Origin of the sequence: Kitasatospora sp. NPDC086801 (genome assembly GCF_044745805.1) — a bacterium.
Lineage (GTDB): Bacteria > Actinomycetota > Actinomycetes > Streptomycetales > Streptomycetaceae > Kitasatospora.
In genome coordinates, this window is sequence record NZ_JBIVAX010000011.1 from 125638 (window position 1) to 181065 (window position 55428).

General features: G+C 72.2%; 66 protein-coding genes and 4 pseudogenes (1 of these 70 only partly in view). 15 read left to right on the forward strand and 55 right to left on the reverse strand.

Annotated features, from left to right (window positions below; all coding sequences use genetic code 11):
• The 4 genes and pseudogenes from ACIPLC_RS15555 to ACIPLC_RS15570 form a co-directional block, all read left to right on the forward strand.
• Positions 1–338, forward strand: a pseudogene (locus ACIPLC_RS15555) (hypothetical protein); the annotation flags it as partial.
• Positions 335–559, forward strand: a complete 225-nt coding sequence (locus ACIPLC_RS15560; protein WP_400473492.1) for a hypothetical protein — start codon at positions 335–337, stop codon at positions 557–559. The pseudogene ACIPLC_RS15555 and the gene ACIPLC_RS15560, both read left to right, overlap by 4 nt.
• A 34-nt stretch (positions 560–593) precedes the next feature.
• Positions 594–1247: a plasmid mobilization protein gene (locus tag ACIPLC_RS15565; protein WP_400473493.1), complete on the forward strand. Its 654-nt coding sequence runs from the start codon at positions 594–596 to the stop codon at positions 1245–1247.
• Positions 1228–2970, forward strand: coding sequence for a relaxase/mobilization nuclease domain-containing protein (locus ACIPLC_RS15570; RefSeq protein ID WP_400473494.1), 1743 nt, complete (start codon positions 1228–1230; stop codon positions 2968–2970). The genes ACIPLC_RS15565 and ACIPLC_RS15570 overlap by 20 nt, the downstream gene beginning before the upstream one ends.
• Positions 2971–3047: 77 nt before the next feature.
• On the opposite strand, the gene ACIPLC_RS15575 is transcribed toward ACIPLC_RS15570, so the two are convergent.
• Both ACIPLC_RS15575 and ACIPLC_RS15580 read right to left on the reverse strand, forming a co-directional pair.
• Positions 3048–3365, reverse strand: a complete 318-nt coding sequence (locus ACIPLC_RS15575; protein ID WP_400473495.1) for a hypothetical protein — start codon at positions 3363–3365, stop codon at positions 3048–3050.
• 172 nt (positions 3366–3537) lie between these two features.
• Positions 3538–4008 (reverse strand): hypothetical protein, encoded by a 471-nt coding sequence (locus ACIPLC_RS15580; protein WP_400473496.1) that lies wholly within the window; start codon positions 4006–4008, stop codon positions 3538–3540.
• A gap of 284 nt (positions 4009–4292) precedes the next feature.
• Between ACIPLC_RS15580 and ACIPLC_RS15585 the strand changes: the two genes are divergently transcribed.
• The 6 genes from ACIPLC_RS15585 (at position 4293) to ACIPLC_RS15610 (ending at position 9836) form a co-directional block, all read left to right on the forward strand.
• A complete protein-coding gene (locus tag ACIPLC_RS15585) occupies positions 4293–5096 on the forward strand; it encodes a hypothetical protein (protein WP_400473497.1) in 804 nt (267 codons plus the stop codon).
• 112 nt (positions 5097–5208) lie between these two features.
• Complete coding sequence (locus ACIPLC_RS15590; RefSeq protein ID WP_400473498.1) at positions 5209–6504, forward strand: MFS transporter; 1296 nt, start codon at positions 5209–5211, stop codon at positions 6502–6504.
• A gap of 45 nt (positions 6505–6549) precedes the next feature.
• Complete coding sequence (locus ACIPLC_RS15595; protein WP_400473499.1) at positions 6550–7818, forward strand: acetyl-CoA carboxylase biotin carboxylase subunit family protein; 1269 nt, start codon at positions 6550–6552, stop codon at positions 7816–7818.
• 127 nt (positions 7819–7945) lie between these two features.
• Positions 7946–8929: a hypothetical protein gene (locus ACIPLC_RS15600; RefSeq protein ID WP_400473500.1), complete on the forward strand. Its 984-nt coding sequence runs from the start codon at positions 7946–7948 to the stop codon at positions 8927–8929.
• Positions 8930–9039: 110 nt separating this feature from the next.
• Positions 9040–9438, forward strand: coding sequence for a hypothetical protein (locus tag ACIPLC_RS15605; RefSeq protein WP_400473501.1), 399 nt, complete (start codon positions 9040–9042; stop codon positions 9436–9438).
• A 152-nt stretch (positions 9439–9590) separates the two neighbouring features.
• Positions 9591–9836, forward strand: coding sequence for a hypothetical protein (locus tag ACIPLC_RS15610; RefSeq protein WP_400473502.1), 246 nt, complete (start codon positions 9591–9593; stop codon positions 9834–9836).
• Between the two features lie 46 nt (positions 9837–9882).
• Here ACIPLC_RS15610 and ACIPLC_RS15615 read toward each other — a convergent pair whose 3' ends face one another.
• Positions 9883–10164, reverse strand: coding sequence for an FAD-dependent monooxygenase (locus tag ACIPLC_RS15615; RefSeq protein WP_400473503.1), 282 nt, complete (start codon positions 10162–10164; stop codon positions 9883–9885).
• Positions 10165–11261: 1097 nt separating this feature from the next.
• On the opposite strand from ACIPLC_RS15615, the gene ACIPLC_RS15620 reads away from it, so the two are divergent.
• On the forward strand, positions 11262–11501 hold the full coding sequence (locus tag ACIPLC_RS15620; RefSeq protein ID WP_400473504.1) for a DUF397 domain-containing protein: 240 nt from the start codon (positions 11262–11264) through the stop codon (positions 11499–11501).
• 138 nt (positions 11502–11639) lie between these two features.
• Entirely contained in the window at positions 11640–12737 is a 1098-nt protein-coding gene (locus tag ACIPLC_RS15625; protein WP_400473505.1) for a helix-turn-helix transcriptional regulator, read from the forward strand.
• On the opposite strand, the gene ACIPLC_RS15630 is transcribed toward ACIPLC_RS15625, so the two are convergent.
• The 4 genes from ACIPLC_RS15630 to ACIPLC_RS15645 form a co-directional block, all read right to left on the reverse strand.
• Complete coding sequence (locus tag ACIPLC_RS15630; protein ID WP_400473506.1) at positions 12734–13552, reverse strand: SAM-dependent methyltransferase; 819 nt, start codon at positions 13550–13552, stop codon at positions 12734–12736. The genes ACIPLC_RS15625 and ACIPLC_RS15630 overlap by 4 nt on opposite strands.
• Positions 13553–13749: 197 nt before the next feature.
• The gene (locus tag ACIPLC_RS15635; protein WP_400473507.1) at positions 13750–14172 is read right to left on the reverse strand and encodes a hypothetical protein; all 423 of its coding nucleotides are present in this window, start codon (positions 14170–14172) and stop codon (positions 13750–13752) included.
• A gap of 197 nt (positions 14173–14369) precedes the next feature.
• Positions 14370–14516 carry a hypothetical protein gene (locus ACIPLC_RS15640; protein WP_400473508.1) on the reverse strand — a complete coding sequence of 49 codons (147 nt, stop codon included), beginning with the start codon at positions 14514–14516 and terminating at the stop codon, positions 14370–14372.
• Between the two features lie 381 nt (positions 14517–14897).
• Positions 14898–15221: a hypothetical protein gene (locus tag ACIPLC_RS15645; protein ID WP_400473509.1), complete on the reverse strand. Its 324-nt coding sequence runs from the start codon at positions 15219–15221 to the stop codon at positions 14898–14900.
• A gap of 419 nt (positions 15222–15640) precedes the next feature.
• Here ACIPLC_RS15645 and ACIPLC_RS15650 point away from each other — a divergent pair.
• Positions 15641–15727 (forward strand): annotated as a pseudogene (locus ACIPLC_RS15650) (hypothetical protein); the annotation flags it as partial.
• A 255-nt stretch (positions 15728–15982) separates the two neighbouring features.
• The gene (locus ACIPLC_RS15655; RefSeq protein WP_400473581.1) at positions 15983–16297 is read left to right on the forward strand and encodes a hypothetical protein; all 315 of its coding nucleotides are present in this window, start codon (positions 15983–15985) and stop codon (positions 16295–16297) included.
• A 628-nt stretch (positions 16298–16925) separates the two neighbouring features.
• On the opposite strand, the gene ACIPLC_RS15660 is transcribed toward ACIPLC_RS15655, so the two are convergent.
• From ACIPLC_RS15660 to ACIPLC_RS15700, 9 genes are all read right to left on the reverse strand, one after another.
• The gene (locus ACIPLC_RS15660; RefSeq protein ID WP_400473510.1) at positions 16926–17294 is read right to left on the reverse strand and encodes a hypothetical protein; all 369 of its coding nucleotides are present in this window, start codon (positions 17292–17294) and stop codon (positions 16926–16928) included.
• On the reverse strand, positions 17291–17707 hold the full coding sequence (locus tag ACIPLC_RS15665; RefSeq protein ID WP_400473511.1) for a hypothetical protein: 417 nt from the start codon (positions 17705–17707) through the stop codon (positions 17291–17293). The genes ACIPLC_RS15660 and ACIPLC_RS15665 overlap by 4 nt, the downstream gene beginning before the upstream one ends.
• A 428-nt stretch (positions 17708–18135) precedes the next feature.
• The gene (locus ACIPLC_RS15670; RefSeq protein ID WP_400473512.1) at positions 18136–18504 is read right to left on the reverse strand and encodes a DUF317 domain-containing protein; all 369 of its coding nucleotides are present in this window, start codon (positions 18502–18504) and stop codon (positions 18136–18138) included.
• A gap of 232 nt (positions 18505–18736) precedes the next feature.
• Entirely contained in the window at positions 18737–20536 is a 1800-nt protein-coding gene (locus ACIPLC_RS15675; protein ID WP_400473513.1) for a hypothetical protein, read from the reverse strand.
• A complete protein-coding gene (locus ACIPLC_RS15680; RefSeq protein ID WP_400473575.1) occupies positions 20533–21624 on the reverse strand; it encodes an AAA family ATPase in 1092 nt (363 codons plus the stop codon). Before ACIPLC_RS15680 ends, ACIPLC_RS15675 begins: the two co-directional genes overlap by 4 nt.
• A gap of 190 nt (positions 21625–21814) precedes the next feature.
• Complete coding sequence (locus ACIPLC_RS15685; protein ID WP_400473514.1) at positions 21815–22036, reverse strand: hypothetical protein; 222 nt, start codon at positions 22034–22036, stop codon at positions 21815–21817.
• A 280-nt stretch (positions 22037–22316) separates the two neighbouring features.
• Positions 22317–23174, reverse strand: a complete 858-nt coding sequence (locus tag ACIPLC_RS15690; RefSeq protein ID WP_400473515.1) for a hypothetical protein — start codon at positions 23172–23174, stop codon at positions 22317–22319.
• A gap of 21 nt (positions 23175–23195) precedes the next feature.
• On the reverse strand, positions 23196–24668 hold the full coding sequence (locus tag ACIPLC_RS15695) for a hypothetical protein (RefSeq protein WP_400473516.1): 1473 nt from the start codon (positions 24666–24668) through the stop codon (positions 23196–23198).
• Between the two features lie 199 nt (positions 24669–24867).
• The gene (locus tag ACIPLC_RS15700) at positions 24868–25665 is read right to left on the reverse strand and encodes a hypothetical protein (RefSeq protein ID WP_400473517.1); all 798 of its coding nucleotides are present in this window, start codon (positions 25663–25665) and stop codon (positions 24868–24870) included.
• Between the two features lie 80 nt (positions 25666–25745).
• Here ACIPLC_RS15700 and ACIPLC_RS15705 point away from each other — a divergent pair, with 80 nt between their 5' ends.
• Positions 25746–25916 (forward strand): hypothetical protein, encoded by a 171-nt coding sequence (locus tag ACIPLC_RS15705; RefSeq protein ID WP_400473518.1) that lies wholly within the window; start codon positions 25746–25748, stop codon positions 25914–25916.
• A gap of 455 nt (positions 25917–26371) precedes the next feature.
• On the opposite strand, the gene ACIPLC_RS15710 is transcribed toward ACIPLC_RS15705, so the two are convergent.
• From ACIPLC_RS15710 to ACIPLC_RS15900, 39 genes and pseudogenes are all read right to left on the reverse strand, one after another.
• Positions 26372–27034, reverse strand: a complete 663-nt coding sequence (locus ACIPLC_RS15710) for a hypothetical protein (RefSeq protein WP_400473519.1) — start codon at positions 27032–27034, stop codon at positions 26372–26374.
• Between the two features lie 154 nt (positions 27035–27188).
• Positions 27189–27779 carry a hypothetical protein gene (locus ACIPLC_RS15715; RefSeq protein WP_400473520.1) on the reverse strand — a complete coding sequence of 197 codons (591 nt, stop codon included), beginning with the start codon at positions 27777–27779 and terminating at the stop codon, positions 27189–27191.
• Positions 27780–27991: 212 nt separating this feature from the next.
• Positions 27992–28315, reverse strand: coding sequence for a hypothetical protein (locus tag ACIPLC_RS15720; RefSeq protein ID WP_400473521.1), 324 nt, complete (start codon positions 28313–28315; stop codon positions 27992–27994).
• Between the two features lie 108 nt (positions 28316–28423).
• Positions 28424–29095 (reverse strand): hypothetical protein, encoded by a 672-nt coding sequence (locus tag ACIPLC_RS15725; protein WP_400473522.1) that lies wholly within the window; start codon positions 29093–29095, stop codon positions 28424–28426.
• 143 nt (positions 29096–29238) lie between these two features.
• On the reverse strand, positions 29239–29970 hold the full coding sequence (locus ACIPLC_RS15730; protein ID WP_400473523.1) for a hypothetical protein: 732 nt from the start codon (positions 29968–29970) through the stop codon (positions 29239–29241).
• 8 nt (positions 29971–29978) lie between these two features.
• Positions 29979–30539, reverse strand: coding sequence for a hypothetical protein (locus tag ACIPLC_RS15735; protein ID WP_400473524.1), 561 nt, complete (start codon positions 30537–30539; stop codon positions 29979–29981).
• Between the two features lie 107 nt (positions 30540–30646).
• Positions 30647–30973 (reverse strand): annotated as a pseudogene (locus tag ACIPLC_RS15740) (DUF4259 domain-containing protein); the annotation flags it as partial.
• A 41-nt stretch (positions 30974–31014) separates the two neighbouring features.
• Positions 31015–31803 (reverse strand): hypothetical protein, encoded by a 789-nt coding sequence (locus ACIPLC_RS15745; protein ID WP_400473525.1) that lies wholly within the window; start codon positions 31801–31803, stop codon positions 31015–31017.
• A 41-nt stretch (positions 31804–31844) separates the two neighbouring features.
• Positions 31845–32549: an HAD family hydrolase gene (locus ACIPLC_RS15750; protein WP_400473526.1), complete on the reverse strand. Its 705-nt coding sequence runs from the start codon at positions 32547–32549 to the stop codon at positions 31845–31847.
• A gap of 24 nt (positions 32550–32573) precedes the next feature.
• On the reverse strand, positions 32574–33767 hold the full coding sequence (locus ACIPLC_RS15755; protein WP_400473527.1) for an MFS transporter: 1194 nt from the start codon (positions 33765–33767) through the stop codon (positions 32574–32576).
• Complete coding sequence (locus ACIPLC_RS15760; protein ID WP_400473528.1) at positions 33761–34219, reverse strand: hypothetical protein; 459 nt, start codon at positions 34217–34219, stop codon at positions 33761–33763. The genes ACIPLC_RS15755 and ACIPLC_RS15760 overlap by 7 nt, the downstream gene beginning before the upstream one ends.
• A gap of 60 nt (positions 34220–34279) precedes the next feature.
• Positions 34280–35155: a winged helix-turn-helix transcriptional regulator gene (locus ACIPLC_RS15765; RefSeq protein ID WP_400473529.1), complete on the reverse strand. Its 876-nt coding sequence runs from the start codon at positions 35153–35155 to the stop codon at positions 34280–34282.
• Between the two features lie 45 nt (positions 35156–35200).
• On the reverse strand, positions 35201–35689 hold the full coding sequence (locus ACIPLC_RS15770) for a hypothetical protein (RefSeq protein ID WP_400473530.1): 489 nt from the start codon (positions 35687–35689) through the stop codon (positions 35201–35203).
• The gene (locus tag ACIPLC_RS15775; RefSeq protein ID WP_400473531.1) at positions 35686–36429 is read right to left on the reverse strand and encodes a hypothetical protein; all 744 of its coding nucleotides are present in this window, start codon (positions 36427–36429) and stop codon (positions 35686–35688) included. The genes ACIPLC_RS15770 and ACIPLC_RS15775 overlap by 4 nt, the downstream gene beginning before the upstream one ends.
• 12 nt (positions 36430–36441) lie before the next feature.
• A complete protein-coding gene (locus ACIPLC_RS15780; protein ID WP_400473532.1) occupies positions 36442–37020 on the reverse strand; it encodes a DUF4913 domain-containing protein in 579 nt (192 codons plus the stop codon).
• A 96-nt stretch (positions 37021–37116) separates the two neighbouring features.
• Positions 37117–37281, reverse strand: coding sequence for a hypothetical protein (locus tag ACIPLC_RS15785; RefSeq protein ID WP_400473533.1), 165 nt, complete (start codon positions 37279–37281; stop codon positions 37117–37119).
• A gap of 549 nt (positions 37282–37830) precedes the next feature.
• Positions 37831–38181 (reverse strand): annotated as a pseudogene (locus tag ACIPLC_RS15790) (DNA cytosine methyltransferase); the annotation flags it as partial.
• Positions 38168–38359: a hypothetical protein gene (locus ACIPLC_RS15795; RefSeq protein WP_400473534.1), complete on the reverse strand. Its 192-nt coding sequence runs from the start codon at positions 38357–38359 to the stop codon at positions 38168–38170. The pseudogene ACIPLC_RS15790 and the gene ACIPLC_RS15795, both read right to left, overlap by 14 nt.
• Positions 38360–38472: 113 nt before the next feature.
• On the reverse strand, positions 38473–38964 hold the full coding sequence (locus tag ACIPLC_RS15800) for a hypothetical protein (RefSeq protein WP_400473535.1): 492 nt from the start codon (positions 38962–38964) through the stop codon (positions 38473–38475).
• Positions 38965–39116: 152 nt separating this feature from the next.
• A complete protein-coding gene (locus ACIPLC_RS15805; RefSeq protein ID WP_400473536.1) occupies positions 39117–39761 on the reverse strand; it encodes a hypothetical protein in 645 nt (214 codons plus the stop codon).
• Positions 39758–40351 (reverse strand): hypothetical protein, encoded by a 594-nt coding sequence (locus ACIPLC_RS15810; protein ID WP_400473537.1) that lies wholly within the window; start codon positions 40349–40351, stop codon positions 39758–39760. Before ACIPLC_RS15810 ends, ACIPLC_RS15805 begins: the two co-directional genes overlap by 4 nt.
• On the reverse strand, positions 40348–40923 hold the full coding sequence (locus tag ACIPLC_RS15815) for a hypothetical protein (RefSeq protein ID WP_400473538.1): 576 nt from the start codon (positions 40921–40923) through the stop codon (positions 40348–40350). The genes ACIPLC_RS15810 and ACIPLC_RS15815 overlap by 4 nt, the downstream gene beginning before the upstream one ends.
• 46 nt (positions 40924–40969) lie before the next feature.
• Positions 40970–42142, reverse strand: coding sequence for a DnaB-like helicase N-terminal domain-containing protein (locus ACIPLC_RS15820; RefSeq protein WP_400473539.1), 1173 nt, complete (start codon positions 42140–42142; stop codon positions 40970–40972).
• A complete protein-coding gene (locus ACIPLC_RS15825; RefSeq protein ID WP_400473540.1) occupies positions 42139–42312 on the reverse strand; it encodes a hypothetical protein in 174 nt (57 codons plus the stop codon). The genes ACIPLC_RS15820 and ACIPLC_RS15825 overlap by 4 nt, the downstream gene beginning before the upstream one ends.
• Positions 42313–42500: 188 nt before the next feature.
• Positions 42501–43334, reverse strand: coding sequence for a hypothetical protein (locus ACIPLC_RS15830; protein WP_400473576.1), 834 nt, complete (start codon positions 43332–43334; stop codon positions 42501–42503).
• A gap of 62 nt (positions 43335–43396) precedes the next feature.
• Positions 43397–45160, reverse strand: coding sequence for a type IV secretory system conjugative DNA transfer family protein (locus ACIPLC_RS15835; protein ID WP_400473577.1), 1764 nt, complete (start codon positions 45158–45160; stop codon positions 43397–43399).
• A 278-nt stretch (positions 45161–45438) separates the two neighbouring features.
• A complete protein-coding gene (locus ACIPLC_RS15840) occupies positions 45439–46251 on the reverse strand; it encodes a hypothetical protein (RefSeq protein WP_400473541.1) in 813 nt (270 codons plus the stop codon).
• On the reverse strand, positions 46184–47047 hold the full coding sequence (locus ACIPLC_RS15845; protein ID WP_400473542.1) for a DUF317 domain-containing protein: 864 nt from the start codon (positions 47045–47047) through the stop codon (positions 46184–46186). The genes ACIPLC_RS15840 and ACIPLC_RS15845 overlap by 68 nt, the downstream gene beginning before the upstream one ends.
• A 12-nt stretch (positions 47048–47059) precedes the next feature.
• Positions 47060–47515 (reverse strand): hypothetical protein, encoded by a 456-nt coding sequence (locus tag ACIPLC_RS15850; RefSeq protein ID WP_400473543.1) that lies wholly within the window; start codon positions 47513–47515, stop codon positions 47060–47062.
• A 17-nt stretch (positions 47516–47532) separates the two neighbouring features.
• Positions 47533–47916 carry a hypothetical protein gene (locus tag ACIPLC_RS15855; RefSeq protein ID WP_400473544.1) on the reverse strand — a complete coding sequence of 128 codons (384 nt, stop codon included), beginning with the start codon at positions 47914–47916 and terminating at the stop codon, positions 47533–47535.
• 282 nt (positions 47917–48198) lie between these two features.
• A complete protein-coding gene (locus tag ACIPLC_RS15860; protein WP_400473545.1) occupies positions 48199–48489 on the reverse strand; it encodes a hypothetical protein in 291 nt (96 codons plus the stop codon).
• A 133-nt stretch (positions 48490–48622) separates the two neighbouring features.
• Positions 48623–48880: a hypothetical protein gene (locus ACIPLC_RS15865; RefSeq protein ID WP_400473546.1), complete on the reverse strand. Its 258-nt coding sequence runs from the start codon at positions 48878–48880 to the stop codon at positions 48623–48625.
• Positions 48881–49133: 253 nt separating this feature from the next.
• Positions 49134–50468, reverse strand: coding sequence for a hypothetical protein (locus ACIPLC_RS15870; RefSeq protein ID WP_400473547.1), 1335 nt, complete (start codon positions 50466–50468; stop codon positions 49134–49136).
• A gap of 302 nt (positions 50469–50770) precedes the next feature.
• Entirely contained in the window at positions 50771–51529 is a 759-nt protein-coding gene (locus tag ACIPLC_RS15875) for a hypothetical protein (RefSeq protein ID WP_400473548.1), read from the reverse strand.
• Positions 51530–51543: 14 nt separating this feature from the next.
• Positions 51544–51957: a hypothetical protein gene (locus ACIPLC_RS15880; protein ID WP_400473549.1), complete on the reverse strand. Its 414-nt coding sequence runs from the start codon at positions 51955–51957 to the stop codon at positions 51544–51546.
• A gap of 49 nt (positions 51958–52006) precedes the next feature.
• A complete protein-coding gene (locus tag ACIPLC_RS15885) occupies positions 52007–52594 on the reverse strand; it encodes a hypothetical protein (protein WP_400473550.1) in 588 nt (195 codons plus the stop codon).
• A gap of 311 nt (positions 52595–52905) precedes the next feature.
• The gene (locus ACIPLC_RS15890) at positions 52906–54390 is read right to left on the reverse strand and encodes a VirB4 family type IV secretion system protein (RefSeq protein ID WP_400473578.1); all 1485 of its coding nucleotides are present in this window, start codon (positions 54388–54390) and stop codon (positions 52906–52908) included.
• A 39-nt stretch (positions 54391–54429) separates the two neighbouring features.
• The gene (locus ACIPLC_RS15895) at positions 54430–54873 is read right to left on the reverse strand and encodes a DUF6238 family protein (RefSeq protein WP_400473551.1); all 444 of its coding nucleotides are present in this window, start codon (positions 54871–54873) and stop codon (positions 54430–54432) included.
• 14 nt (positions 54874–54887) lie between these two features.
• Positions 54888–55428, reverse strand: the final stretch of a protein-coding gene (locus ACIPLC_RS15900; RefSeq protein ID WP_400473579.1) for an SCO6880 family protein. It continues 920 nt past the right edge of the window; only the last 541 of its 1461 coding nucleotides appear in the window; its start codon lies beyond the right edge, outside the window — the gene reads right to left on this strand; the stop codon is at positions 54888–54890.

Below are 55428 nucleotides of genomic sequence, written 5' to 3' on the forward strand. Positions count from 1 at the left end.
CTCCGGTCTCCTCGGCGGGTCCGTCCGGTCCGGTGCCCTCGGCGGGTCCGTCCGGTCCGGTGCCGCCCACCGGACGAAAGCGATTTCCGCTGGAGGCACTTGTGCCGGTCGCCAGGCAGGCCGCCGCGAAAGCCGGCCGCGTGAACCGGGACGTCGTCGCGGACGGCCTCCGGGAACAGGGCTACTCGATCAGCAACGAGCGCATGGGGAAGCTGCTGCTGATGATCGACGACGCGAAACCTCCACCGAAACCCGCGACCGACACCGCACACTCTCCGCATCTCGCCGCCCAGCGGCCCACTCCCACGCCCAACTCCTTTCCAAGGAAGCGCTCATGACCAGCACCAAGTCGAAGACCGCCACCCCGGACGCCCTGATGCAGCTCCTCCTGGAGCAGCGGCTCGTCCGCTCCGCTAAGGCCGCCAGCGACGGCAGCTGGCTGGTCCGCCGGACCGTCGGCGGCCCGAAGATCGTCCTGGAAAGCCCGGTCGAGGCCATGGACTACGGGCTCGGCGTGCTCCTCGACGCAAAGCTCGAACTGGAGGGCGCGGTCGCCTGAGTAGGCCAAGTGCCTTGCCCATGACCGCAGTTATGTGGCTGGCGGCTTGGCCCCTACGGCGCAGCAAGCTATCGCCAAAGCCGGGCTTACGCCCGACTTTGGCACTTGCCCTCGCCCCGGTGGGGGCGAGGGAGGACCGAGGACGAGTCGAGCGGGGGCGCTCGACTCGTCCTCGGCCACCGGCACCAGGGGGTGCCGGCAGGAGAATGAGGAGAAGAAGATCGAGACGCCGAGCGCTGCCGCCGAGCCGTCCGCCGCCGAACCGACCAGCGACGCACCCCTTGTACGTCGACCGCGCCGCCGCCACCGTAATCCCCAGAGTCGCACTCGCAAGCTGACTGTGCGTCTCAATGAAGACGAAGAAGCCGAGATCGCCGCCGCTGCCGCCAGCCGCGCTGTGACCGTTGGTCGCTTCATCGCGACCAGTGCCATCAGCGCCGCCCGCGGTCACAGCGCCGCCGCCGATCCGCAAGACCGCCTCGATCGCGCGGTCGACGAACTCGTCATCAGCCGAGCGCAGCTCGCCCGCGTCGGCAACAACCTGAACCAGTTGACGTTTGGGTTCCATGCCGCCGGCTACGTTCAGCCAGCAGAGCTGGCGCTCACCCTCGGTGCCGTCCGCAAGGCCGTGGTGGTCGTTGACGACACCGCCGCGAAACTGGTCAACGGTGGCCCGCTTGGTCCCTGACGTCAGCCGCGGCAACAAGACCTACGGGTTGTTGGCCTACCTCTACGGCCCCGGCCGGCGCGACGAGCACTTCGACCCCCACCTGGTGGCGAGTTGGGATGGCTTCGCGCCGGACCCGGGCCGCGACCCGAACGCCACCCTCAAGCAACTGGAGCAGGTCCTTGACCTGCGGGTCAACCAGCGCGGCCGACGGCGCCTGAAGAACCACGTCTGGCACTGCCCGGTGAGCCTGGACCCGGACGAGCGGCTGCTCTCCGACGAGGAGTGGGGCGAAGTTGCCCGCCGCGTCGTCGCCGCTGCCGGCATCGCCGAACCCGGCGACCCGGACGGCTGCCGCTGGATCGCGGTACGCCACGACCCCCGCCACATCCACATCATGGCCACCATCGTGCGCGGCGACCTGCGCGGTGCCCGCCTCCACAACGACGCCCAGCGTGCGCAGGACGAATGCCGAGAGATCGAGAAGGAGCTCGGCCTGCGCCAGCTCAACCCGGGAGACAAGACGGCAGCCAAGCGGCCCACCAGCGCGGAAGGACACAAGGCGGAGCGCCTCGGCCGCCCGGAACCCATGCGCCTGCAGCTCGGGGACCGGGTCCGCCAGGCCGTCGCCGGCGCTGCCGACGTAGCCGAGTTCCTCGGCCGCCTCGAAGCGGCCGGCCTGCTGGTGCGGCGCAAGGTCGGCCCGTCCGGCGACGTGCTCGGGTACTCCGTTGCCCACCCGGACGACCGCAACGCCCAAGGCGAGCCGATCTTTTTCAGCGGTTCGAAGTTGGCGCCGGACCTCTCCCTTCCGCGCATCCGCAAGCGGCTGGGCGGCGGTGTCCGGGCCGACGTCGCGATCGAGGCCCAGGTGGGCGACCCGGGGGCCGGTACGGCGCGAGCGCCGGGCTCCAAGGCCGCCCGGGCCCGCCGAGAGGCCGCCGCCGCGGTCGGCGACGCCACCCGCAGGATCGAGGAAGGGCCCGACGAAGACGCGGCGGCGCAGCTGGTCGGCGCCATCGAGATCATCGACGTCCTTGCCGTGCGCGCCCCGGCCGACACCAGGGCCCAACTCCTAGCGGCAGCACGGTCCTTCGAGCGGGCATCCCGCTCCCACGTCCGTGCCGAGCGGGCAGACAACCGGGCCGTCCGCACGGCGGCTCGCCAGCTGCTCAGCAGCGGCTATGCCGGGAACCGCGGTGAGGACGGCGGCACGGTCGCCATGCTGCTGTCGGCCCTGATCCTGCTGGCCATTGCCTCCGCCCGGTGGCACTCCGCTCGCTCGCATGCCCAGCAGGCTGCCGCTGCGAGTGCCGCGGCCGAGCAGCTCCGGGCGGCGTACGCCACGGTGGCCGCCCGCCCGATGGCCGCCATGGCCGCACAAGGCCGTTCCCTGCCGTCGCCTGTCCGCGAACGCCAGGACGCGGTCATCCGCGCCAAGCTGCCCGAGGCCCAGGTCGCCAGGCACGGCGGAACCGACTGGGACGCGCTCGCGGCCACCCTCGCCGAAGCGGAGGCGGCCGGCCACGACCCGGCCGCGCTCCTCGAGCAAGCCCGGGACCGCCGCGAGTTGGATACTGCGGAGTCCGTCACCGCCGTCATGGTCTGGCGCGTTCGCCGGATCGCGAAGCTGTCGGCCGCGCCCTCGGCTGAGCCCGGAAAGGCCGGCGCCCGTCCCAAGTCCGCAGGGCCTGCTGCCTCCGCGCCCGTGCCGCAGCGCCGGGGCCGGCCCAGCCGGAGCTGACCTTCCGGGGTCCTCTCGTGCACCCGCACGAGAGGACCCCGCCGCTGGCCGGTCGAGGCCGGAGTCTCGGCGGCTCGTTACCAGTCCTCTTCCAAGCTGCTCCAGTCGTCGTAGCTGTCCGGGCTGTCCCCGTCCGGGAAGTTGAGGGTGTCCGGGCCGTCTCCGTCGGGGAACATGAAGGCGGAGAGCAATGGCTCGGCGCAGTAGCACTCGCCGCCGCTGCAGTCCCGCGTCCCAGCGCAGCGGCCCAAATTGGGGAGTGGAGGCTGGGGCGGGAGCGGGGCAGGCCGTTGGACCCGGATCACGGCCGGGACCACCTCGCCGTCCACCCAGACTCCGCCCGCCAGCAGCTCGTAGCTGTCGGCTTCGCCCACGCTGTCGTTTTCGATCGTCATGGTCTACCTCCTGAGATCCGCCGACCGGCAGGTCGGCACCAATGCTTGCCGAAGGTGAAAGGGGACAAGGAAGGGGCCGACACCCTCCATTCGCTGTTCCAGGCAACCGAAGGCACGGTCGGCGAGCGCAGTTCCTGGTCGGCGGCGCCAAGACGGAACCGCGGTCGAGTGCTCAGAGCCGTACAAGCAGCACTGCCGAGATGATCAACGCCGTCCGGTGGAGGGCCTGATCGGCCAAGTACAGGCCATTGAGGCCAGCCGAGCGAAGGTCCGCGAACTGCGGTGAACCGAGCCGGCGGAGGATCCAGCGTACGGGCCACCGGCGGTCCAAGATCGCGTGAGTGGCGAACGACCAGGCCAGCGCCGTTGTCGAACCGAGCGCGGTCGCAGGGAGCGGCACGGCGATCCTGATCGCACCGTACAGGCCGACGAGGACCAGGTGGTAGCTCAGGCAGTGCGAGAGGCAGGCCCCCCAGCCACGGCGAGGACTCACGCCGGCGGCGACCTCCTCGTCGCTCGGGGCTGCCTTCCGTGCCGCCTGCCGGTCGGTTTGGCCCAGCACATGGTCGGCCAGCACATGGCCAACGCCGAGCACCACCATGACCGCGCCGAACCCTGCCAGGAGGTTCTGACTGGTGTCCATCGAGTTCTCCTTCTGTGATGGTGCCGAGCGGGATTCGCCCGGCACCGGAAATGCGTGAAGGGGGCCAGCACTTCGGTGCTGGCCCCCTTCACGCGGAGGTGGGAATGAGGGCTTGCCGTGCGGCGGCAAGCGGCCACAGCGGATGTGGCGGCGGGGCATAGCACAAGTTCGGCTCGCTACAGCGAGCCCGCTGGCCGGGACTCTGGTGATCCGCCCGCCGACGGATGCGATCGATGCTTCGTCGGCGGGCGTGCCAGTGCCCGACCGCAGCAGGAGGACCCGCCGTGCACACCGACCAGGTCACCGTCCTGATCACCGAGACCGGCGACGAGGTGAACGCCCACGTCAAGGGGCCGCTCACACCCCGGACGTACGAGACCGGCGACCCCTCGCGGTGCTACCGCGGCATCATCGACCCCCTGGAGAGCTACGGCCTGGAGTGCGTCGTCGACTACGGCGCGAGCGACTACGTGATCGCCGTCCTGCTGGCGGACGGCAGCCACCTCACGATCTCCCCGCCGGAGGACTGCGGCGACTACCGGCCCGGACCGCCCCGCAGCTGGCTCGTCACCCGTGACCACCCAGACAACCCGGACCTGTTCGAAGTCGCCTACGACAGCGAACCGCACGGCCCGCACGCCGCGAACGGCGGCAGCGTGGTGGGACTGCTGGCCGGGGTGTACGGGTTCCTGGACCGCATCGACCCGGGCTGGCGCAGGGCGGAGGCCACGCTGCTGCGAGCGGAGGCGCTGCTCCGGCAGGCCGGCTTCGTCAAGAACTTTTCAACGGAGCACACTTCGTACCGGCTGCCCGCCACCCTCGCCGAGTCGGCGCAGCGCCGGGCCGCCGTGGCCCGTGCTGTGGACGCACTGCGCGCCGAGGGGTACGGCGTCACCCGCACGACTCGCTCTCCCGGCCGTCTGCCCGCCGCCGGGAAACCGGTCGTCCTCGGAGCCCCGACCGCCGCGGTGCGGCACGAGGCCGCCCTCACGAGCACACCGTCCGCCGGGCCCGTCGGCGAACAGCGCGCAGCCCCAGCCGGACCGGCCCCCGCCGCCGCAGCCCCGCCCGGTGTCCACCGCCGCTGACCGTCTCCACCGCTACCGCCCGATCCGCACGGGCGGGCAGCAGCTACACCGACCCGCACAACGCCCAAGCCGGAGAGCCCTCTTGCCACTCTCGATCACGCAGCCCGCGGTCATGGAGCCGTCCCACCGTGTCCCGCGCCGTCCCCGGCAGAGCGACCGGGACTGGCTGCTGCGCTGCTACGTGCTGCGCGGCGCCGACGCCGTGGCGGGATCGGTGATCACCTACGCCGTACCGCTGCTGGTCCTCACCCTCACCCACTCGGTGATGTGGACCGGGCTGGCCTTCCTGCTGGAGTGGATGCCCAGGTTGTCGACCGTCGTGCTCGGCGGGGCGATGGTCGAACGCCACAGCCCGCAGACCGCCGTCCTGGCGACCAGCCTGGCGCGCGGTGTCGCCGCCCTGCTCACCCTGGTGGGGATGAGCCTCGGGCTGGGCGTGGTGGCCGTGCTCGCCTTCGGCGTCGTTGCCGGCATGCTGGCCGAAGGCAGCTTCCTGGCGGTCGAATCCCTCGGCGCCGAGGCGAGCCGACGCGCCGGCACCCAGATCCACCGGGTGCAGTCCAGGTACACCGCCATCGACCGCAGCGCCGCACTGCTCGGTCCGCTGCTCGGCGGCGTCCTCCTTTTCGCCGGGCCGGCCCTCCTGCTGACCACCGTCGCGGTCCTGTCTACCGTCACCATCACCATGGCCCTGGTCATGCACACCCAGCGTGCCCGCCCGCGCCTGGTCACCAGGGTCCACCGCGAACGAGCCCGCGACGCGCTCGCGGGCGGAGTCGACACCCTTGTGCGCACCCCCGCGCTCGCCTGGCTGATCGGCACGCTCGCCGCGGCGAACTTCGTCCTCGGTGTCCTGCAGGTCTCCACCCCGATCACCGTCGCCCAGGACCTGCACCGCAGCACCGCCGCCACCGGCCTGGTGTGGAGCGTCGCGGCCGGCACCTCCCTGCTGGCCGCCCTGGCCGCGAAGCCCGCCATCGACCGCTTCGGCCTGTTCCGCGTGATCCTGACCTCCTGCGTCGTCGCCTGCACCGCCGCCGGCGCCGCCGCCATCGCCCCGACCCTGACCACCTACACCTCTGCGGTGGCCACCGTGATGGCCGCCGAAGGCGCGGCCACCGTCGCCCTGCGCACCGCCCGCGCCCGGCTGATCCCCGCCCGACGCTTCTCCGCGACGCTGGCCACCTGTGTCCTGCTCGTCCTGATCCCGCTGCCGCTGGCCGGCCTGCTGGTCTTCGCCGTTCCGGCGGCCAACGTGAGGGCATTGCTGTTCGCCACCGCCGTGGCGACCACGGTCGCCACGGCCCTCTGCCTGGTCGGCCTCCACGGCCACCGGCACTCCTACGAGCACCCGGGCGCCGAACCCGCCGCGAAGACGGGCGAGGAACTCCTGGCCCAGGCCGGCTGACCAGCCAACCCCAACTCCCTTCCACCACTTGGAGAACAGCACCACATGACGACGACCGCCGCCCTTCCGGACGACGCCCGCGACGACGGGGTGCTCCTGGTCCTCGGCACCGGCGACCAGACGTTCAGCTCGTACTGCCTGGCCTCCGCCTCCAGGCACAGCCCGCTGGTCCTGGTGAGCGACGCCGAGCCGACCTGGCAGCAGCCCCATCTGCGCGACCACGAGGTCGCCGACCTCGGCGACCTCGAAGAGCTGCGGTGGGCGGTCGCCCGCCTCGCCGAGCGCCACGAGATCAAGGGCGTGGTGACCTGGGACGAGCACGCCCTCGTTGCCGCCGCGCACATCGCCACCGACCTCGCGGTGCCCGGCCAGTCCTCGGCGACCGCGACAGCCTGCCGCAACAAGGCCGCCTCCCGGGCGGTCTGGGCGTCCGAAGGCGTGCCGTCCGCCCAGTCGATCCGGGTCACCTCCCTGGTGACCGCCACCACTGCGGCCCGCCGCATCGGCCTGCCCGTGGTCCTCAAGCCGGCCTCCCACACCGGCGGCATCGGCGTCGTCAAGGTCGACCACCTCGACGAGCTGCCGGCCGCGTTCACTTACGCCAGCGCCCGCGCGAAGGGCCAGCGCCAGGAGGGCAGCGGCATCCTCGTCGAGGAGTACCTGGACGGCCCCGAGATCGCGGTGGAGTGCGTGACCTCCCACGGCATCACCACCGCCGTCGCCGTCACCCGTACCGAACTCGGTACCGGACCGCACTTCCAGGCGGTCCGCCACGTCGTCGCCGCCAGCGACCCGCTCCTTGCCGAAGTCGCGCCGATCGCCGAGGCGGCGCTGGATGCCCTCGGCGTCAACTGCGGCATCTCCCACGTCGAGATGCGCCTGACCACCACCGGCCCCAAGCTGATCGAGGTCAACGCCCGCCTGGGCGGAGACTTGGTGGGCCACCTGGTCCGCCTTGCCACCGGCATCGACCTCGCCGCCGCCGCGGTCGACATCGCCCTGGGTCGTGAACCCGACCTCACCCCCACCCGGGCAGCCGCCGCCGGCATCCGCCTGCTCCATCCGGCCACCTCCGGAACCGTCCGCACCGCGCACCCGCGCCCCGAACTCGGCACCCCCGACTGGCTGGAACGCCTCGTGTGGGAACTGCGGCCCGGCCAGCAGACCCTGCTGCCCCCGCAGGGCGATCCCGGCACCGCCCGCCTGGGACACCTGGTGGTCACCGGTACCGACGCCGCCCAGGTGCACGAGCACCTCGCCCACGCCGAGGGTCTGGTCGACATCGCCGTCGACCCCGGGCCGGCCAGCGGCTGACCCCGGCCGCCGGCGGGCCCGGTGCGCTGCTCACACCGGGCCCGCCGAGACCATAAACCGCCCACCCCGGCCCGACAACACCCCGCGCGCCGACGGGCCGGACCGAGAGAACCCAGGACCAGGACCCGTGGACCTCCACTCCTACGCCACCGCCCTCGCCACACACTTGCCCGGCACCTGGGCGGTCGAGCACCACCAAGACCTCGACCCGGACACGGCCGACATCATCGCCCTGCTCGCCATCGGCCCCACGATCGAGTTCGCCGACTTCCGGGTCGCCGCCGTCCTCACCAGCCCAAACCGGCCGATCGGCCTACTCGTCACCGAGAACCCGCACTCCACCGCGCACGCCTTCACGATCCGGTCGATCGCCCCGGCCGGCGCCAGCTCCTACGCGAACCACGCAGGCGGCGAGAAGCTCGAACTCCCTGGGCTGGGGGATCCGGCAGCCGCCGCAGCCGAGATCGAACGCGTCCTGCTGCCCCGCCACGACCAGCTCCTCGCCGACGACCGCCTCGCCGTGTTGGAGGACGCCCTACGGGGAGCCCAACAGGCGGTCGACCACTGGGATGCGATCTCCGACGGCCTGAGCGACGAGCAGGGCTGGCCACTGGACGACCAGCTCTACGGAGACGGCGTCGTGCGGCGTGACGCCGACGCCCTCCGCCATATCGAACACGTTCTCGAACATGCTCTGCCGCACGCCGACGCTCTCCTGCAGGACGGCTGGGCCGCCCAGGCCGCTCTTCCGCCAGGGCCGGCCGCCGACCGGGCCAGCTGGCAGCTGGGCGAGCTGCAGACCGCCTTCGTGAGCGCCGCCGAGATCCTCCACCGATGGAAGGGCATCCTGGCCCGGACCGCCACGGTCGACGGCTACAAGGAGGCGCTCGAAGAACGCAACGCCGAAGCGTGGCACGACGTGCACACCTGGCTCATCCACGGGCCGGCCCTCACTGCGCTACTCCGAAGCACTGCCGAACCTGGGGGCGCGATCCGAAGCGCTGCTGCGCAGGCTCGTTCCCTTCGGCGGGTCGCCGGTGGCCCGCCGGGCCAAGCCGAGCCCGGTCCCGGCCCGACGTCCGTCAAGCAGGCGCCGGAACAGCGACGATGATGAACCGTCCGACATCCCGGATGGTCACACCTGGATAACGGAATCCGGTTTCGGGAATAAAATCGGGCATTTGGTTGTTATACCGGCCACTTCTGATGAAAGGGCTGTACTTGTCGGATCTGCCGAGACGTCGTGACGACCACGAGCCGACGTTCCTCCCGCCGCTCGCCGATGCTGACCTCCACATCCCCGACTTCCCGATGGTTGTTCCGGAGCCCGAGCCCGGAAAGCCCGTCATCCGGGCAGTGCCGCACGCCGACGAGCTGAACCCGCGCGGAACCGTGATCACCTGCGAGCACTGCAAGGCCCGCCGCGACTGGATGCTCCTGAACGTTCGCGAGCAGGTGTTCGTCCGCTGCCGCTGCTCGCATGAGTGGCTGGAGCGGGACCTGACGGTCGACTACTTCGACCAGTACTTCTCCCATCCGGAGAAGGTGTGGGACAACTTCGAGGTCGCCATGACCTCGACCGGCTACGACGGCGCCTTCGCGGGGATCTATCTCAACTAATGAGCGGTATTGCAGTGGATGCAACATAAGCCGCATCTCGCGAAGGGCTCTGACCTGTGGTTTTCCGAGGGGATCAGCGTCGGGCTGATCCCCTCGGGCGGGCTCCACCTTGGGTGCGTAATCAGATGCAACGATGTTGCGTTGGATGCAACATGAGTCGAGCGGTTGATTTTCCGGGTGCCGCCCAGCTGGTGCTGGCTGGTGGCGCCGTGCATCTGGACCCTGAGCCAGCGGTCTTCGAGTCGATGCTGGACGGCTGGGTGCTGCAGCAGAAGGCCCGCTTCCTGGACTGGGAGCAGGCGATCAAGCCCCGGTTGAGGCTTATTCGCCGGTTCGCGGAGTTCACCAACGAGGCGGCGGTCACGGTCCGCATGGTCCCACGGGTGACGCTCCGGTAGGAGCGGTTTTGCCCGGAGCGGGAGAGGTTCGCGCCACGTTGGTCATCTACACCAGCAGCGCCACCGCAAGGTCCGCTACCAGTGCGGTGTTGGCGCCGATGCCCAGGGCGGGGCTCATGGCGTGGACCGCGTCGCCCGTGACCGTGACGTTCGACGGCTCCCAGGCGTCGACGGGCACACAGCTGCGGCACTTGAGGGCCTGCACGGTGGCGGTGTCCCACGGCCGGACGGTCTCGACCAGGGCCGGGTGCCAGGCGGCGACGCGCTCCAGCACGTGCGCCTTGAGCTTCTCGGGCCCGGCGGTGAACAGTTCGCCGTCGGGGAGCATCCCGTCGGCGAGGGAGTTGAAGATGCTCAGAGCGTAGTCGGCGGTGGCCTCGCGGCCGGAAGGAGGCGTCCTGCTCGGCGATCAGCGGCGAGGTCGGGTCGGTGCGCTCCAGCGGGCCCAGGGTCAGCCCGGTGAAGTCTGCGGCGTAGGCCAGCGAGACGGTGTTGAACAACTGCGGGGGCAGCTTGGCCTTCGCAGCGTCGGTGAGATGGATCTTCGCGGCGATGTGCCGGGAACCGAGGTCGGCGGCTTCGACTCGGGGCAGGCACTGGGCGCTACGTCGGCACCACGTCGATCAGCGGCACGTGTTCCTGGTGACGACCGCATAGCGGGCCCCGTGGCGTCCCTGAGCCCGGCGGCAGTAGCTGCCGGGAACGTACGGCCGCCTCGGGCAGCAGCGGTAGGCGGAACCGGTGGCCGGCGCGGCGGTCCTCTGCCGTTCACCCAGCGGGAGAGGCCCGGGGGCGAGCAATCCAGGGGAAGGAGGAGCGCCGCCCGCCCCGGGCGTCCGCACTGGCCCCGTACTGCGCAGTGCCGCGGTTCGCGACAGGCGAAGACGGCCGCCCCAGGGATCCGGCGCCGGCGCGAGTCCCGTGACAGCAGCCCTCCGGAAGAGCGCCACTGGTAGCAAGGGGTCAGGGCCGGCAAGCGGGTGGCGACGCCGAGCACCGTGAAGCACTGCATCACCACGCCGGCGAGGGCGAGAGGCCCGTGCAGAACAGTCGGCGCCTGCTGTGGACCGCTGTGGTCGACCGGGAGGCAGAAGGGCGGTTCGTCACCGCAGGCCGTACCGAACGGTCTCCGCTATGTCGGGCGGGCGCGCACCCGTGGGCCCCGGTGCCGGCGCTGGCCTGGCCAGCCCGGTCCGAACACGTGCCGTCCTTCCGGAAAGTTCGCAGCATGCGGGCGAATTTAAAAAGATAATCGCCATTCAAATCCCCCGTTCGGCCGGTGCGGTGTTCGAAAATAAATGGCTAGCATTCATGGCTCATGGGGTGCTGCAATTGCAGCACCCCAGGCCGCCCGAGGGATGTCCGAGACAATCCCCGATCACACCCGAAGGCTGCCGGTCAAGTACGTCGAATGCGGGAGGTCACATGCAGGACTTCACCAATGGAATGTCGGCCGCGCTGATCGAGGATGTCGCCTGGATCAAGGCCCAGGCCAGCTACGGAGACGGCGGCGAGTGCGTCGAACTCGCCGGACTGCCGACCGGCGACGTGGCCATCCGCAACTCCCGCGACCCGGAGGGTGCCACCCTCATCGCCACGCGCGGTGAGATCCGGGCGTTCCTCGACGGCGCCAAGCGGAACGAGTTCGACCACTTGATCGCCTAAAGGAAAATCCAAGGTCAGATAAGTCAGATTAGCTTCATATTCTGACCGGGGTACTTCCGTGTGACGGCACGCGGGCGCGGCATGTGGGAGTATGTAGGCCATTGGTGTCAGGCCACCCGAATCGCCTACGGAGTCCGCGTGTCGTCCATTTCCGAATCCGCCGAATTGCCCGCCGGTGAGCGCCCTGCCGGCAGCGGCACGCCCCAAGGCGAGGATCCACTCCAGCCCGCAGAAGGCTCTGGCGGCCACAGTCTCGCCGCCGTCCTGTCGCTGAACCCTCGTGCCGACATGACGGCGCCGCCGGTGCAGGACACACCCACGGCGGACCGGGTGGTCTTGGGAGAACGCCTGCGCCGGGCCCGCGACCGGCGGGGCCTGTCCCAGGAGCGGGCGGCCGCGCACGGCAAGATCCTGCTGCCGGAATCCAAGTTGTCGTACTCGACGCTGTCGCGCATCGAGTCCGCCAAGACGCCGGTCTCCAAGGAGATCGTCACCGCCCTTTCCGAGGTCTACGGGCTCGACGCCAGGGAACTGCGGGAGCTGCTGGACCTGGTCGAGCGGGGCCGACGACTCGAATGGTTCGAGACCCCGGAGTGGGAAGGCGCGGTCGCCCCGCACTGCAGTACCTACCTGGGGCTGGAGCCGGTCGCCCGGGAGCTGCGCACCTTCCAGACCACGATCATTCCCGGGCTTCTGCAGACGCCGGGCTACGCTCGCGGCATCGTCGCCGGCCACCACCTGGCCGTCGACGAGGAGCGCGCTAAGCACAGGGTCCGCGCCAGGATGGAGCGGCAGCGGCGCTTCTTCGCTTCGCCGCCCGCGCGGACGGTCCTCGTGATCAATGAGCTCGCGCTGCAGCTGACGATCGGCAGCTCCACCGTCATGGCGGCGCAGGTGCGTCACTTGCTGCACGTGGCGGACATGCCGAACGTGAAGGTGCGCGTCGTGCCGCTCGACCAGACCATCGCGACGCCCGTCAGCGGCCTCACCCACCTGATGTTCCAGCCCGAGGGACCGCCCGAGATGGTCTACATCGAAGGCCTGAGCTCGTCCACCTACCACCCGGCCGACACCGGGGAGCCCAGCGCGCGCAAGAAGGTGCGCAAAGGCAAGAATGCCAGCGCGGACATGGAGTCCTACGTTCAGTTGGGGCTGAAGATCAGCCAGGGCGCGGCCCACCGGCGGCGCAGCATGGACATCCTGGCGCGGGCGTTGAAGCGGTTCGAGGGGCGCTAGTCGGCCGGCCGGGGGTACGGGATGCGGGCGAGGCCCCCGTACTGCTGCCACTGGCTGGAGCGCAGGGCCCGCTGAAGGGCCGAGTCGGGGCGCCAGTCGGCGACGTCAACCAGCCCGGGCTCTTCGAGGGCCAGGCCGTCGAAGTAGGTGTCGACCTCCCAGCGCTCCCGTACCCGGCCCCAGAGTTCGCCGGTCTGCTCGGCCATGATCCTGGTGACGTCGCCGCGGAGCTGCGGGTCGTCGCTGACGACATGGCTGATGGCCACGAAGCTGCCCGGGGGCAGCCGTTCGACGATGCGTCGTACGACGCTGCGTGGCCGGGCGGAGTCCGGCAGGCACTCCAACGAGGCGACGAACAGGACGGCGGTCGGCTCGTCCGGGCGCAGCAGTTCCTTGACAGCCGGGTGCTCGAAGACGCCTTCGGTGTCCGTCATGTCCGCGTTGAGCATGGCGGTTCGGTCGTTCTCGTCCAGAGATTCGCGGCCGTAGGCGATCGCGATGGGGTCGTTGTCGACATAGACGACGCGCGACCTCGGGTCGACGGCCTGGACGATCTGGTGGACGTTGAGCGTCATCGGCTGACCTGAGCCGCAGTCGAGGAACTGGCGGATGCCGTACTCGGCGGCCAGAGCTCGCACCGCGCGGTGCAGGAACGAGCGGTTGGCGAGTGCGAGTGCGTCTGCGTCCGGTACCCGCTCGCGCAGGCACTCGGCGGCGGCGCGGTCGGCGTCGAAATTCAGGCTCCCGCCCGCCAGTACGTCGTAGATGCGTGCCGAGCTGGGCACGGTGACGTCGATCTCACGTTTGGACCCCACAACGCCCCTCGCTCCTGGCAACCATCGCAGGCCGCACGGCTGTTGAGCGCCCATTGTAAAGATCGCATGACTGAAAGCGCCACGGGTCTGATGGTGCGTCACCCAAAGGGGGTGGCGCGCAGCGTGGCGCTGGACAGTTCTGTGCGCCGTCACCCGCCCGCGCACAACGTGTGGCGGGCGGGTGGCGGCGATGTCGCTCAGGTCCTGGGCGGCCTCCCTTCCATGTGGGAGGGCGCCCCGGCGGCGATCAGCCGGTCGGCGCTGCGAAGCCCCGCCCTCACCGCGCCGGGGTCCGTGCCCATCAGGCGGGCCGCGTCGGAGGCCGACAGGCCCAGCCCGTGGTGGAGGAGGGCGGCATCGGCCAGGGGGTCCGGCAGGTGGCGGTGCAGCACGTCGACCGGCCCCTGCCGCGGCGCGGTGGCGTCGGGGCGTGGGCGGTGTGCGGTCACTGCGGCGCGCAGCACGCACCAGGCGTCGCCGACGGGCGAGGGACCGGCCAGCAGCGCCGCCCAGCGTGCGTGGGTGTGGGCCAGTGCCTCCTCGACGGCGGCCGCGCCGCTCGCGCCGTCCCTCAGCCGGGCCGTGGCGTAGTCGAGGTAGCGGTCGTACACGAGGGCCACGAACGCCAGGAATCCGGCGTCGGGTCCGGTTCGGCGGGCGCGGCGGGCTGGGCCCGGGGCGGTGCCGGGCCCAGGGAGTGATGCCTCTGGCATATTCAGGTCCTGGGATGGCCGTTGAAATCCGGCGTGCGAGCCGGGCGTGGGGGGTGCGCGGGGTGCGGGGAACGGCCGCTGGCCGATCCCCGCACCAGCGGACGTCAACGCAGCGTCAGCCGCCACCAGGTGACCGCGTTGTCGCGCGAGAGCGTGCCGAGGGCGAGCACGGCGACGTACCGCTCGGCGCCGTCCAGCACGAGAAGGGCCCCCAGCAGGGCCAGCGCGTTGAGGAGTGCGGCCACGGGCACGCGCGCCCCGAACACCTCGATGACCCGCCCACAGGGGTGCTGCGGTCCCACGGGCGGCGGGGTGGGACTGATAACGTTCACCGCCGTGGAGGGCGCCTTCGGGCGCACTCCCGGGCGACGGTCGGGCTTGGGCATACTCAACCTACGTGTGATCGACGTCCAGCCCCGGTCGGCGGGTTACGGCCGCCGGCCAGGGCAGCCCCGCGAGGAATCGGGGAGCCAACACGAAACGCTACTCCCCGTACTGGCCAGTAAACCCATTGTGGCGGGCGCTGCAAAGGCCACCCCGGGAACGTTTCCCCCGACTCCGGACAACCGGGACAACTCCCCCCGCCCGCAGTGGACATGGGCCATCCGGCGGCACCTTCCCGCCACCGTCGGTCAGCGGCCCGCCTCCTCACGCACCAGCGCCACCAACCGTGAGCGAAGGCAGCGCCGAAGAAGATCACAGCCGTCGACCACGGGCATCTCGCGCGTGCAGAACAACGCCGACCGCCCGACGAGGAGAACCTCCTGTGCGCGCGCCATCTCGGCGACAAGGTCGACATCGCCGTCCTGGGCGACAGCCCAGTCACCGCTCTGCACCGCGACGGAGCCGTCCTCCAACGGCGTGACGACCGGCTCGCCCACCTCGTCGAGGCCCAGCCGCAGAGCGTCCTCTACCAGGAGAGGCTCCGGTCCGGCCACGGTTCCGGCGATCGGCACCGCGAACTCCTGCGCGATCCGCGGAACTTCCAGGACACCCAGGTCAACCGCCCCGGCGGGTACTGGATCGCCTCAGCCGACCCGGAGGCCGGCCAGCACGTCTTCACCACCGCGTGGTCGGCCGACGACCTGACCGACCTGCTACTGGCCACCGACAGCGTCAGCGCGGCCGTCGGCTCCTACGGCCTCCTCACCCGGCCTCAAATTGCCGTGCTGTCCCGGGCACACGGACCGGACACCGTCATCGACACGATCCGCGACTTCGAGGAAGCGGAGACTGACGAACGCTGCACCGTTACCTCGCCGGAGTGTCCCTCTGCTGCCCGTCGCCGCCCGCAGGTTCGGGTCGGAGACGGGCAGCAGAGGGGCCCAGGCGATGGGCGCCCGGCCGAGGCTAGGACATCTTCCTTACGGTGTAGGTGGGACGTGGGCGACGGCATCTCGCCGGGCCGCGAGGGGTGGCGGTGGACGCGCAGGGCAACCTCTACATTGCCGACACGGACAACAGCCGGGTGCGCAGGGTGTCGGCGAGTACCGGGAGCATCACCACCATCGCCGGTACGGGAACACACGGGTACGGGGGCGACGACGGACCCGCAACGCAGGCACAACTCAAGTATTCGGCGGGGCTAGCGGTGGACGCGCAGGGCAACCTCCTATTGACCGATGGGTACCTCGTGTGGAAGGTGACACTTCATGCTCCCGCGCCGACGCCGGTTCCGGTTCCCAGCGCGCCGAAGGCGCGTGCGAACCTCTCGGGAGTGGGGTCCTGCAACCACCAGAAGGCGGCGGCGGGCTCCTCTTTCAAGAAGCGGCTCAAGGTGACCGCCACCGACGCCGCCGACGGCTCCCCCCTCGCGGGCGTGCCCGTCCTGTTCAGCGTCTCCGGCAGCACCGGCTCGCACTTCCCCGGCAACGCCACCAGCGTGGAAGCGGTCACCGACGGCCAGGGCGTCGCCACCGCCCCCGCACTCACCGCGGGCCCCACCCCGGGCCCGGTGACCATCAGCATCGAAGCCCCCCACAACGCCGGCAGCAACCCGGCCCACTACCAAGCCGAAGTCACCCACGCCTGAACCAGGCCGAATGGGCGCCACACCCCGCCACCCAGACGGATGTGGGGCAGTTCGGGCCAACCGAGCCGGCGGTCGGGCTGATCCCTTTCGCAATGCGCGCCAGGGGAGCGAAGCGTGGGGAATACGACACGTCAGGAATAAGCACCCTCCGCCGGTATGAGTCGCCGCACGAGCCGCGGCAACCGCGCTGGCCCAGGCCAGGCGAGTCCCGGACCGGACGGGATACCTGGTGCGACCGAGCCTCGCGGGGCCGTGCCAGCAGTGCACAACTTCGGTGCTGTACTTGCTGGATGTGAAATGACGGGAGGGCCCCGATGACGTCGATGCTGGGACGCGAAGTGCCCGGGTACCGGCGTAAGTGCCGGTATGCCGGGCGCGGGTGCACCTGCTTCTACTACACCGGAGAGTTCGGTCGGCAGGCCGCACGACTGCGCCGGCGCCGGGCGCGCCGGGTGGAAGCTCGCACGTGGCCGGACAACGACGGCGCATAGCCGACTTCAACACCGATTTGGCCCTGACTGGGTGTTCCGCACCCGGTGTTGAGTTCCGACATCTGCACCACGAACGAGGCGGTGTCGCGAGGATTCGCGGCACCGCCTCGTTCGCATTCCCCGGAGGGCACCGCGGTTCAGCGACCGAGCAGACCGAAAATGCCCGGGGCGCTCTCGCACGCCTGGCCGGAGCCGAGCAGCCGGGTGAGGCTCAGCCGTACGACGGCCTGCCGCAGGCTGAGGTGGGCGGCCAGCTCCTCGCAGGTCGCAGCTCCCTCCTCCAGCTGGCCCAGTACCGCGCGGTCGGCGTTGTCGTCGAGCAGCCGGGACACCAGGTACAGCGCGAAGACGGACAGCGCGCATTCGGTGAGCGTGATCGCGATCACCGCCGGGCTGTGCCATACGGCGCCCGCCACGGCCTCGGCGCCCGTGAGGACGGTGAGGGAGATCAAGCAGATCGCCGCACGGCGCAGTCCGCGGCGGGAGATCCTCGAGGTGATGGTCACAAAGCCTCCTGGGGCAGCGGAGCGTAGCGTGAGCGGTCGAAGAAGCGGCAGTCGGTGCGCGGCGGGCGGAGCAGGCATACCCGGCATGGGAGTTCGGGTGCCGCCGGGAGGACGTGGTGGTGGCAGAAGGCGCGGCCTGCGCGCGGGTCGCGCACCGGGTGCGCGACGACGAGTTCGGTGAGCAGTTCTGGGGCGGTCCAGCCGCAGCGTCCTTCGCGCGGGTGGAGGCGTGCGGAGCGGTGGCCGGCGTCGATGCCGCCGACGGCCACCAGGTAGAGGTCGCTGGGGGCGAGGTAGGCCAGGACGTGGTAGCGGGTGCGCTCGCCAGCGCTATTCCTTGGGCCGTAGGCGGTGCCGAAGGCGCGGGCGATGCCGACCCGGCTGCCGTGCAGATCGAGGGTTTCAGGGTCCAACGGGCCTCCGTGGTCGCGTTCTCCGACGCGGGAACGGCGTCGGTGGCTGGCCGCCGGGCCGAGTCGCGGCGGCGTGTGAGCACGGGCAGATCAGTCCTGCGGGCTGCGCGGGCAAGGCACGCGGTCGAGACGGCAGGGCTCGGCCGGGACCGGGGCGTGCGACATCAGCGTCCACGCCGCAGTTAACTGACCAACCATCAGCACCGTGCCCCCGAGCGGGGTGTGGTGCCTCCAGGCGGCGTCGTAGACGAGATCGAAGGCGGGGGCGGCGACCAGGATCCTGACGAAGGCGAGGGAATCGAGACGGAAGGTGATGGGGAGTCCTTTCGAAGGAACAACGGGGGCGCTGGCCGGGCCAGGCGGCGTCAACCGGCGGCCGGAGTAAGGCATCAGGCCGCGATGGCGTACCGGCGGCGGCAGGAACCCTCTCAGGCGGCGGAGGCGGTGGCGGCCAACGGGAGAGGCGTAGACCGGTTGACCATCGCGGTCAGCAGGTCGAGCACGAGCTCGGCGGGGGTGTGCCGGTCGAAGCGCGCTCGCCACCCGGGCTGCCGGGCGGTACCGTCCACGGCGATGGTCCAGGTGTCCGCGTTCGGGGTGTCCGGCTGGTAGCCCAGGTAGACCCGGGTGCACGGCGACGCGGCGTGCAGCCCGCCCTCGGCGTCAATGACCCAGGCCCAACCGTGCTCGTAGAGGAACGCGCTGACAGCGTTGGCGTTTCCCTCGCCAATGGGCCACTGCCGGTGGGGAATGTCGTCACCAGGACGGGGACCTCGGACGACGGGGGCGGAGATCACGACAGGCAGGGGAATCCTCCTCGAAGCGGGGGGCTGCGGCGGTCGTCCATGTTGACTTGGACTGCCCCGATTCGCATAGCCCGTAAGGGGGTTCGCTGTCTGCTCCAGGCGAACACGACGAAGGTCCAGCCTGTGAAGGCTGGACCTGAGAGCAGAGCTGTCCCGTCTCGATGAATCCGGCGGACAGGGGCTTCTGCGTCTGATCGACGTGGTCGTGTGGCGGCATCTCAGCTCAGCGTGTTTTGCGGATGGCATCGGTGGCGGCCTTGGCGATGGCCGCGGGGGCGCTGGAGGGCCGAGGCAGGTGAAGCAGGGTGGTCCCCGGCAGGTGGAGGGATTCCTTGTTGAGGGTGAGCTGGAGTACGGCGCAGCCGGCGGCGCTGAGGCGCTTGATGCGGGTGACGGCCTGAGCGGTTTCGTTGTCACGGTATTGGGCGTCGGTGACGATCACGAGGAGGCGGCCGGCGCCGGGGCGGCTGAGGTCGAGACCGTGGTCGAGTGCGTCGATGGCGTCGCCCAGGTTGTGGCTGGCGCCGCGGGCATCGAAAGTCGTCACGCGGTCTGGCGCCCGGTGGGTGGGTCGGGTCAGTGCGGTCAGATGCATGTCGTAGGCGATGGTGGCGGTGCGGGAGTCGGGGTCGGTCAGGGCCGCTGCGCGGGCCACGATCCAGGTAGCGGACGCGACGGGCCCGCAGGCGGCACGCATGGAGCCGGAGACATCGACGGCGATGCCCACGCGCAGCGGTGGGGTGGGCGAGTTGCGGCGGCGCGTGTGGGTGAAAGGCTGCGCAGTGGGTATCGAGCCGGCGGCGCGCTGGGCGTCGCGGGCGAGGGCCCGGCCCATGTTGAGGCGGCCGGGCGGGGTGGGGCTGGTCGTCCGCTCCTCGGTCCGTTCGCGGTAGGCGGCGGCGCGCAGGGCGCGGCTCAGGCGCGCGGCGGCGCTCTGCTCGGCGGCGGTCGGCTTGCGGGTACCGGTGACGGGGTTGCCGGAGGGCGCCGGTGTGCCGTCGGGATTGACGGTGGTGCCGCGGGGGTTGAAGACCGACTTGGCGGTGGCGGCGGCCTTGCGTCGCTGGCCGGCCTGCTGGGCGCGGTTCTGGGTCTGTGCCCTGGACCGTGAGGCCAGGGCGTTGTCCGCGGCGGCTTGTGCCGCGAGGTCGGCGGCGTCGTTGGCGGCCATGTTGTCCGCGACGACCGTCACGGCGGCGGACAGTAGATCGGTGAGGTCCTCCGGCACGGGCTGGGCGGGGGCAGCGGTGTCCAGGGCGTCGCACCAGTCCTGGGCGTGCGCGAGCATGGTGGTGGCGTCGTGGTCGGCGCACCGGTGGGCTGCGGTCCAGATGCCGGTGAGGGTGGCCAACAGGTCGGCACCCAGGACCCGTTCGCACAGATCGGCGACGGCCTTGGTCTCGCCGGCGTCCAGGATGCCGGCGTCCCGGCGGCCGAGTATCAGGGCTGCCACGCCGGCGGCCTGCTCGGCGCCCTGGAAGTCGGGGTTGGCGATGTCGGGCATGACCAGGGTCCGGGCACTGGTACGCAAGTACCTGCGGTCGGTGGGCCGCCTGGTCAGGTGTGCGCCTTCGGCACGGCTCTCCTCCAGCAGGAACGCGGCCTTGACGACGCGGGCTTCCGCGTCGGCGGGCGGCTCCCATACGGAGTGGGCCGCATGGGCGGCCTCGTGGACGAACACTCCCCAGGCGGCGGGATAGTGCTCTTCGTCGCCCACGATCCGCGGACGGACCTCGTGGGGTTGAAGGGGGGCGAACAGCGTGGCGTCGAACTCGATCTCCGCCAGGTGGGGGAAGTAGGCGGCGGGTGCCCCGGAGCGGGTGCCGGGGCGGCAGGTGACGAGCAGGTCCTGGCGGCCGGACAGGGCGACCAGCCGATCGCCGAGTTCGGCTCCCACGCGCAGCCACGTGGCCGGGGAAGAAGGTGGCTGTGCGGGTGGGGCGCCGTCGTCGTCCCAGCGCGCGAGGTCGGCGTCGTCCTCGGGCGTGGTGACGGAGGACTGGATGTGGTGGTGGGCGCTCATCGCGAGCGGCCCCGTTGGGCGGAGCTGGTGCTGCCTGGCGGCTGCTGGGCGGCCGAAGCGGAGAGCTGCCGGCCCAGGGTGAGCGGCGCGACCTGCTGGACGCCGGCAATCTTGCTGACGGCAGCGGCGACGGCGTCGCGGTCCTCCAGAGGAGCGATCCCGACGAGGTTCCCGAGCGCGGCCTTGGTGCCGAGGACCGCCTCGGTCCGCTGGTAGCTGAGCAGCTCCCGCAACTGGGGCGCCCAGCCCAGTTCGCCGAGCTCGACCTGGCGGGCGAGGTGTCGGGCGACCCGGACCACCCGGGCATCGATCTTCAGAGCCAAGGCCAAGTCGTAGTCCGTGCCGACCTGGATCTGCACGCTGAACCGGCTCGCCAGCGCCTCCGTCAGAACGGCGCCGTGCACGCCCGGATTATGGCCCGCGACCACGAAAAAGCCCTGCTTGGCCTGGACGGTCTCTCCCTTGTGCGCCTTGACCTGGATCTGGCGGCGTCCGTCCATCGCCGGATACATCGACGCCAAGACCTTGGGCGAGATCAGGGTCGCGTCGTCGATCAGCAAGGCGCGACCCTCGGTCATCGCGGTGACCAGCGGACCGTACTGCCAGACGTAGCCCCCACTGTCGTCCAGCGTGTAATCGCCGATCAGGTCGCCGACCGTGGTGTCGCCGTCTCCCGCGACGGTGATCAGGTCCGGGAAGGCGGCCTCCACCAGGGAGGTCTTGCCGGTGCCAGGGGGACCGTAGAGCAGCACCGGCACGTCGGCGTCGCGCAAGCGGTTCAGCGCCTCGACGTCGGGCAGGTCGGCCAGCTCTCGGGGGTGGTAGAGCTGGCCGCCCGCGCGGCGGATCGGGCCGCTCTGCTTGGGCGTAGTCGCTGCGGGAGCGGTCGTGCGGGCCATGGCCGCCTGGGCGCGGGGAGAGTGGGTTCCCGGTGGACTGATCACCGCGGCCTGGGCGGCTGCGGCGGTCTTCCCGTTCGCGCGGAACGTCAGCGTTCCGGCGCCGAGCTGGTCGGCCTCGCCGCGCTTCGCCAGAGTCAGGGCGGCGTTGCGGACGGCACCGTGGGAGTGGCCCAGCTGCTTGGCCATGTCTTGGGCGGTGAGCTTGTCCATCGGCCGGTCGACCAGCAACCTGGCGACCTTGGCCCGTAGTTCGCCGCCCTTGGTGCGTGGCGGCGTGGCGGGTTGTGCGGGTGTGGTCAAAGCGAGGATCCTCCAACGGGTTGGCGTGCGGGCGGAGTTGGTGCGGGCGTGCCCGGCAGGGGCGTACCGCCGGCGCTCACCGGCTGGCCGAGTGCTCGGTCCAGGCGCACGGGGTGGCTGGCGGTGAGCAGCTCGCTGGCTGCCGAGCCGGCCCGTGCGTCCGGTCCGTGCTGGCTTCCGTCGCCGGGCAGGAGCAGCCAGGCGTCTCCTCGAAGCCGACCCGGAGCAGGACCCGCCGGGCGGCGGCGTTGTAGCGGGTGGTGGTGATCTCGCCGGTGGTGGTGTGCCGGATCGGCACGAACGGCTGGGCTGTGCGCTCTGCTGGCGCCGCCGCCTCGTGGACGGGCGAGGGCCCCTGGACGATGAGGGTGCGGGCCGCCGACAGTGTCGCAGCGCTGGCCTTGACGTTGGCGACGGAGTCGAGAGGATGCGAGGTCAGGATTTCTCCGTGATGGTCGGTTCGGGGATTGGGGGGCTTGGGCGGCCGGTGCCAGCCGTTCTCCGGGGTGCGGGACTCGGTGGTGCGGGGCCTGGGGTCTCACCGCTGTGGGGGCTTGGGGGACGGGGGACGTCTACGTTCAGTGAGCCCGGCGTTGCCGAGGAACGGAAGGCGTCGTTGCCGCCGGGCGCGAGGTTGTCCGGGGGCGCCCGGCCGAGGTGCGCGTGCGTGCCGCGTCCGCGCGGCGGCGCTCCGAGGGGGTGGTGAACAGCTCGTCGCTCTCGTAGCGGAAGGCGGCGGCTGCGTCCTCCAGCAGTTCGGCCTGGATCCGCTGGGGCGCGCGGGCGGCGTCGGCCAGGGTCTCGGGGACGCGGTCGTCCAGCAGCCCGGCCTCCCGGGGCAGCCCGTACACGGAAGCGACGGCGTGGCGGGCGGTCGCCTCGATCGTGGCGGACCAGGCCGCCGGCAGGTGCGGGCCCCCGGGGACGATGCCGCAGACCGCCGACCCGAGGCCGGTGAGGGCCTGGGGCAAGGTGGTCTGGTTGTCGACGGCGTCCATGAGCGCGATTTCCAGAGCCGTGTACGACGCGGCCCCCAGACGGGAGAAGAGGTGCCCGTTGTGCAGCCAGGAGACCGCCTGCGGTTGCGGACCGGGTGCCGGGGCGGGAAGCGCCGGTAGGTCGATCACCGCCTCGGCGGGCCCGGCGGTGGTGCTGATGGCCCGCCAGAAGCTGGACAGCCGGCGCACCCCGCCGAGGCCGTCCAGGTTGGCCAGGGCGGTCAGCACGGCGGGGTCTAGCGGGTTCTGTGGACGCGGGTACACCTGCTGGGCGAGGCGGAAGGCGGCGTCAGCGAGAGCGAGGCAGCCCCTGGACGGCTCGAGCGTCCGGCTCGCGGCGACCAGCAGGTCGGTGACCGGGGCGCTGCCCAGTCCGTCGTACGTGGCGTTCAGCAGGCGGCGGCTGTCCAGGAGCGCGGGGTGCGGAGGGTCGGTCATGCTCTCCTCTCGAGGATCGGGTCAGCGCCGCTGGCCGGCGGTGGTGGTACTCGGGCTGGAGGACCCGGCGGCGACGGCCTGGCCGGGTTCGGCTGGGCGGGGCGGCTGGGTGCCGTGGGCGAGCGCTGCGGTGCGCCGCTCGGTGCGGGCGGTGAGGACCTCGGCGCTCACCGGGGTGACGATGGCGACCTTCCGGTCGGTCGCGTCGAGGTTCAGGCCGGCGGCGCTGCGCAGCAGCGGTTCCGGGGAGGCGAGGTCGCGGCAGAGCGCGGCTGCGAGGCGGGATGGGGTGCCTGAGCTGACCTCCGCCATCCAGTGCCCGAGGACCCGGTGACACGTGATCCGAGCGGCGGGCTTGCCACGCAGCTCGTGGAGGGCGTGGGGGACGTCGCAGTGCGCGTTTACCCATCCGTCGGGAGAGTGGAAGGTGACCGCCCCCCTGGGCTCGACGGCGCTGCGCCAGCCGGCCTCGGCCAGTGGCAGGAAGCCGAGGGCCAGGACTCCGGCCTGGAACGGTTGGCGGGCGTCGGGTCCTGCCTCCTCCAGCATGGCGGTGGCCTCGTCGACGACGCCGGCGATCAGCTCCGGCGGGGCAAGGTCGCCGCTGGTGATGCTCCAGGCGACGCTCGCACCGCGGTGTTGGGCTCCCCAGATCCGCCAGGCGGCGGACCGCCGTTCGTCGCTCCACATCTTCGCGCCGGAATCGCTGGGCCAGGCGAGGCCCAACCGGCCGCACGGGCTGGCCATTGTGCTCACACCGAGGATCCAGCCTCGGGAGACGAGTTGCGCCTGGAGCTGCTCGGCGCCGCCGCGGCCGGGACCGGCGAAGTGGCGGGGAGTCACGGCGACCAGTTCCGGCGCGGACACGGGCTGGGTGTCGGCGTCGGAGATGGCGGGCGTGGGGGTGGAGGGCAGGTGGATCTCCATGGTGGTCGGGGTCGCCAGCGGTGGGCGCCACCGGGCGAGCGTGGCGAGACGGGCCGGTTCGAGCGCGACCCGATGGGTGTGGTGGGCGGGGATCTCGTTGCGGCGACGCAGCGCGGAGTTCCTGGCCACGGCGGTCGCCGTCGACCTCAGGAGCACCTCGGGGGCCCACGGCGACATTGTGATCGCCCAGCAGAGCTCGGAACTCGTGTTGTTCATCGAGAAGGTGAGCGAGCGCTCCGGCTGCACTGGGTCGTGGAGAACGCGGGTGCTGCCGGCAGGCGAGGTCATCGTGGTACGCATGGGGCTGTGGGAGACCGTCCACCCGGCGCCGGACAGGATCCGGGCCGCGCCGTCCGCCGCCCTGCGACTGGTCAGGACGCTGTCCGGATCGGTGGCGAGTCGCTCCGCGGCCTCCAGGACTAGACCGTAGGTGAGTTCGTACGGTGTGAGGGGGCTGAAGCACGCCCACCACAGCTCCTGGCCGTCCCCGCCCTCACGGGCGGTCAGCAGCCAGTTGTCGTCGCGTGGGCTGTTGCCGATCAGGAAGTCGGCGCGCTCCAGCGTCATCCGCCCACACGCGCTGACCAGGAGCGGCTCCTCGCCACTGTCGGCATGGGGCTCCCAGCTGTACTCGGCGACGAGGTGGTCGCCGAGATCGAACGGCGCCGTGCCGGCGCCAGCCAGCTCCAGAGGACGGACCGCGACCAGCAGCTGGTCGGAGTCGGTGTCGGAGGGCAGAGGGTTCTCCTGGAAGAGGGCGATTGGATCAGACCGGGCGTCGCTGTGGCGCCCGCGGCGATGAGGTGGGTGGCCAGGCGTCGGCTCCCGGACGGGGAGACCGGTTCGGGGCGAAGACCAGAGCCGACGTGCTGCGGGTGCGGGCGGCACCCGATCGTGCGGAGCTCGGCGACTGCGCGCTGAGCGATTCCACGGCCAGCAAGTGGCGGTGGCGGAAAGGGAGATGAGCCTCCCGGCGGAGAGCCGGGCGCAGCAGCGCGCTCGCGGCGGAGGTGAGCAGGCGCTCGGGCGAGTGCGGGCTGAAGCGCACGGTCCAGGAGCCGAGCTCGGCGGCGCCGGTGAGCATCACTTCCGAGTCGGGCGCCTGGACCGGGAAAGCGAGGGCGGCGCGACGGTCGGGGGCGGCGATCAGCTCGTAGCCGTCGCGCTGGTGCCCGGACCAGCCCGCTGCCAGCAGTACGGTACGGGCGTCGTTGCCGAGGAGCCGGCCGGTGCCCGCGAACAGCTCCGGTGTTCGGCGAACTCCGGTGGCGGCGTCGTCGAGCAGCGCCTGGGCGATCTCGGCCGGCACCTGGTCGTCGAAGACGATCGACCAGTCGCTGCCGAGCTTGGGGCCGGCCAGCGACCACGGCGCGGGGCCTGCGCGATGGGAGAGGGTGAGCCCGTCCGTGTCGCTGACCAGGACGACACGGGGTGAGGCGTCGTAGGGGCGGAACCAGCCATGGTGGGCGGCGAGGTGGTACGGCAGGTCTGCGTCACCGGGGCCGGCGAGGTGGACTGGGCGGACGAGGAGGAGCGAGTCGGTCGCGGTGGAAGCAGAAGGCACAAATCTCGTTCAGTCAGGAGGTGTTCGGTCACGGGGGCCAGGACACGGCCGTGGCCTGGGAGCGGGGCGGTGGAGCGTAGGTGCCCGGGAGAGTAGACGACGGCCGTGCCCGGGCCCGCCAGCAGGCTTGTACGGGCGGTGGCCGCGCGAGCCCGCTGCTGGCCGGGGTCGTCGTCCGGTGGACCGGTCTGCGGGAAGCGTTCTTCGGCCAGCAGCAGGGCGTGGTCGAGGCGGGGCAGAAGGCGGCGTAGGACGGTCTGGGCGGCGCGGTCCGGTGACCCGACCACGGCCACGCCGAACGGGGTCAGGTCCTCCATATCACCGGCCTCGAAGGCGGGCGGTACCAGCGGCGCGACCAGATAGTGGCCGCGGCGCATCGGTCGCGGGATCACCACCAGTTCCAGGCCGTGCTGGCCGTGCAGCAGGCCGAGGTGGTCGTAGACGTGTTCCAGCACGGCCCACTGGGCGATCCCCAGGTCCCACAGCCGTTCGTAGAGGCCGGACTTCGAACGCCCGGCGGCAAAGTCGGCGAGCGAGGACCGCCAGTCTCCGGGAAGCCGGCGACCCACCTCGCTGGTGAACGTCGCCAGGACCTGGTTGGTGTCGCTGTCGGGCAGGTGGGAGGTAGGCAAAAGGGAGAACTCCGAAGTGGTGAAGATGGCAACGGCGCGCCGTACGGGAATCCGGAGGTGGCGGTGCCGGCGGTTCAGCGGGTGGGACGGCGTCCGGCCGGGGGCGCGAGGGATGCGGCGGAGGAACTCGCATTGGGGCCAGTGGTGTTGATGGTGCTGTGCCGGGCCGCGCGGGTGCGGGCGGGCGCTGGAAGCGGCGCGGAGGTGTCCTGGGCCCAGGCGTAGGCGGCGTCCAGGCTCGCGAACTGGCCGTGGCGGACCGTGTAGGCGGCGTCGTTGTCGGGCCGCCGCCACACGAACACCTCCGCCGGAGCGGGGTCTGCGGACGACCGGGTGTCGGTGGCGATCACCCAGGTCTCGAAAGGTTCCTCGTGCTGGGTGTACGTCTCGTGGACCTCGAGGTGGTCACCGAAGGTGCGCAGGTAGTCCTCGATCCGCTTGGTCTCGGGATCGTTCGGCTCGGGCCAGTTGGAGGAGGGCTCCAAGACCCTGCTCGGGTCGGCGCCGCGGCCGACGAGCCAGCTCTGCGCCAGCGGGATCAGCGCCTCGGTGGTCATATCGGCGCGGATGGTTCCGGCTGCCTGGTCGCGCTCGAAGTGGACGCCGACGATCTGCGGTGCACCAGGGGAGTTGGCTGCATAGGCGTCGAGCAGGAGGTAGAAGTGGTGCCGCTCGTCGGGCTCGGACTGCCTCGCGATGATCCACAGCGAACTCTCCGGATCGAAGAGGCTGTTCAAGGCACGTGAGGACTCGGCGTCGGCCGACTCCAGGTCGTAGAGCTCGAGGTCGGAGTAGATGTCGTGGAAGGAGGCGATGTAGTACAGCAGTGCTCCAGAGGCTGGACGTTGGCGGACCGCGACGGGTCGGTGAAGGGCGCAGCCGCTCCCGACGTCAGAGGGCGGTGACGTCGGCGGAGAGGGCCTGGCGCAGCCGGGGCAAGGTCAACGCGGAGTCCAGGCGGCCGGCGGCGAAGAAGACCGGCTTGCCTCCGGTACCGGTGTCGCCGGGGCGGGCGAGGCTGTAGCCGACGGCGCTGCCTGCGGCGTCGGTGCGCCAGCGCACGAGCACGCCGCGGGCGGCCAGCGCTTCGGCGTAGCCGTCCACGGTGGTGGCCTCCTGCAGGGCCTGGCGCATCTGCCGTTGGAGCCAGACGCGGGAGGGCTCGGCCCAGCCGTGCTGCTCGGCCTTGATGATCTCGGCGGTGGTCGGGTAGCTGGTGGTGAGACCTTCGTCCTGGCCGACCGGCCGCAGACCCCAATCGGCTTCGATCGCCAGGCATTCGGCCTGGGCGCGCACCGCGGCGCGGTGCATCCCGGGCCGGGAGCCGTCCGGCAGCACGGTGACGCCGGCGAGGTGGATGTGGTGCTCGGAGTCGGTGGCGTGGGCTATGCGCCGGGCCACCGTCGCCCACTGCCAGTCGGACAGCCAGGGGTCCTCCGGGGCGGTGCGCAACGAGCAGTGCCACACCCTGCTGGGCGGCATCGCGCCGAGTTCGGCGGCGCGCAGGCGAGCGTGCTGGTCGAGCCGGGCCGCGAGGTGGCTCAGGTCGGCAGTGTGGTCGCGGCCGGGGTCGGGGGCGCCGTGAAGGTCCCAGGCGGCGACGAGGTGCGGGTCGTGGTGCTCCTCGCGGCGGCCGGGGCCGTAGAGGTAGGCGAGCAGCGGGCGGATGCTGTTGCCCGTCGAGACGTCGGGGATCAGGACGCCTCCAGGACGGCGTCGAGGGCGAGGTACGTGTGCGCGGCGACGGCGGGCAGCACTGCGAGAGCGGCCTGCCGGGCCGGGCCGTCGTCGGCCTCCCGGGCTGCTGCGACCGCCGTGTTCAGCACGCCGGCCACGCGGTCGAGAGCCTCGACGAGGGGGCGCCGCGGATCGCTGTCCGGCCGGCACAGCGGATCGCTGGACTGTGCGGCGGCCAGGGCGGCGTTGCCGACGAACCCGGCCACGGTGAGGCGCTCGGCGCAGGCGCGTTCGTGGATCACGGCGGCTGCGGCGGGCGTGAACCGCACCGTGGTCTGCACGCTGCGGCGGTCCGCGGTCCGCGGACGGCGCCGTTGGTCCGGGCCGGGCTGGCTCGGGGGCTGTCGTTCGGGGGGATGGGGATACGGGTCCTTCCAGGGAGGTTGGCGTCAGCGGCTCTTCGGTCGTGGGGTACGGCCGTCGGCGGCGTTCGGCACGGGCGTGGGGGTGGAGGATCGCGGGGGCGAGAGCGTGACCGCGGCCGTTCCTGCGGCCAGCGCCCCGGCGGCGCGGGTGCTGGGAGGGGCGACCAGCAGCGGTGGCAGGGGGTTGTCGTCCTCGCCCACCCGCTGGGTCCACTCCCACGCCGCCGCGGTCGTGGGGAAGCCGCCTTCGCGCAGGCTGTACGAGCCGCCCGGCAGGTCGAGGTCCTCGTAGAGCACCCGTACGGGCTGCTGGCCGGGCTCGGGCGCGGTGTCCTTGACGATGATCCACGTCTTGTAGAAGTCGTACTCGTCGTAGGTGTATTGATTGACGACCTGGAAGCGCTCGCCGGAGCGGGCCAGGAACGCCTCCAGGTCCCGGGTGGCCCGGTCGGTGTCCAGCGGGTCCTCGATCTCGGGGACCAGGTGGGCCGGGTCCGCGCCGCGGGAGGCCAGCCAGTTCTGGGCGAGCGCGACGATGGAGTGGCGGGCATAGTCGAATCGGTAGGTCGCGGCGGCGAGATCGCGCTGGATGTGGACGCCCACGTGGTGCGGGGAACCGGGTATGTCCCAGGTCATGGTGCGGTCGTACGCGAGGTAGTAGCTGTCCGTGACGAGATGACTGTGGGGCGTCGTCACGTGCTGGGCGGCGAGCAGCTGGAGGTCGTGCGGGGAGATCGGGAACCTGTCGTGCAGCGCCTCGTTGCGGGCGTCGACCGGTTTGAGGCCGTCGACACCGTAGTCGAGGACTGTGAGCGGGGTGGGAATGTTGGTCCTTCCGGTCAGCGGCGTGGTCCCGGGCGGTCCGCGGCGGGCCCCGAGGCCGGCGGCGGGGGCTGGGGCTGGGAGAGGTTGCTGCCGGCGGGGAGGGTGCGGGCGGCGGCGGCCTGGGAACGCGTGGCGGTGTCCAGGTGCTGGCCGTACCAGGAAGCGAGGTTGTCGTGGACGCCCACGAGCAGGCTGCCGGCCGGGGTGGTCCGCAGGGCTCCGTCCGGTAGTCGGTCGACGAGCTGTTGCTGCACGAGGACGTCCAGCTGGTCGGGTAGTTGGGCACGGGCCGCCGCGGTCATCGGGCGGGCGAGGTCCTCCCGTGTGGCCGCCCCGTCGCGCAGCCGGTCGAGGACGGTGGCCGTGAGCGGGTGCGCGCCCAAGCGAAGGACCTCCTCGACCGCGACAACGGTGTGCTGCTCGGTGGCAAGAGCTCGGCGGTACCTCACCGCCCAGCTGTACGCGGTGAGGAAGACGGACCACAGCTCCTTCGCGGCCGGCGTGGCCTCTGGGCCGGCCGCAGTCGTGCGAAGCAGACCGCCCTGCTCCAAGCGGTCGCGGTGCCAGGCGACTTCGCCGGGGTCCATGCCGTTGGCCGGATCGCCGAGCGTGTTCCGCAGGTACTTCTGGTCTTCGGCGTCGCGCTCGGTGAGCCGGACGGACAGCAGGGTGCGGACGGCCCCGGTCGGCGCGAGCAGGTCGAGGGCTTGGGTGACGCGCGCGTCACGGCTGGCGGTTGGGGGCACGAGGGTCCTTACGGGTGGAGCGGACGGTGAGGGGCCAGCAGGACGCCCGCGGCCGGTACGGCAGTTGGCGTGCCGGTGAGCCTGGTCGTGCTGCGTGCGCGGGCCGCCGTCTCGCGAGAGGGCGCGGCGGGGGCCTCGGCGGCGGCGCGTTCGTAGCGGGCGACCAGGTTCTGGAGCTCCTGGCGGGCGAGGTCGAAGCGGGCGCCCAGGGTCTCCAGCTCGACGCCGGTGAACCGCAGGACGCCGTTGCCCTGGACGCTGCTGTGGTTGCCCTGGACGATCGGCGCGAGGGCCTCGGCGGCGCGGGAGGCCACCGCGCGCAGTTCGCGGTCGAGGGTGTCTACCTCGCCGGCCTGGCGTTCGACCAGCTCGGCGAGCGCGTGTGCCGCGGTCGCCTCGGAGGGCCGGTCGCGCAGGTCCCAGACCTCGTCGACACCGAGCCGCCCTTGGACGAACTGCTGGCCGGCGAACACTCGGCGCTGGCGGCGGGGGGCTTCGGTCGTGCTGGCCTCGGGTTGCGTCGGGGCCTGTTGAGGAATCGGAGCCACCACGCTTGGGGTGGTCGCCATCGGGCCTGCGGACGTGTAGTTGATGACGGGTGGTGGTTCGTCCTGGATGGCGAGGCGCCCTTCGCACGGTTGAACCAGTGACCGACCTCCGCGTCGGCGTGCACGAGGATGCGGTCGAGGGCGGCCACCGCCTTGGGCCTGAGCTCGGGCGGCAGGGTCGGGACCGACTCCCGCGGGCCGCTGGCCAGGTCGATCCCGGTGCCGGCAGGGAGCTGGGAGGCGATCACGGCCGCGGCGGCGATGACCTCCCGCGAAAGGGCCACGTCGAGTTCACCCTGCGGCGCGCAGGCGGCGGTGTCGAAGAGGCGGTGGAGGAACGGGGGCACTTCTTCGGGGAAGAGGCTGTCGAAACGCTCGGCGATTCCGATCGCGTCGTCGTTGTGGAACGGGCCGGTGTCCCAGCTTCCGATGAGAGGACCTTCCTGGTAGCGGATCGGGGATCACGGCCGCTGCCCGGACAGCGGCCCGGAGCCGGTCAGCCGCGAGAGCGGCTGCGGGGCGGGGACACCGCGACACCGGTGCCGGCGAGCTCGGGTGTTGCCTCGCCCACGTTGCCGGTCGGCCGGGTCCGGGCGGCGGCAGCGCGCCCGCCCGCCGCCAGCAGCGCCTCGTACTGGGTCTGCCCGGTGGGGGTGAGGTCGAGCTTGTGGCCCTCGTGCTGACCCTCCGCCGGGTAGCTCCCCACGAGCTTCTTGTCGATCAGTTCGTTGACCGTGGCGACGCTGACGGTGCCAGGGGCGAGGACGCGAAGCCTGCTGCTGGCAAGGCCCCGGTAGATGGTGACGCTGCCATCGCCGATGGCCTGCAGGGCCGTCTTCTGGCGGGCGGTCAATGCGCCCTGCGAGGGTTGGTTTGACCTGGTTCGACTGGTCGTTTCTGTGGCGCGCGTGGGCGTTGGCTCCGGAGTTGGGACGAAGGCGGGGAGCGTCTTGTAGACGTCGATGAGCGCGGTGAGGGACTGGTGCAGTTCGGTGCGGCGGGTGACGAGGAGGTCGATGTCGAGGCCGCTGGTGCGCAGGATGCCGTTGGTGACCGGGAGGTTGGCGTCGTGGCCGGCGGCGACGCGCTGGAGGTCGCTACTTAGGGAGGTGGCGAGTTCGACGATGCGGTTCTGCACGTGGTCGAGCGTGCTCGCGGTGGTGGCGATCTGGTCGGCGACGGCCCCGTGAGGGGTGTCGGAGCCATGGCCGGGCACGTCGCGGACGCGCTCGACCTGCAACTCGGTCCACACCAGGCGGGTGCCCAGGTCGGTGTTCCCGGGCACCTGCGGCTTCCAGTTCGCGATGGGACGTCCGCTGAGCGTGCTCACGCGGCAGCCAGCTGCTGCTCGGTGATGAGCGCGATGCCCAGGGCGACGGCTTCCTGGAGCGTGTCCACCAGGGGGACGCCGGCGGTGGCGAGGCGGGCGGCGCCGTGCAGTCCACCGGTGTGCAGGACGGGGACGGCTCCGACCGCCCGGGCGGCGACCGCGTCGTCGACGCTGTCGCCGATCACCAGGGTGCGGGCCGGGTCGACCCACGGGCCCAGAGCCTGAAGGTGAGCGGCCATCGCCGGGGCCTTGCTCGGCACGGACGGTCCGGGGCGGCCGTCGACCCGCTCCAGCAGCCCGGTGATGCCAGCCTGGCCGACCTCGGTGACGAGCCGCTCGTGCGGCGCGAGCGACAGCAGGCTCTGGCGAACTCCCCGGGCTCGCAGTCCCATCATCAGCTGCCGGGCGCCGGGCTGGAGCCGCACCGGTCGGCGGTTGAGTTCGGCGAGGAACGCGGTGTCGGCGGCGTGCCACTCCTCGTCGTCGAGCGCGCGGCCGAGAACGTCGGTGTAGAAGTCGCGGATCGGCATCCGGTGGAGCGCCTGGTAGGTCTCGACGGTGATCGGCTCGGTCCGGCCGAGGGCGGGCAGGGTCGCGTTGAGGGCCGCGACGTGATCGGCGAGGTCGGCCCGCAGGGTGCCGTTCCAGTCCCAGACGATGGTGATCGGCGCCGACGTGGAGGAAGCGGTGCGGTGGTGCAAGAAGTCCAGCTCCAGAGGAAGAGGTCAGGTAAGGGAGAGACGCCGTCGGCCGGCGCCGAGCGTGGCGGCGGCCAGGGCGGCGCCGAGCAGCGGAACGGCCGCCGTGGCGCTGTGGCCGAAGGCCGAGAGCTGTCCGGCCATGGCGGCGCCCGCCGCTTGGCCGAGGCCGATCACCGAGATCAGCCACGCGGCGGCCTCGGTGGCCGTTCCGCTCGGCGCGAGGGTGTCGCAGGTGAGGAAGGCGCAGGCCAGCCACGGGGCGAGGAACAGTCCGGGCAGGATGCTCGTCGCGACCGCGAGCCACGGCGGCTCGGGCACGAGGAGAGCGGCGAACGCGCAGGCGTACCCGACGCCAACCGCGAGCAGCGCCTTGCCGGTTGGCCACGGCTGCCGGAGCCTGGCCCACGCGGTGCCGCCGATCAGGCTGCCGAGCGACAGCGCGGCCGGCAGCAGGCCGGCGAGCCACCCCTCGTGGTGCCGGTCGGCGACGCCGAGGGCCAGCACGGGGAACGAGCCGAGCGTCACCCCGAAGAACAGCGCCGCGGACAGCAGGACGAGTAGACCCCGCGAGCGCAGCGGCCCGAGCCAGTGCACCGGCCTCGCCGCGGTCCGAACCCGGGCCGGGCGGCGCACGGCGACGGCAGTGGTTCCCGCGACGGTGGTCACCGCGCAGGCGGCCAACGCCCCATGGGCGGAGGGGAGCTGGCACATCGCGGTGGCGAGCAGGGGGCCTGCGACGAACACCAGCTCCTGGGAGGCGGAGTCGAGCGCGAACACCCGGTGGTGGTCGGACGGGTCGACCAGGCGCGTCCACATCGCCCGAAGTCCGGCCTCCAGAGGCGGGGTTGCCAGACCCGCGACGGCGGCCAGCACGGCGGTGGCGAGCGGCTGGGCGGCGAAGTCCACGACAGTCAGCGCGGTGAACGCGGCTCCGGAGACCGCGGCTGCGGCGGGCGCCACGACGGCCAGGCTGGTGCGGTCGACGGCTCGCCCGAGCAGCGGCTGGCCCACCGCGCCGGCCAGCGCGAACAGAGCGGCCAGGATGGCGCCGAGCGCGGTGGAGGCGTGGTCGGCACGGGCAGCGAGGAGAAGGCCGAGGGGGGCCATCGAGGACGGCAGCCGCCCGACGAGGGTGCCCGCGAGCAGCGGGGCGACGTTCGGGGTCCGCAGGATCGACCGGCCGGCAGCCGGTGGCCTGGTGGACGCCGAGGTCAGCAAGGGCAGGGCCCGCCGGCCAGGAGCGAGCGCAGCTCGACCGTGCGCTGCACCGCGACGCTGACCAGGGCGGCGGCGCGCATGCGGGCGGCCCGCGCCAGGTTGAAGCGGGTGTCCGCGTCGCAGTCCGGCTTCGCCATCTCCTCCCGCGCGGTGGCCAGCGCCCCCAGCGCGGATGTGAGGTGCTGGGCGGAGGCGCCGACGGCCTCGATGCAGTGGCGCGCCGTGCAGAGCGGCAGATCGTCGGCCGCGGTCACCTGCGGCAAGAACATCGCCAGCGTGACGTGGGAGCACTCGATCGCCAGCTCATGGGCGAAAAGCATGGTGTCGAGATCGCTGGCCCTGAGCGGCAGTTCGAGCGTGGTGGCGGTGTCCGCCAGCAGGGCGACGTCCTCGTCGAGGAGGTCGACCAGCTGCTCGCGCAGCTTCGGGGCGGCACCGGACGGCATGGGCACGGAGGGCAAGATGATGAACCTCGGAGTAGGCGGGGAGGACTGATCGGCGTCGGACCCGGGTCAGCGCGAGCGTGCCGCGGCGGTGACGAGGAGGGACGCGGGCTGGGGCCCGGGAGCGTGGGAGAAGGTGAGCTCCAGGGTGACGCCGCGCAGTACGGCGGCCGACGCGCGGACGGCCAGCGGCCGTTCCGGGGCCTGGGGCGCGGAGTAGGAGGCGGTGCGGGCCGGGCTCGCCACCACGACAGCGCTGGTGCTGGCGGCGGCCAGCGCGGTGTCGGCCCGCACCGGGGCCGCTGCGGACACCTGGTGCTCGGCGGTCCAGTCCGACAGTTCGCCGTACACCCGGCCGAGAGCGTTGCCGGCTTCGCCGAGGTCCCACCGGTAGGAGCGGCGCGTACCGCTGCGGACGACCAGGCCGCGCTCCTCCAGGGTGAGGAGGCGCTGGTAGGCGGCGGCCTTGTCCCGGGCACTGAGGGAGGCGACCATCTGCGGGTAGGCCAGTCCGTCGTTCTGGCCCAGCGCGGTGAGCAGCGGGAGCGCGTGCGAGCCGGCCAGCAGCCCCAGCGTCTCCTCGATCATCTCCGGGGCCTGCGCGGCCGGTGCGCCGGGCTTGGGGTAGCGCCGGGCCCAGGCGAGGGCGGTGGTGTAGAGCGGCGTCAGGGCCTGGCCGGCCGGGGAGAGGGCGAGGTCGTAGCGGCCGGACCCGGCGGGGGTGCGGGTGATGACCCCGGCGCCGGCTAGGGAGCGGGACGCCGAGTAGAGGCTGCTCACCGGCACGATCGGGTCGGCCGCCAGGAGATCTCCGGCGGTCATCGGTCCCCGCCGCAGCGCGTGAACGACCCGCGTGGCCCACCGGGTGGAGAGGACCTCGGCGGTGTGGTGCACGTCGTTGTCGAGGTTCTGCGGAGTGGCGGTCGTGGTGACGGTCGAGGACATGCGGAGATCTCCGATCGGGCTTTCGGCTGGGTGGGTCGGGCGGGTTCAGCGCTGGCGTGCGGCGGGAGAGAGGGCGACGGCGGGCGCGGCCGTGCTCGTGGTGGCGGCGGCCTGGGCCGGGGAGGGGCGGGAGGAGGAGGCGAGGGCGGCCTGGAAGCGGGCCGGCAATCCGCGCCCCGCCTCCTGGACGGCGGCCTGCCGCAGGCGGCGGGCCGCGGTCTCGTAGACCGCGACCCCCCGGCGCTCACCTACGGCGACCAGGTGGATGCCCAGCAGATGGCGGGGGTTGTGCGGTGCCCGGCGCTCGGTGTAGACGAGCCGGTAGGCCATCGCGTCGTCCAGGTAGATCTTCCTGGCGCCCCGCAGGTCGCGCTCGCCCTGCTCTTCCAGGAGGGGGCCGCGTACCTCGGCCTTCACCAGCCGGTCGAGGTAGCTCAGCGCCAGCGTCCGCACGTGGCCCGGCACCGTCAGCAGATCGGCCAGCGCCTCCGGGTGGGCGCTGAAGCCGGGCAGTGGCCGGGCGGGTGCGATCACCGCACGGCCCTGCGCGAGACCACCGACGCCCCGGTGAGGACCGCCGCAGGTTCCTGGGCGGTGGCGCGCTGGCCGGCGCCGGTGGTGCGGGCGCGGGCGGCGCTGGCCTGGGGGCTGACGACGACGCTCACCTCGTCACCGACGACGGGTGGAAGCGGGGTGCGCCGGCTCTCCAGCCACTGCTGGACCTCCTGAGGGCTGCTGAAGCTGCCCTCGCGCAGGGTGTACCCGCGCTGGTGGTGGGCGGACTCCAGCTGAAGGAGGAAGGGGCGTTCGGCGCTGACGGCGGCGTTGTCGCGCAGCAGTGCCCAGGTCTCGCCGTACTCGATGCCGTGCTCGACGAGTTGGTAGCGGGAGCCGGACTCCACGATCCGGGCGGCGGCTGCCGCGCTGCGGGCATCGGCCGGGGCACCGGCACCGCGGGCATGCTGGAGGAACTGTTGCGGGTCGGCGCCGTGCTGGACGAGCCAGGCCGCGCCGGCGGCGAAGGTGGGTGCGGGCTCGGCGGCGAGGGTGAAGGTCTTGTCGTCCTCGTTGTGGTGAAGGTGTGCCGCGACGGCGGGCATCCCCCACTCGTTGTAGCCCTCGAACAGGAAGAAGTTGTCGCTGCCGCCGAGAGCGTCGGGCACGGTGCTCTCGCTGAGCAGCTCGTACGAGCCCTCGGCGGCCAGGAGGTGGACCTGGGCTTCGGCGGAGTCAGCGTCCGCGGGGCGGCGGCCGGGCAGGTTGAAGTCGGGCAAGGTCGGGTCCGATCAGGCAGCAAGGGGGAGAGCGGGCGGGGTGGGGTCGGTCAGGGCGGGGTGCGGCAGCAGGCGGTGGCTGATGTGGTCGCCGCTGGAGGTGCAGGCCGCGAACGGACCGTCCGCGCTGCGAAGCTTCGTCAGCGCGGGCTCGAGGTGGTCGCGCTGCCACGAACTGGGGCCGGCGGCCCCCGACTCGGGGTCGATCGCGGCCTGCCAGGCCAGCCACAGGGCGTGTAGCCTCGCCACCGCCTCGGGGTGCTCCTTCCAGCGGGGGCACCAAGGCTTGCCGGCCGTGGTCTCGGGCCCGTAGATCTTGGTGAAGATCTCGTCTACCCATGGGGTCATCAGCTCCAATTCCTTGAGGTACTGCGGGTCGTCGAAGGCGAGGATGAACAGCGGCTCGCCGCCGGCCGGGGCGTCCGGATCGTCGACGTCCTCCGGGGGGAGGGCGGTGGTCATGCTGGCCAGCTGCTCGGCCTGGAGGTCGAAGCCCGCCGCGAGCTCGGCGAGCCGCGCCGTCAGGACGTCGATCTGGGCGTTGGTGTAGCCGGCCGGTGCGGAGTCCGGGTCGGGCTCGGGAGTGGTCAAAAGGGCGGGTGCCTCTCGTCGGCGGGTGATGACACGAGGATCTGCGCTCGACGGCTCGCTCCAGCGAGCCGGACTTGGTGTATAAGCACGCCAGGCTCACCGCCGCCCGCAGCAGCGGGCAGCGGCGAGCAGGGCCGGGGCGTCGAGCAACTCCAAGGCTGCGCATGCCTGTTGGGGGACGACCCCGTTGCCCAGGGCGGTCAACTGGGCGGAGCGGGACAGGCCCGGAACGCCGGTGACGTGGCCGGAATCGAGGCCCATGATCCACTCGACGAACCGCGGGTCGAGTCGGCCGCGCTCGTTGGTCGGCTCCGGCGCGGGGCGGGTGGCGCGCTCCCAGCGGGCGATGGCCGGCCCGTACGGGCCCCACCGGTTCAGCCCGTGGCGCTCGGCTCCCAGATCGGCAGGATCACGTGGGACAGCGGCGGGAGGGAGGTCGGCTCGGTGCGGCGGCCCGGCTTCTGCGGGGCCGGGTGCAGCTGCGCTGTCGCGGAGGGGAGCGTGAGATCCCCCTTCGAGCCACGGCTGTTGGGTCCGCCGTGCGTGCCGTCGCTCGCCTTCGGAGTCGGGAGAAGGTGTTCCACCTCGTCGCTCAGATTCGGGCCGTGCCCGCCCTCGCGCCTGCGGTCCGGGTGCTGGCTGCCCCCGATCGCACCCAAATTGGAGGTCGGGGTCTTGAGCAGCGTGACCGTGTGCCCGAGGTCCTCGCGTTTCGGGTCCGGTCCCTTCGCATCGCGCGCCTTCGGCGTCGGCAGGCCAGGCGGTGAGGAAAAGTCGCTCCCGCCGGTGGGGCGCACCGACGTCGGCGGCGCGTAGCACCGTCCATCGCGCATCCATCCCGAGGTCGGCCAGGGTTCCGAGAACCGCGCCGAGTGCCCGCAGAGCAGGCTCACCTCCGCCGTCTCCCAGATCGCACCAGCCGCATTCCAGGTCGCCATCGGCTGGCGTCCCAGCGGGCGCGGAGAGGATTCCGCGGACGTTTTCAATGATCACCATTTCCGGCTTGAGGACGTCGATCGCGCGGGCGATGGTGTGCCACAGTCCGGAGCGGGTGCCCTCGACGAGCCCGGCGCGCTTGCCGGCCACGCTCAGGTCCTGACAGGGGAAGCCCGCCGTCAGGACGTCGATCGGCTCGACCCTGCTCCAGTCAACTGTGCTGATATCGCCGTGATTTGGCGTCTCTGGGCCAGTGGTGGGCGAGGATCGCGGCGGCGTTGGGGTTCATCTCGGCGTGCCACACGACGTGGCCGCCGAGGGCGGCCTGGACGCCCATGTCCAGCCCTCCGTAGCCGGAGCACATGCTGCCGATCCGAGGGGGCTGGTGGACGTGCCGGGTCATCGGCGTGTCCCGGAGATGGCGCGGGCAGCGGAGGCCGGAGAGGAGGTTGCCGGAGAGGAGACGTCGACGGACAGGGACAGGGCGGGGCTCCTGACGGGGCGGAGGTGGGAGGGTCAGCGCCGGGGCTTGGCGGCGGTGCGGGGAAGGGCGGCGACCGGCGGCGGTTCCGCGGCGGGGCGGCGACGGAGCGCCGCGCGGAGTCGGCCGGTGAAGGAACGGGCAGCGTTCGCGCGGGAGGCTGTCTGCGAGTGCTGGGACTCGCCGGAGGTGGGGAGTTGCTCGGCCGTCGCGCGCAGTTCCCGTGCCGAGACAGCCAGTTGGGCGGACGCTTCGTGATAGAGGTCGGCCGGCCGGTGGCTGTTGGGATCGGGGATGGCCCAGACGTTCGCACTCATCGCGACGTTGAAGAGCGCCACCAGGTGCCGCTCGGCCGTCGCGACCCGGTTGGTCGCACCGGCCAGGGCGATGGCGGTGCGGCGCGCCGCGGTGGTCGCCGTCGGGTCCAGCGCGATGCTCGGTGCGTACTCGGTGGCGGCGTTGACCGTGGCGATCTGGACCTCCTGCAGCGCCACCAGGTGGCCGCGGACATCCAGGACGTCCGGCACCTCGCTGAAGGACGGGGCGAACGGGCCCGGCAGAGCGGCGGCTACCGCTTCGATCCGCTGGGCGGCCAGCAGCAGGCGCTGCTGGTGGTCGTCGATGGTGACGGTGGGCGCGGTGGCCTCCGATCGTCGGGCCGGACGGGCCGGCGTGGTGGTCAGGTGCGGCGCAGCGGAACGACCGTTGCGGGCGGGGAACTCGGTGCCGTGGGCGAAGGGGCCTCGGCGGGCGGGGAGACCAGGACGAGGGCGGGCGAGCGGCGAAGAGCGGCGTCCACACGGCGCTCGCTCTCCCCGGCGGCGGGCGGCCGGCCTGCGGGCGGCGCCGCCGTGGGCCTGCGGGCAGCGAGGCTGGTGACCTGGGAGGGGACGGCGGCGACTGTGGCGGCGTCGGCCAGCGCCTGCGCCGTCTCGCGCACCGTGCGCCGGACCGTGGCGAGCGCGTGCCGGACGCTGGTCTGCGCCTCGGGGCCCGGTGCCGGGTCGGCGAGCAGGGACGCCGCCCGGGCCAGGCCGGCCTGTGCGAGGGCGAGGGCTGAGGTGGTGGCGGTGAAGACGCCGAGGCCGGCGTCGGGGCGCGCGCTCGTCGACCGGAAGAACACCTCGTCGAGCGGGGCCGCGACCAGCTCGTGCAGGCGCACCATCGGCCAAGCCAGGTCCCGCACTTCGGGCAGCGGCTCGTGCGGCGCCGGTACGGGGATCGCCTGCTCGAAAGCGCTCAGCTGCTCGGAGAGCGAGAGCAGGGCATCCAGGTCGGCCTGGCCGAGCCCGGCCACTGTGGGAGGCAGGGGGTTGCCGGTCAACCGCGCCTCCTGGGCGGAGAGGAGACGACGGGTGAACCGATCACCGGCGCCGCCGCAGCAGGGCTCGGCCGGCTCTGGCCGGGCGGGAGCCGCCCGGCGAAGGCGAGCACCGCCTCGGCTCCCTGCGCCGCGCACCGGTCGGCGCTGTCCAGCGCGGCGGCGGCGTGCTCGGCACGGCGAAGGCGCAGCGCCTCGGCGGGGCTGCCCGGCCGCGCCGGCGGAGACTGCGCGTACTTGATCGAGAGGTCGAGGGCCGCGCCCAGGTGCCGGTGGACGGTGGCCGCGTGGCTCATCGCGACCTCGTACGCCCCGGCCAGTGGGGCCGCGGACGGGTTGTCGGCCGGCTGGCGCCCGTAGTGCTCGGCGTTGTCGCCGCAGTGCCGGATGAACGCCTGCGCTTGGCGGGCCTGGTCCAGCAGGGCGCTGCGGTCGGGGACGCCGGGAGCCGGACCGGACGGGGTGACGGTGGCGTTGTGTCCCAGGGCGCGCAGCATTCCCGCGACCGTCTCCAGGTCGCCTCGGTAGTCGGCGGCCGAGTTGGACAGGGCGCCGCCGAAGGTGGCTGGGCCGGCGGTGGCGAGCGGCCTCATCGGCGCCGTCCCGGGAGGGTGGCGAGCTGCTGCCCGACCGGAACTGGGGGCGAGGTGACCGTGCGGGCACTCCGGCCGGCGGTGGTTCGGGCGGTGGCGGCCAGGGCCCGCGGAGCTGGACCGTGCGTGAGAGCGGCGGCGGGGCCGCTGAGCACCCGGGCGTCGCGGCGCAGGTTCTCGGCCGCGCTGTTCAGCGCCAGCCGAGTCCGGGACAGCGCCACGTTCAGCTGCTGGGTAGCGCGGTCGCGGACCTCGTCGGCGCGCGGGCCGCCGAGGCCGTCGACCTCGTAGAGCCGGCCGGCCATCGCGGTGGCCCGGCCGATCGCGCCGAGCGCCTCGCCCAGCTGCGCGCCGGCCGTCGCCAGGGAGCGCACCGTGATCCGGTCGGCGGTCGGGGCGTGCGGGTGGTGCAGTGCGGTGGCGACGTGCAGCAGGTCGTCCTGGCAGTCGCGCAGGGTGCTGGTGTGCTCGGCCAGTTCTTCCAGTCCCGGGAGCCCCTCCTCGCGGTAGGCGCGCGGGAGTTCGGCCTCGAGGTGGTTGATGGTATCGGCCGCCGAGTGGAGTCGGTCCACGGACTGGGCACGGGGGGTGGTGGGGGGCAGTGTGGTTCTCCGGTGGTCAGCGTCGGGATCGTACGGTGGTCTCGCCCGTGCGGTCGGCAGGCCGGGCGGCTGGGGAGGGCGGCGGAGTGGGGCTTCGGCTCAGAGCTGCTCCCTTGCGCCGGGCGGCGCCGAGGACCACCGGTCCGGTGCGCTCGGTGGGGGGCGCCGTCGCGGAGCGGAGCCGTTCCTGCACGCGGTCGGCGGGGGCGAGGGCCCGCACGGCCGAACCGAGCAGCGGCCCGGCGGCGATGGAGGCGTCCAGCGCCATCACCCGCACGATGCCGGCCGAGGTGGCCGCCGCCCGCAGCAGCGCGGCCCGAAGGACGCGCTCCGCCCAGTAGCCGGGATCGCCCGGAAAGCCCTCCGCGCACAGGTCGCGGACCTCGGCCACCGTGATCACCCCGGCGGCCAGGGCGCCGCGCCGCTGCACCTCCCACAGCACCGTCAACTCGTCTACCGGTTCGCGCCGGTGCGCGAGCGCGGCCATGGCGCTGAAGATCGCGCGGTGGCCGGTGTCGACGAAGTCCTCGGCCTTGAGCCAGGAGGCGGTCCGCGGGATCTGCTCCGTGGAGCTGATCAGGCTGGACAGCAGCATCTGCTCGTCGTGCCGGGCGGCCTCGGCCGCCTTGGCGGCGGCAGGCCGCGTGGGCGGGGTGGGCAGCGGCCGGGGAGAGCGCTGGTCGATCGCCCCCCAGGCATCGGCCAGCCGCGCGATCACGGTGTGCAGCGCGCCGGTCAGCTCGACGGCGGCCTCGACCGCCTCGGTCTCCGCGGCATGCAGCAGGCGGTGAGCGTGTTCCTCCAGCGCCCGCCGCACCGCCGTCTCCAAGACCATCCGCCCGTAAGAGGCGGCGTGCGCAGGCCTCGGGCAGGCAGCGACCAGCGTGTGGCCGTAGCTCGCGCTGAACCCGGGGACCTCCCGGGTGGCCGTGGTGATCGCCGTGATGGCCCAATCCGCCTTCGCCTCAGCCTCGGCATCGGCGTCCGGGGCGAGGGCGAGGGCCGGGTGGACGGCGGCGTGCTGGGCGAGCAGGATCGCGAAGAAGCTCTCGTGCGCGGGGCGGTAGAAGTGCCGGGGCTCCAGCCACTCCTTCAACAGGGTGAGCTGGGCCGGGTCGAGCAGGCACGCTCCGAGTACTGCCTGCTCGGCCTCCAGCTGCGGGCTCATGTCCCGGTTGACCGGCGTCACTCGGGCACCGCCTCCTCGCGCGGTCGGTCCGGGGCCAGCAGGGCGCGCAGCTGGTCCAGGTCCTCGACGAGCGCCTCGTCGCGAATCCGGACCCGGCCGGCGCCCACCGACAGGTGCCAGCCCCCGTCGGCCCGGGTGACCGGCAGAAAGTCGATGGCGTTCTCAGTCATGTCAACTCCGTTGCGCAGAAGGCGGGATGATGGGATCACAGGGCTCGGCCCGCAGCGCGCGGCGGCGCGTAGTAGCAGGAGAAACCTCGTGGAGTCGACCGGCCGTACTGCTCCTGGCGCTGGCCGCAGCCGAGCGGCGTGCTATCGGTGCAGCCGATCGGCGGCAGGCCAGCTGGGCGGGTGGGACGTCAGGCGGCATCGCCTCGGCAGGAGAAGGGCGAGCAGCCGGCATCCGAGCCGTTCTCCAGCTCCTCCTCGTCCAGTTCCAGCCGCAGCTGCTGGGCACGGGCCTCTGCCCGAGTGAGCTTGTCGATCGGCGCCAGGTCGAGCGGAAGCCGGGAGCGATGCAGATACGCTTGCCCCAGCAACGGCCTTCCATCGGCATTCGCCCTGGCATTTCCAGCCCGGATCGCGGCATCGAACTCCACGACGTCCGCCCACTCCTCTGGCGAGTTGTCACGGATCTCCCGCCACTGGGCATTTCCATGGAATGGGCAACCGAGACAGCTGCTCTTGGGAGTCGACCCCCATCCGTGCTCGGCAAGCAGCTTGAGGCAATCATCCCGTGACATTCCGAGATCCAGCAGAGGAAAGGTGTGGCGCGTGTACTTGACATCGGAATCCTTCGCCCGATGAAACTCGTCCGTGCTGATGCCGATCCACTGCTCGGCGTACAAGCCGCGGGGAACCCTCGCCGGATGCGGGTACCCGAGTATCTGGCGAACCTGACGCTTTATCGGCTTGATCTTATATTCGCCCGTACATTGGCGCCGCGTCATTCCCGGACTGCCATCCTGGTTGAGGATATACAGCGGCATCGACGCAAATCGGTGCGCCGGGTCTAGCGCGTCCTCGCGGATATTTCCGGAGGATACCCGAAGGACCGGTATGTTCGCTGACCGGGCAATCCTGCGCTCGACCTCATCCAGGTGAAGATAGACCTTGGAAGGCTCCCATCCAGTGTCCGAGAAAATGGCGTAATCGAGCTTCGGGAGTTCGCCCAGCGCTGACAGCAAAAGCAATGTCGTGGATTGCACGCCGGCGCCTAGAGAAAGGATTCGAGTGGCCGCTTCGGTGGTGTAGTTCATGCGGTGCCACCGGCCTTGGCCATTGCGCGCTCGGTGATCAGGGCGGTCTGGCGGGAGGAGGCCGCCCCCACTTCGGCGGCGCCGGGCTCCTTGTACCAGGGGCGCAGGTTCACCAGTGCGGGACGCAGGCCGGTTGCAAAGAGGAGAGCGGTCCCCTTTTTCAGGGCACGGATCTGGTCGGGCGGGAGAATTCGCTCCTGGCGCATGCTGACTGAGGTGGACCGACCCGATTCCGACGTGGAATGCGAAACCGTCTCCACGTCATGATCGCCGACCAGGCGCGACAGCTTGTCAGCGAAATCGGCGTCGTCAATTCCCGAGCCCACCAGCTTGATGGTCGCCGCGCTCCACATCGCGTCCATGCCCGCCTCGCCCCAGACTTTCTGGCCCTGGCGGTAACTCTGGAGAATGGTGATCGGAATGACGCCACGCGACCCCAGATGGGAATAGAGGTCGGGCAGGTCTCCGATTTTGCAAACATTTGCGGCCTCGTCCAGAATCGCCAGGAGGGGCGGGTCCAAACGGCCTCCGGCGCGTTCGGCCTCGATGACGGCCGTGCGCATTACGGAGTCGGCCGCGGCGGCGATCAGCGCGCTCGCAGAGCCTCCGCCATCCTTCGAGAGAAGGAAAAGCGAGTCCTTGCGGGTGACGAATTCCTCCGGCTTAAACTCCGGCAGGTCGGAATTCGGTGTGACCCACTTCGAGATCTGCGGGTCCAGGAGGCAGGCCGCATACTGACGGGCGGTCTCGTAAATTCCGTCACGAGTTTCTACCGCACCGGACACCGTTCCCTGGAGCTGGTCGGCGATGGCGATCATTCGGTGGTCGCGGAGAATGTCGACCGGGGTGCGGTCGCTCGGCACCGCAAGCCACTTGAGGACATCCGTGATCGGCCGGCGGTCGCAGCCTGCCGCCAGGAACAAGGCGCAGAGCGTGTTCTGTGCGGCGGTGCTCCAGAAATCGCCCTGGGAGGATTCGTCGACAGCAGCGGCGACGAAATGACCTGCCAACCGCCGTGCGCCCGGGAGGTCCTTCGCGTCGGCGAGGATGTCCCACCACATCCCCTGCGGGGTGTGGGCGATCTGCTGCGGGTCCATGGTCCAGACCCGCCCGACCTCGGAGCGCGCTTCCAGGCACGCCGTGTAGGCGTCCCGGGCCGCCTTGTTCGAGGTGAGCAAGACGGGGCCGGGGGCGCGCAGGATTGCGGGGACGGCGATGCTGGTGGTCTTGCCGGAGCGCGGCGCCATGATCGCGACCGCGACGTCCTCCCAATTCGACCGGACTTCAGGGCCGTTGGGAGCGAGGTCGCCGAGCAGGATGCCGGTGTCGTCCGGGCTGATCTCGCGTGGCTTGGCCTTGGAGAGGCTGGGGCGCAGGTCGCGCGCCTTGGCGGTGATCTCCGCCGGCAGCAGCGGGGCGAGGTCGCTGCGGCCGGCGAGGCCGGTGGGCTGGCTGCGGTGCTTGGACCACAGCAGCAGGCCGGTCGCGGTGAGGGCGAGGGAGATCAGCGCCGGGGCGATTCGGGTGCTGATCAGCAGGAGGAGCGAGCTGAGCTGGGGGAAGAGCCGGTCGGGGTGCAGAGCGGCGTCGACCGGCCGGTACGGGGCCCACGGGGCGGCGGTGGTCGCGGTGGTGGCGGCGTTGCCGCCGACCCAGGCGAGGGAGCCGAAGACGGCAACCGCGATGCCCGCGCCGATGAGCGCGTACAGAAGAGCGTCCGAACCAGGGCTAGCAGAGGGTGATTTGGGGGAGGCGGGCAGAAGTGCGGTCCTTGCAGGGGGTGGTGGCCTGCCGGGCAGGAGGCGCGCAGCGGCAGGGGCCCGGAGCGGGCGGGGAGCGGGCGGCGATCACTGCGGGACGGAAGCCCGAGACGTGGGTGATCAGCCCGGTGGCCGGCGGGTGGTCAGCCGGCGGGTACGGCGTGCTCAGCGACGGGCAGCGGGTGCCTTGGTCGGGCGGGTCGTTGGAGCGGTGCCGGGTTCGGTGTCGAGCCGGCGGACGAGTTGGACCGGCTCGGTCGCGTCCGAGCCGGGGCGGGTCACCGTGCCGCTCCGCGGGCGGAGGCGGCGGCCGGCGTCGGCGCGGTGCTCGTGGTGGAGGTGGTCGGGCTGCCGGGCGGCGAAGTGCGGGTGCGCGCGGCGATGGCGCGGGGTGCGGCCGGCTGGTCGGTGGGCTCGTCGGGCTCGTCGGGCTGGGCCAGCTCCGCCTGGGCGATGAGGTAGCCCGCGGTGGTGAGCTGGGCGCTGGCGTCGTGCAGCGCGGTGGCCATGGGCGGTCGGGCGGGCAGGAGGTCCGCCTCGGCGATGGTGTCGAGGCGCTGAGAGGCGGTGTCCAGAAACGCGGTGAGCCGCTCGAGCAGTCCGGTCTCGGGGTCCATCACCGCGACGACGGCGGAGGAGAGGTCCTCGACGGTCTCTGCCCTGTGCACCTGAGCGGTGGCCGCCACCAGCCGGGACTGCATATAGGACAAGTCCCGTCCACGAAAGGCGATTTCTGTATGCCGACGTGGGAGCGGAGGGACGACCCGGGTGGTGTATCCGGCGTCGGTGAGGAGCTGAACGGCGAGGCGGATGCGCTGGTTGACGTCGCCGAAGCCGGCGTCCTCCGCGGTGAAGATTGGACCGAGGCCCTCGTTGTAGAACCCCGCACGGGCGAGGAGCACCCGGCTGGCCATGTCGGGGGCTTCGGCCCAGGCGCTGCCGGTGGTGGAGGAGCCCTCGCGCAGGGGGAAGCGGGCGAAGAGGATCTGGTGGGGCGGTTCGGGCAGGGGGCTTCCTTCCTGGTCAGCGGCGTGGGTGGCCTTGGTTCGGGTGGCGGGGGTCGAGCGTGGCCATCTCGGCCTCGAAAGCACGGAACTGGTTGGAGCTCCTCGACGGCGGCAGGGTGCGGATGGTGGCCGCGGTACGGGTGGCGGTGCTGATCTGGGCGTGCGCGCGGACGACGGGCGCGGGGTCGGCGATGGAGGAGGTGAGCATGTTCAGGTAGCGCACGGGGGTGGCAGCGGACAGGGTCGCCGTCCACTGGTCCTGCCAGGCTGGGCCGAAGGTGCAGTCGATCTGCCAGGGGCCGACGCCTTCGCCGAAGAGGTGGTCCGGCTTGAGGGTGTGGACGAGCGATGCCTTGCCGTCCGGTGAGGTGAGGCGGATGCCGTCGACGACGGTGGCGACGGCGCCTTCGGTGCCGGGCCACGCCACGGAGACGGTGCCGGTGGCCGGGTCCGCGATGCGAAGCTCGGTCAGGTCGGACGGAGTCCAGCCGGCCTTGAGGAGGGGGCGCCACGCGGTGCTCGGGTGACCGGGCCACTCAGCGACGATCTCCTCGGGCGCCAGGTACCGGTCGGCGGCCAGGGCCTGGACGAGCGCCCCGACGATCTCGGCAGGGGTCTCCTTGGTGAAGGTGGCCTGCCACCTCGGCCGCTCGTCGCCGGGCCTGTCGCGGACGCTGATCTTCCACAGGTGGAAGACGGCCATTTGGCAGAGGACTTCGATCCTGCCGCACGGGCTGGTGGCCGCTATGCGGTTCCCGTAGGGGTTGTTCTCGTACGGCCAGCCGTGTACGTGGACGACGGGCTGGAGTACGCGGCCGATTTCCCCGGCGCCCGCCAGGTAGCGCGGGTGGACGAGGAACTCGTCCGGGGTGCTGGGCATGGATCTCCGGGGTCAGCGGTGGGGAGGTTCGACGATGCGGGGGTGCGGCGGAGGTGCCGAAGCCGGGGCGAGGTGCACCGAGGCACCGGTGCCGGCCGCCCGCAGCGCCGGGGACTGGGCGGTGGCGGCCCGGCTGCGGGTGGTCTCGTCCGCGGCCTCGGCGATGGCGTCGGAGGTGGCGGCGGTGCGGAAGGCGGCGGTGGTGATGGCGGTGGCCTGGGTGAGCAGCGGCTCCCACAGCGGTGGGCGGTCACCGTACTCCTGGGCGACCTGACGGCCGATCTCGGTGATCGTGCCCGCGAGTTGGTGGGCGGTTCCGGGCATCAGCGTCAGTCCCTGGAGGACCTCGGCCGCCTCGTGAGCCGTCAGGAAGGGGGCGAGGTCGGTGATCTCGGCGAGGGCCCGGCCGGCGCGGGCGATGGCGTCGTTGGCGACGTCGATGGTCCTGGTGGTGCGGGTCTCGGGCAACGGGCGGGGGCCTCTTTCTACGGGCGCCGGCCGGTGCGGGCCGTGGCGGTGGTGGCGGGCGGGTGGGCGGGGAGGAGGCCGGGGCGCTGGCCGGTGCTGCCGGCCAGCGCCGCGCGGGAGCGTCCGTGGAGGCCGGCGCTGCGGGTCTCGGCGAGGTGGCACACCGCCAGGGCCAGGGATCGGTCGCGGCCGGTGTCCGCCACCGTGCCGTCGGGCCGGGCCAGCGGGGCGACGAGCCGGACCTCGTGCTCGCCGACCCGCAGTAGCGCCCACCGGCAGGCGGCCGGGTCGTCCTCGGGGGCGATCCCGGTGGCGGCCAGGATGCGCCGCGCCGTCAGGCGGAAGTGGTGCTCGGCCGGGGCGGCGGTGTCGGGATCGGTGCGCAGAGTGCACTGCCACACCAACCGGGTGCGCAGGGCCGAGGCCGGGTGATCGGCAGTCGGCAGGTGCGCGGCCAGCTCCGCCCCGAACGCCTCCAGCTCCGGGGCGGGCAGGTCCTCGACCGGGCGCCAGGCGTCGATCAGGCGGGGGCGGGCGCGGTGGAGGGCAGCGGCTGCGGCGATGGCGGCGAGCAGGTCGGCGGTGGAGGCGTACCGCGAGATCGTCGGGTGCAGGTCAGCGTCCGCGAGTGGGAGCAGCCGGTGGGGCAGCGGGCGGTGCGGTGCCGGGGCGGCGGCTGGCTGTCACGGGCCGCCCGGTTCGTCGAAGGCGAGCATGGTCTCCTCGACCGTGAGGGACAGTTCCCACAGCTGGTCGAGCGCCTTCTGGCCCAGCTTGTATGCCGGGCTGCAGTGGCAGGGGGTGACAGCGATGGCTCCCAGCAGGCTCTTGAGCGCTCCGAAGACGCTGGTGTCGTCCACGGAGTTCAGCTCGCGCAGAATGCGCTGGGCTTGCTTCTCGGAGTAGGTCGACTGGAGCTGCTCCGTCAGATTCTGCAGGTGGCCGGCGGCGAGGGTGACGTCGGAGTTGGTCAAATAGTGCTCCAGTTCAGGGAGTTCGGAATGCGCCGGGGCCTGATGTGCTGGCCCGGTCGGGTCGGGCCTTGTGCCGGTGCCGACGAGGTCGACTGCGGTGGCCTCGGAGGTCGAGGCCCTCACGGCCTCGCGTTCAGTTCGGGTTCTCGTTCACGCGGTCGGCGCTGGTGGCGGCGGCGGCCAGTTCGGGCAGGTCGGCCGGCGCGCTCTCGCGCTGATCGATCCACCAGGACGCCTTGTCCAGCGTGCGCAGCTGCTGCTCGATGGCCAGCCAGGCCTCCTCGGCGAGCACGCCCTCGACCACTAGGGCCTCGTAGGCGGCGGTCACCAGCTGGTGCCGGCAGCGCTCACCCCAGGCGATGGCACGCTCGGGGCCTTCCAGCGGGGGCATCTCGAAACGGCCTGCCCACTCGGCGGCGGCCTGCGCCTCCTCGGCGCGGCGGGCGGCGATCCACGCCTCACGCTCGGCGGTGTCCTCCTTGCGCTCCGCCAGCCAGCAGTCGCGGCAGGAGCGGGTGGCCAGCCAGCGGGCGTAGCCAGCGCGCTTGTCGGCGGGACGAGCGGACAGGTCGTGGGCGACTTCGTGCCCGCAGTCGTGCTCGACGGACCAGTTCTTCTTGACGGACAGGGTAACGTTCCTTCAATCAGCGGGAGTTGGTGTGCCCGGCGACCCACGCGATCCGCGGATCGACGACCTGGGCGGACGCGGCAGTGGAGGCTGCACCGGTGGCGTGCAGAGCAGCGGTGGAGCGAACCCGGCCGCTGGTGGCGAGGGCGGCGCGGGCGCGGGCGCTGCCCGGTCCACTCGTGCGGGCGGCCGGCGCGGTGGGAGCGGCGGCGACGGCGGCGAGGTCCTTGCCGGCCCCGGCGAGAATGGTGGTGGCCTCGCCGATCACCGCCTCGACGCGGGCCAGGTCGACGCCGCCGGGGTTGGCGCGCACCTGCTCCTCGATGACGCGCAGGCGGGAGGCGATCTCGGCGGTCAGCAGCGCGCGGTTGTGCAGCAGGGCGTCGGCGCCCTGCTCGTCGCGGCTCGGCCCGGCCGGCGGGTGGACGACGGAGCCGAATGGGTCCGTCTGCGGGACCGGTGGGATGGGGCCGAGGTCGGGGGCCTTGAACAGGCGGGTGGCGAACGGGTCCTCGGCGTTCGCGAGGTGGTCCGGTGCGGGGGTGGGCGAGGGCGGGGTGCGGTCCATCGCCTCGATCAACCGGGTGGCGAACGGGTCGGTGCTCTCGTACGGCCCGCCCAGTGGTTCGAACGCGAGGTCGGAGGCGACCCGCAGGCCCTGGCCGCGCAGCGTGGAGATGGCGGTGGCGGTCCGCTTGGTGCCTTCGAACTCGGGCTCGTCCAGGACGTAGAGGCTGGGGTGTTCGCGGGTGCGCGTGAAGCCGGCCTCGGCGAGGGCGAACGCGACCTGCTGGTTGCTGTGCGGGTTGGTGGCGACGATGCCGAGGCGCGGGTGGCGGCCGATATGCACATCGTGCGTGCGCGGGGCGCTGGCCTGGACGACGGCACCGGGGCCGGCGGCGCGGGCGGCCGGGCTGTCGGGGACGGGCCGGGTCGTCTCGTTGTAGTCGAACGCCGGGTCCGCGCTGACCTTGACTCCGCCGCGACGCAGCGCGGCGACGGTCTGCCGTGCGTGCAGGAAGACGTTCTGCTCGGTCGCCGGGTCGAGGGCGTGGCGCCCGTCGTCGAGCTGGCGGAATCCGGCGCGGGCGAGCAGCGTGTGGGCGGTCGGCGAGGCATCGGGGCCGACGTCGGCGACGACGCCGTACTGCGGGTCACGGTTGATGGAGACGTGCTCGGGGGTGATGCGCTGCTCCTCGGGGCAGGGGTGGACGCGGTCAGCGGCGGGCGGCCGGTGCCGGCGAAGGTGGGACCGGCGCCGCGGGGCGGGCCTGATCGGAGGTGGTGGAGGCGCCGTGCGCGGTAGCGGTGCGGGCGGCGGCGACGCGCGTCGCCGGGGGCGAGAGGGCAAGGCTGGCGGTCTCGACGCCGGGGATCGACGGCCTGATGCTGACCGGCACGCCCATCTCCTTTAGCGCGTTGGCCAGCTGGGTGGCGGTCTGGGCCTGCCGTACAGGGTCGGGGTCTGTCAGCGAGTAGCGCTCCGGGGCGTCGTCCAAGCCGAGCCGGAATCCGGCCTCGGCCAGCGCCGCCAGCACAGCCGGATCGCGGCTGGCGGTGGCCGCGGTGATCCCGGCGGCAGCCAGGCGCCGGAAGACGACCCCGGGCGTTGCTGCGGTCGGGTTCTGGTGGGGCACGCAGTTCTCCAGGAGGTCAGCGGTTGGCTGCTCGGCCCGGTGCGGGCCCGGGTGGCAGAGGCGGTGTGGAGGGTGCGGCGGTCATCCGCAGGCGCCGCGAGGGCCGGGCGGCCTCGGCCCGGGCGGACGCAGGCCAGGTGGTGTCCCGCAGCATCGTCGCCCGGAACTCACGGCGGGCCTCCGCCGCGGCGAAGGAGGCGATGTAGTCGGTGGTGTAGAGCTGGCCGCGGCCGGGTTCGTAGCGCAGCCACACGTACGAGTGCTCGTCGTCCTCCGGGGCGGCGGCCAGCCACCAGTGCACGTCCTCGAAGGTGCACATCGCCTCCACGACCAGGGCGCCGGAGACCACCTCCTCGGCGACGCCCTGGTAGAGCGGGCCGAGGCAGTCGGCGGCCAGCGCATCGGACACGAGAGCGTGGGCCTTGGCCGCCGCGGCGTCGGCGTCCGGGAACAGACTGCCGTCCTGGAGCCACCGGTAGTGATCGACCAGGTCGGCATTGCGCTGGGAGGGACGGTGCCAGTTCGCAACCGGAACCCTCGCCTTGACCAACTGGTCGATAGCGCCGGTGGCGTTGCGGATCTGCTCTTCCCGATCGACGCTCAGGCGCTGGTGCCAGCCGCCCAACTCGTCGGCCCAGTACCAGAACCCAGCCTCTTGGAGGACTTCGCGCGCCTTCTGCGGCACCCGTCCGCTCGCTGCGGCGAACTCACCGTGGTCGAAGGTCCAGCCGAAACTCACCGAGCCGGCGGCGTCGATTTCCATCGGTACGGACATCGAAGGAATCCCGGTCAGCGGCGGCGGGCCGCGCCCTGCACGACCACGACGGGAACCGGAGCGGCAGAGGGTGCCGAGGCGGCCTGGTCCACCTGCCGCTTCGCCTCTTCCTCGCGTTCCTGGAGCAGCCGCACGAGGTCGGCCTCCAGCACGTCGCGCTCCTCGGCCGCCACCTCCAGCCGCTCCAGCTGCGCGTCCAGCGCGTCGAGGACGCCGTCGTCGACGATGCGCTTGGCGGCGGCGATGTTGATCAGCCGGACCCGCTGGAAGGACACCGCGGTCTCGGCCGCGACCAGCGCGCGGTGCGTCTCGATCACGCGGCAGGTCGACGCGTCGGCCCGCGCCTCGTTGGCGACCAGAGAGGTGATGCTCTGGCCGAGGGCAGCCTCCAGGCGGGCGTCCTGGCGGGTGAGGGTCATGGTCGACATGGGTCTCCAAGAAGTAGGCAGAGCAGTTGAGTTGGCAGTTCTGGCGAGGTCAGAACGGAGGTGGGCCGATGCCCGAGGCCGGGGAAGGGGAGGAGGCGACAACGCGCGGCGGGGCGGGCGGGAGCGGGCCAGGGCGGCCGAGCAACACCGGGGACGTACGGCGGGCCGCGGCACGCCGGACGCCGGGCTCGGGCGGGTCGACCGCGTACCCCAAGGAGGACCACGCCTCGCGGGCGGATACCAGGCTGGGGTGACGATCGGCTCCGTAGTGCCTGCTGCCCGTCTCGGTGTAGAACACCGCCGCCTCCCCAGCGCCCGGGTACTCGACGAGAAGCTCAAGCTCACCCTCCACGCCCCGATGTTGGGCGTGGAGCACCAGGTGGCCGTTGTCGATGTCGTCGCTGACCAGGTGCACCCAGACGGTGCGACCCAGAGTCCGCGGCGCCGCGGTGACTGCCGACCGAAAGTGCGGTGGCACTTCCTCGACCCGTCGGCGCTGCTCGTCCGCGCTGTACACCCGGGTGAAGCCGTAGCCGGCGACCGTGACCAGCCTCTCGACCTCCAGGATCTGCCGCCGCGCGGTGCTCCGGTCGGTGTCCTGGCGGACGCGGTGCAGCAGCAGGGCGTCGTCGCGCACGAGGCCGGCCTGCTCGAGCCAGTACGCGCTGCGCCGGTCGGGCGGGTCGGCGACGACGGTGTCCCGGTCGGGCAGGTGGGCGATGGTGACGTGCGTGATGACGGCTCCTGAACGGTCAACTGCGGTGGGGGAAGGGTGAGAAGAGGCGGATGGGGCGGCCGGCCGTCACCGGTCGGCGGCAGCGGACTTCGGCCTGTTGCCGGAGTTCCGGCCCCGGAGAGCCTGACTCGTGCGACGATGGCCTCGTGGCCGCCCCCGTTCGGGCCTGAGCCGTCACCCGAGCGCGGTGTCCGCGGTCACCCTGGTGGCGATCAGGCCGCCGTCCGGCTCTCGTGCATCCGCGCGTCGGTGTCGAAGAGGCTCAACTCGGCCCGGTGGAGCAGGTGCTGAACAACGAAGCTCCGCCCGGCCACCCGCCACAGCCCTCGCCCCTTGCCCAGCTGGGCGATGGCGGCGGTCTCCACGCCGCTGAGGCCGAGAAGGCTGGCGGTGGCGGCCAGCTGGTCAGCTTCCTGGCGGTAGATCACGCGCGTCGCACAGTCGGTCAGCAGGCCCTCGGCCAGGGCGCGGGTGCGCGAGCCTGCGTCGCCGGCGCTGAGCAGGTCGGACAGACGGTGGATGATCAGCATGTTGGCGATGCCCAACCCTCGGCTCAACTTCCACTGCGCCTGCATGCGCTGGAGGAGGGCCTCGTGCCGCATGACGCGCCACGCCTCGTCGTAGATCACCCACCTGCGACCGCCAGCGGGATCGCTGAGCGCGGCCTCCATCCATGCCGACGCACATGTCATCGCCAGCACCAGTGCCGTGTCGTCGCCGGTCGACCCGAGGCTGGACAGGTCGATTGTCAGCATCGGGCTGCGTGGATCGAAGACCGCGGTCGACGGAGCGTCGAACATCCCGGCGAGGTCACCGTTGATCAACCGGCGTAGCGCGTGGGCGAGGTCCTGGGCGGCGGCGCCGACCCGGCGGGTGGGGTCGCCGAGCGCCGCGTCCAGGACGGCCGGCTGCCCGAGTACGGCGGCGACGTCGCCCAGCAGCGGAACCTGGCCGGTCAGTTCGGTGCGGGTGACGACCGCGTCCAGGGCGACGTCGAGTGCGGTGTACTCCATCGGCGCGAGATCGCGCTTGAGCACGGTGCGCGCCAGCGAGCCGAGCAGCAGGAGCCTTCGCTTGCGGACCTCGCCCGCCCAGTCGGCCGGATCCACTCCCGCTGGCGGGGGCGGGGTATCCAGGGGGTTCAGCTTGCCCGGAAGTCCCGGACCCAGCGCGATGGTGGTGCCGCCGATCGCCTCCGAGACGGACGTCCACTCACCCTTCGGATCGCACGGCACATAGACGCGGTAGCCAAATGCCGTGCTGCGCAAGGCAATTGACTTGGCCAGAGCCGACTTCCCCTGGCCGATGACGCCGGCGATCAGCGTGTTCGGGTTGGTGAAATTTTCGACTTTTCCGTACAGGGAGAAAGGATCGAAGACGAACGAGGCTTCGGCGTGGACGTCGCGGCCGATAAGGACGCCGGAGGAGCCGAGACCGCCCTCGGCGAGGAACGGGTACGCGGCGCTGGCGGTCGCGGTGGTCATGCGGTGCGCGGGCAGCTTGAGCTTGCCGCCGCGCAGGGAGGCCGGGCCGGGGCGGCCGGATGCGGGGTAGGCGGGGAGGAGTTCGGCGTTCTCCTCGCGGCGGTTCCTCGGGCGCTGGGGCTGGCCGGCCTTGCGGGCGGTGCGGCGGGCGGCGGAGAGGTCGCGTTTGGCCTGGCGGCGGGCGGCGCGGTCTGAGCGGGTCGGGGTGAACAGGGGGGTGGCACTGGCGGAGCGCAGGAACGTTTCTCCTGATCAGGTGCGGGAGGAGGCGGTGGGGGCGCCGCGCAGCTCGGAGGGGGTGGCGATGCGGCGCACGCGCCCGGCGGTGGCGGTGTGGCGCTGGCAGATCGCCATGTCCGGTGCCCCTTCCGGCAGCCGCAGCGCGCACGCCTCTCGGGTGGGGCGGCGTCCGTCGGCGCGCGGGGCGCGGTGGTAGGCGCCGTGGAGTGCTTCGCAGGTCTGCCAGACGCGGATGCGAGCGGCGTGGAGGTGGTCTGCCTCGGCCGGTGCGCTGGGCCGGGTGGTGCCGGTGTGGGTGTCGAGCAGCGCGAACAGCGCGATGCAGTGGGCGTGCAGGGCGTCCAACTCGGCGCGGGAGACGGGCTCCTGCTCGGGCAGGGCGGTGTGGTGGTGGACGTCGAGGCCGGCGGTGGCGAACCGCAGCAGGCGGTGCTCGCCGGTCGGCGGGTGGTGCACGGCGGGGCCTTCCGTCAGGTGCGCGCGAGCGGCAGGGCGGCCTGGGTGAAGCCCTCGGCCTGCTGCCAGCGCAGGAGCCGCGGGTCCAGGCCGGTGCCGGCGGCGGCGGTTTCGATCGAGGCGCAGGCCCGGCGCAGCTCTTCGGGGGTGTCGGCGGAGACGACCACCAGGCCGGTCAGGTCGACATCGGCGTGGCCGGCGATCAGTTCGCGTTCGTGCTGCTTGGCGTCCGCGTACTCCATCGAGTCGGCCTCGGAGTCGACCTGGCCCTTGCGCACGCGCTCGGCGGCGTCCGCGATGATGCTGGCCTTGGTGCGCTGCACGGCCTTGAGCGCTGCTTCCAGGGCCTGGGGGCCGTAGGTCAGGGAGAGCGTGCGGCGCGCGCCACCTGCGAAAATGAGCGGGTGGAGGAAGCCGTGGGCGACCTCCGAGCGGGGCCACTGCTCGATCCAGTAGATCGCGTGGCAGGCCGTGTCGGTGGTCAGCCGGGCGGGCTCCTCGACGACCACGACCGGACCGGCGGCGGCCGGGTCGGCAGTGGGCTGGCCGGTCTCG

What these genes read in the sequence shown, in the direction of transcription:
- ACIPLC_RS15560 (WP_400473492.1), top strand. Translation starts at nt 335, where the DNA reads ATGACCAGCACCAAGTCGAAGACCGCCACCCCGGACGCCCTGATGCAG.
- ACIPLC_RS15575 (WP_400473495.1), bottom strand. Translation starts at nt 3,365, where the DNA reads ATGACGATCGAAAACGACAGCGTGGGCGAAGCCGACAGCTACGAGCTG.
- ACIPLC_RS15580 (WP_400473496.1), bottom strand. Translation starts at nt 4,008, where the DNA reads ATGGACACCAGTCAGAACCTCCTGGCAGGGTTCGGCGCGGTCATGGTG.
- ACIPLC_RS15590 (WP_400473498.1), top strand. Translation starts at nt 5,209, where the DNA reads ATGGAGCCGTCCCACCGTGTCCCGCGCCGTCCCCGGCAGAGCGACCGG.
- ACIPLC_RS15595 (WP_400473499.1), top strand. Translation starts at nt 6,550, where the DNA reads ATGACGACGACCGCCGCCCTTCCGGACGACGCCCGCGACGACGGGGTG.
- ACIPLC_RS15610 (WP_400473502.1), top strand. Translation starts at nt 9,591, where the DNA reads ATGAGTCGAGCGGTTGATTTTCCGGGTGCCGCCCAGCTGGTGCTGGCT.
- ACIPLC_RS15615 (WP_400473503.1), bottom strand. Translation starts at nt 10,164, where the DNA reads ATGCTCCCCGACGGCGAACTGTTCACCGCCGGGCCCGAGAAGCTCAAG.
- ACIPLC_RS15620 (WP_400473504.1), top strand. Translation starts at nt 11,262, where the DNA reads ATGCAGGACTTCACCAATGGAATGTCGGCCGCGCTGATCGAGGATGTC.
- ACIPLC_RS15675 (WP_400473513.1), bottom strand. Translation starts at nt 20,536, where the DNA reads ATGAGCGCCCACCACCACATCCAGTCCTCCGTCACCACGCCCGAGGAC.
- ACIPLC_RS15680 (WP_400473575.1), bottom strand. Translation starts at nt 21,624, where the DNA reads ATGGCCAAGCAGCTGGGCCACTCCCACGGTGCCGTCCGCAACGCCGCC.
- ACIPLC_RS15690 (WP_400473515.1), bottom strand. Translation starts at nt 23,174, where the DNA reads ATGACCGACCCTCCGCACCCCGCGCTCCTGGACAGCCGCCGCCTGCTG.
- ACIPLC_RS15695 (WP_400473516.1), bottom strand. Translation starts at nt 24,668, where the DNA reads ATGACGCTGGAGCGCGCCGACTTCCTGATCGGCAACAGCCCACGCGAC.
- ACIPLC_RS15715 (WP_400473520.1), bottom strand. Translation starts at nt 27,779, where the DNA reads ATGCCGCCCAGCAGGGTGTGGCACTGCTCGTTGCGCACCGCCCCGGAG.
- ACIPLC_RS15735 (WP_400473524.1), bottom strand. Translation starts at nt 30,539, where the DNA reads ATGGCGACCACCCCAAGCGTGGTGGCTCCGATTCCTCAACAGGCCCCG.
- ACIPLC_RS15765 (WP_400473529.1), bottom strand. Translation starts at nt 35,155, where the DNA reads ATGTCCTCGACCGTCACCACGACCGCCACTCCGCAGAACCTCGACAAC.
- ACIPLC_RS15785 (WP_400473533.1), bottom strand. Translation starts at nt 37,281, where the DNA reads ATGGGCCTCGATTCCGGCCACGTCACCGGCGTTCCGGGCCTGTCCCGC.
- ACIPLC_RS15795 (WP_400473534.1), bottom strand. Translation starts at nt 38,359, where the DNA reads ATGACCCGGCACGTCCACCAGCCCCCTCGGATCGGCAGCATGTGCTCC.
- ACIPLC_RS15810 (WP_400473537.1), bottom strand. Translation starts at nt 40,351, where the DNA reads ATGAGGCCGCTCGCCACCGCCGGCCCAGCCACCTTCGGCGGCGCCCTG.
- ACIPLC_RS15825 (WP_400473540.1), bottom strand. Translation starts at nt 42,312, where the DNA reads ATGACTGAGAACGCCATCGACTTTCTGCCGGTCACCCGGGCCGACGGG.
- ACIPLC_RS15845 (WP_400473542.1), bottom strand. Translation starts at nt 47,047, where the DNA reads ATGCCCAGCACCCCGGACGAGTTCCTCGTCCACCCGCGCTACCTGGCG.
- ACIPLC_RS15865 (WP_400473546.1), bottom strand. Translation starts at nt 48,880, where the DNA reads ATGCCCCCGCTGGAAGGCCCCGAGCGTGCCATCGCCTGGGGTGAGCGC.
- ACIPLC_RS15875 (WP_400473548.1), bottom strand. Translation starts at nt 51,529, where the DNA reads ATGTCCGTACCGATGGAAATCGACGCCGCCGGCTCGGTGAGTTTCGGC.
- ACIPLC_RS15880 (WP_400473549.1), bottom strand. Translation starts at nt 51,957, where the DNA reads ATGTCGACCATGACCCTCACCCGCCAGGACGCCCGCCTGGAGGCTGCC.